This window comes from Serratia sp. PL7 (assembly GCF_945957435.1).
The window spans coordinates 1-57,671 of sequence record NZ_CAMFLB010000020.1; the positions used below are offsets into that span (position 1 = coordinate 1).

44 protein-coding genes (1 of these 44 running past the window's edge) are annotated in these 57,671 nt (G+C 53.1%); 20 read left to right on the forward strand and 24 right to left on the reverse strand.

Features of this window, described 5'->3' with window-relative positions:
- Nucleotide 1 precedes the first annotated feature (1 nt).
- Together mobB and mobA are read right to left on the reverse strand one after the other, a co-directional pair.
- Nucleotides 2–523 (reverse strand): molybdopterin-guanine dinucleotide biosynthesis protein MobB, encoded by a 522-nt coding sequence (gene mobB, locus N6G83_RS41090; protein ID WP_199063431.1) that lies wholly within the window; start codon nucleotides 521–523, stop codon nucleotides 2–4.
- Nucleotides 520–1,110 (reverse strand): molybdenum cofactor guanylyltransferase MobA, encoded by a 591-nt coding sequence (gene mobA / locus N6G83_RS41095; protein WP_211135432.1) that lies wholly within the window; start codon nucleotides 1,108–1,110, stop codon nucleotides 520–522. The genes mobB and mobA overlap by 4 nt, the downstream gene beginning before the upstream one ends.
- 151 nt (nucleotides 1,111–1,261) lie before the next feature.
- On the opposite strand from mobA, the gene N6G83_RS41100 reads away from it, so the two are divergent.
- The 3 genes from N6G83_RS41100 (at nucleotide 1,262) to dsbA (ending at nucleotide 3,264) form a co-directional block, all read left to right on the forward strand.
- A complete protein-coding gene (locus N6G83_RS41100) occupies nucleotides 1,262–1,531 on the forward strand; it encodes a YihD family protein (protein WP_024527814.1) in 270 nt (89 codons plus the stop codon).
- 93 nt (nucleotides 1,532–1,624) lie between these two features.
- A complete protein-coding gene (locus N6G83_RS41105; RefSeq protein WP_211135434.1) occupies nucleotides 1,625–2,611 on the forward strand; it encodes a serine/threonine protein kinase in 987 nt (328 codons plus the stop codon).
- A gap of 29 nt (nucleotides 2,612–2,640) precedes the next feature.
- A complete protein-coding gene (dsbA, locus tag N6G83_RS41110; RefSeq protein WP_024527816.1) occupies nucleotides 2,641–3,264 on the forward strand; it encodes a thiol:disulfide interchange protein DsbA in 624 nt (207 codons plus the stop codon).
- 49 nt (nucleotides 3,265–3,313) lie between these two features.
- Here the strand turns inward: dsbA and N6G83_RS41115 are convergent, their stop codons facing one another.
- On the reverse strand, nucleotides 3,314–4,201 hold the full coding sequence (locus tag N6G83_RS41115) for an acyltransferase (protein ID WP_211135436.1): 888 nt from the start codon (nucleotides 4,199–4,201) through the stop codon (nucleotides 3,314–3,316).
- Between the two features lie 502 nt (nucleotides 4,202–4,703).
- Between N6G83_RS41115 and polA the strand changes: the two genes are divergently transcribed.
- Nucleotides 4,704–7,499 carry a DNA polymerase I gene (polA, locus tag N6G83_RS41120; RefSeq protein WP_024527818.1) on the forward strand — a complete coding sequence of 932 codons (2,796 nt, stop codon included), beginning with the start codon at nucleotides 4,704–4,706 and terminating at the stop codon, nucleotides 7,497–7,499.
- A 554-nt stretch (nucleotides 7,500–8,053) separates the two neighbouring features.
- Here the strand turns inward: polA and yihA are convergent.
- Nucleotides 8,054–8,701: a ribosome biogenesis GTP-binding protein YihA/YsxC gene (gene yihA / locus N6G83_RS41125; protein WP_024482967.1), complete on the reverse strand. Its 648-nt coding sequence runs from the start codon at nucleotides 8,699–8,701 to the stop codon at nucleotides 8,054–8,056.
- Between the two features lie 746 nt (nucleotides 8,702–9,447).
- Between yihA and yihI the strand changes: the two genes are divergently transcribed.
- Nucleotides 9,448–9,996 carry a Der GTPase-activating protein YihI gene (yihI, locus tag N6G83_RS41130; protein ID WP_024527819.1) on the forward strand — a complete coding sequence of 183 codons (549 nt, stop codon included), beginning with the start codon at nucleotides 9,448–9,450 and terminating at the stop codon, nucleotides 9,994–9,996.
- A 186-nt stretch (nucleotides 9,997–10,182) separates the two neighbouring features.
- Nucleotides 10,183–11,556, forward strand: a complete 1,374-nt coding sequence (hemN, locus tag N6G83_RS41135) for an oxygen-independent coproporphyrinogen III oxidase (protein WP_074029785.1) — start codon at nucleotides 10,183–10,185, stop codon at nucleotides 11,554–11,556.
- 36 nt (nucleotides 11,557–11,592) lie between these two features.
- Here hemN and N6G83_RS41140 read toward each other — a convergent pair whose 3' ends face one another.
- The 4 genes from N6G83_RS41140 to glnA all read right to left on the reverse strand — a co-directional run bounded on the left by N6G83_RS41140 (nucleotide 11,593) and on the right by glnA (nucleotide 15,923).
- The gene (locus tag N6G83_RS41140; RefSeq protein WP_143182229.1) at nucleotides 11,593–11,715 is read right to left on the reverse strand and encodes a YshB family small membrane protein; all 123 of its coding nucleotides are present in this window, start codon (nucleotides 11,713–11,715) and stop codon (nucleotides 11,593–11,595) included.
- A gap of 117 nt (nucleotides 11,716–11,832) precedes the next feature.
- Nucleotides 11,833–13,245 carry a nitrogen regulation protein NR(I) gene (gene glnG / locus N6G83_RS41145; protein ID WP_024527821.1) on the reverse strand — a complete coding sequence of 471 codons (1,413 nt, stop codon included), beginning with the start codon at nucleotides 13,243–13,245 and terminating at the stop codon, nucleotides 11,833–11,835.
- Nucleotides 13,246–13,255: 10 nt separating this feature from the next.
- Nucleotides 13,256–14,305, reverse strand: a complete 1,050-nt coding sequence (gene glnL, locus N6G83_RS41150; RefSeq protein ID WP_065683705.1) for a nitrogen regulation protein NR(II) — start codon at nucleotides 14,303–14,305, stop codon at nucleotides 13,256–13,258.
- Nucleotides 14,306–14,513: 208 nt separating this feature from the next.
- Nucleotides 14,514–15,923 (reverse strand): glutamate--ammonia ligase, encoded by a 1,410-nt coding sequence (gene glnA / locus N6G83_RS41155; protein ID WP_024527823.1) that lies wholly within the window; start codon nucleotides 15,921–15,923, stop codon nucleotides 14,514–14,516.
- A gap of 380 nt (nucleotides 15,924–16,303) precedes the next feature.
- Between glnA and typA the strand changes: the two genes are divergently transcribed.
- The 10 genes from typA to bamE all read left to right on the forward strand — a co-directional run bounded on the left by typA (nucleotide 16,304) and on the right by bamE (nucleotide 36,815).
- A complete protein-coding gene (typA, locus tag N6G83_RS41160) occupies nucleotides 16,304–18,127 on the forward strand; it encodes a ribosome-dependent GTPase TypA (protein ID WP_024527824.1) in 1,824 nt (607 codons plus the stop codon).
- A 165-nt stretch (nucleotides 18,128–18,292) separates the two neighbouring features.
- On the forward strand, nucleotides 18,293–18,883 hold the full coding sequence (gene yihX, locus N6G83_RS41165; RefSeq protein WP_024482960.1) for a glucose-1-phosphatase: 591 nt from the start codon (nucleotides 18,293–18,295) through the stop codon (nucleotides 18,881–18,883).
- Between the two features lie 50 nt (nucleotides 18,884–18,933).
- Entirely contained in the window at nucleotides 18,934–19,827 is an 894-nt protein-coding gene (locus N6G83_RS41170; protein WP_024527826.1) for a virulence factor BrkB family protein, read from the forward strand.
- Nucleotides 19,824–20,261, forward strand: coding sequence for a D-aminoacyl-tRNA deacylase (gene dtd / locus N6G83_RS41175; RefSeq protein ID WP_024527827.1), 438 nt, complete (start codon nucleotides 19,824–19,826; stop codon nucleotides 20,259–20,261). Before N6G83_RS41170 ends, dtd begins: the two co-directional genes overlap by 4 nt.
- Before the next feature lie 21 nt (nucleotides 20,262–20,282).
- A complete protein-coding gene (gene fabY / locus N6G83_RS41180; protein ID WP_024527828.1) occupies nucleotides 20,283–21,230 on the forward strand; it encodes a fatty acid biosynthesis protein FabY in 948 nt (315 codons plus the stop codon).
- Between the two features lie 359 nt (nucleotides 21,231–21,589).
- A complete protein-coding gene (locus tag N6G83_RS41185; protein ID WP_211135438.1) occupies nucleotides 21,590–23,260 on the forward strand; it encodes a ShlB/FhaC/HecB family hemolysin secretion/activation protein in 1,671 nt (556 codons plus the stop codon).
- A gap of 22 nt (nucleotides 23,261–23,282) precedes the next feature.
- Nucleotides 23,283–35,414, forward strand: a complete 12,132-nt coding sequence (locus tag N6G83_RS41190) for a hemagglutinin repeat-containing protein (RefSeq protein ID WP_211135440.1) — start codon at nucleotides 23,283–23,285, stop codon at nucleotides 35,412–35,414.
- A 7-nt stretch (nucleotides 35,415–35,421) separates the two neighbouring features.
- Nucleotides 35,422–35,727: a hypothetical protein gene (locus tag N6G83_RS41195; protein ID WP_074423322.1), complete on the forward strand. Its 306-nt coding sequence runs from the start codon at nucleotides 35,422–35,424 to the stop codon at nucleotides 35,725–35,727.
- Nucleotides 35,728–35,940: 213 nt separating this feature from the next.
- Entirely contained in the window at nucleotides 35,941–36,468 is a 528-nt protein-coding gene (locus N6G83_RS41200; RefSeq protein ID WP_248006611.1) for a hypothetical protein, read from the forward strand.
- On the forward strand, nucleotides 36,465–36,815 hold the full coding sequence (gene bamE, locus N6G83_RS41205; RefSeq protein WP_094981547.1) for an outer membrane protein assembly factor BamE: 351 nt from the start codon (nucleotides 36,465–36,467) through the stop codon (nucleotides 36,813–36,815). Before N6G83_RS41200 ends, bamE begins: the two co-directional genes overlap by 4 nt.
- Nucleotides 36,816–36,879: 64 nt before the next feature.
- On the opposite strand, the gene N6G83_RS41210 is transcribed toward bamE, so the two are convergent.
- Nucleotides 36,880–38,544 carry an AsmA family protein gene (locus N6G83_RS41210; protein ID WP_211135442.1) on the reverse strand — a complete coding sequence of 555 codons (1,665 nt, stop codon included), beginning with the start codon at nucleotides 38,542–38,544 and terminating at the stop codon, nucleotides 36,880–36,882.
- Nucleotides 38,545–38,685: 141 nt separating this feature from the next.
- Complete coding sequence (locus N6G83_RS41215) at nucleotides 38,686–40,083, reverse strand: nucleobase:cation symporter-2 family protein (protein ID WP_024527836.1); 1,398 nt, start codon at nucleotides 40,081–40,083, stop codon at nucleotides 38,686–38,688.
- 237 nt (nucleotides 40,084–40,320) lie between these two features.
- On the opposite strand from N6G83_RS41215, the gene gltS reads away from it, so the two are divergent.
- Nucleotides 40,321–41,523, forward strand: coding sequence for a sodium/glutamate symporter (gene gltS / locus N6G83_RS41220; protein WP_029710944.1), 1,203 nt, complete (start codon nucleotides 40,321–40,323; stop codon nucleotides 41,521–41,523).
- A 40-nt stretch (nucleotides 41,524–41,563) separates the two neighbouring features.
- On the opposite strand, the gene recG is transcribed toward gltS, so the two are convergent.
- From recG to gmk, 5 genes are read right to left on the reverse strand one after another with little or no spacing between them, the layout of a single operon-like run.
- A complete protein-coding gene (recG, locus tag N6G83_RS41225; protein ID WP_074029798.1) occupies nucleotides 41,564–43,645 on the reverse strand; it encodes an ATP-dependent DNA helicase RecG in 2,082 nt (693 codons plus the stop codon).
- On the reverse strand, nucleotides 43,642–44,340 hold the full coding sequence (trmH, locus tag N6G83_RS41230) for a tRNA (guanosine(18)-2'-O)-methyltransferase TrmH (protein ID WP_024482947.1): 699 nt from the start codon (nucleotides 44,338–44,340) through the stop codon (nucleotides 43,642–43,644). Before trmH ends, recG begins: the two co-directional genes overlap by 4 nt.
- Nucleotides 44,341–44,345: 5 nt before the next feature.
- Nucleotides 44,346–46,460 (reverse strand): bifunctional GTP diphosphokinase/guanosine-3',5'-bis pyrophosphate 3'-pyrophosphohydrolase, encoded by a 2,115-nt coding sequence (gene spoT, locus N6G83_RS41235; RefSeq protein ID WP_024482946.1) that lies wholly within the window; start codon nucleotides 46,458–46,460, stop codon nucleotides 44,346–44,348.
- Nucleotides 46,461–46,478: 18 nt separating this feature from the next.
- Nucleotides 46,479–46,754, reverse strand: coding sequence for a DNA-directed RNA polymerase subunit omega (gene rpoZ, locus N6G83_RS41240; protein ID WP_024482945.1), 276 nt, complete (start codon nucleotides 46,752–46,754; stop codon nucleotides 46,479–46,481).
- Between the two features lie 54 nt (nucleotides 46,755–46,808).
- On the reverse strand, nucleotides 46,809–47,432 hold the full coding sequence (gmk, locus tag N6G83_RS41245; RefSeq protein ID WP_024482944.1) for a guanylate kinase: 624 nt from the start codon (nucleotides 47,430–47,432) through the stop codon (nucleotides 46,809–46,811).
- Between the two features lie 284 nt (nucleotides 47,433–47,716).
- On the opposite strand from gmk, the gene N6G83_RS54845 reads away from it, so the two are divergent.
- Nucleotides 47,717–48,145: a hypothetical protein gene (locus N6G83_RS54845; protein ID WP_312847406.1), complete on the forward strand. Its 429-nt coding sequence runs from the start codon at nucleotides 47,717–47,719 to the stop codon at nucleotides 48,143–48,145.
- Complete coding sequence (gene ligB, locus N6G83_RS41250; protein WP_312847407.1) at nucleotides 48,132–49,436, forward strand: NAD-dependent DNA ligase LigB; 1,305 nt, start codon at nucleotides 48,132–48,134, stop codon at nucleotides 49,434–49,436. The genes N6G83_RS54845 and ligB overlap by 14 nt, the downstream gene beginning before the upstream one ends.
- Here ligB and N6G83_RS41255 read toward each other — a convergent pair.
- Entirely contained in the window at nucleotides 49,433–50,050 is a 618-nt protein-coding gene (locus N6G83_RS41255; protein WP_024527839.1) for a trimeric intracellular cation channel family protein, read from the reverse strand. The two genes, ligB and N6G83_RS41255, sit on opposite strands and share 4 nt — an antisense overlap.
- 231 nt (nucleotides 50,051–50,281) lie before the next feature.
- Here N6G83_RS41255 and N6G83_RS41260 point away from each other — a divergent pair, with 231 nt between their 5' ends.
- The gene (locus tag N6G83_RS41260; RefSeq protein WP_211135444.1) at nucleotides 50,282–50,719 is read left to right on the forward strand and encodes a DUF3574 domain-containing protein; all 438 of its coding nucleotides are present in this window, start codon (nucleotides 50,282–50,284) and stop codon (nucleotides 50,717–50,719) included.
- Nucleotides 50,720–51,010: 291 nt separating this feature from the next.
- On the opposite strand, the gene N6G83_RS41265 is transcribed toward N6G83_RS41260, so the two are convergent.
- From N6G83_RS41265 to N6G83_RS41300, 8 genes are all read right to left on the reverse strand, one after another.
- Nucleotides 51,011–51,877 carry a hypothetical protein gene (locus N6G83_RS41265; protein WP_211135446.1) on the reverse strand — a complete coding sequence of 289 codons (867 nt, stop codon included), beginning with the start codon at nucleotides 51,875–51,877 and terminating at the stop codon, nucleotides 51,011–51,013.
- Between the two features lie 82 nt (nucleotides 51,878–51,959).
- A complete protein-coding gene (locus tag N6G83_RS41270) occupies nucleotides 51,960–52,493 on the reverse strand; it encodes a fimbrial protein (protein WP_065683721.1) in 534 nt (177 codons plus the stop codon).
- A 21-nt stretch (nucleotides 52,494–52,514) separates the two neighbouring features.
- On the reverse strand, nucleotides 52,515–52,997 hold the full coding sequence (locus N6G83_RS41275; protein ID WP_065683722.1) for a fimbrial protein: 483 nt from the start codon (nucleotides 52,995–52,997) through the stop codon (nucleotides 52,515–52,517).
- Nucleotides 52,994–53,512, reverse strand: coding sequence for a fimbrial protein (locus tag N6G83_RS41280; protein ID WP_192958298.1), 519 nt, complete (start codon nucleotides 53,510–53,512; stop codon nucleotides 52,994–52,996). The genes N6G83_RS41275 and N6G83_RS41280 overlap by 4 nt, the downstream gene beginning before the upstream one ends.
- A gap of 4 nt (nucleotides 53,513–53,516) precedes the next feature.
- Nucleotides 53,517–54,104: a fimbrial protein gene (locus N6G83_RS41285; protein ID WP_024527844.1), complete on the reverse strand. Its 588-nt coding sequence runs from the start codon at nucleotides 54,102–54,104 to the stop codon at nucleotides 53,517–53,519.
- Nucleotides 54,105–54,130: 26 nt separating this feature from the next.
- Entirely contained in the window at nucleotides 54,131–54,877 is a 747-nt protein-coding gene (locus tag N6G83_RS41290) for a fimbria/pilus periplasmic chaperone (RefSeq protein WP_211135448.1), read from the reverse strand.
- A gap of 19 nt (nucleotides 54,878–54,896) precedes the next feature.
- Nucleotides 54,897–57,419, reverse strand: a complete 2,523-nt coding sequence (locus N6G83_RS41295; protein ID WP_248006612.1) for an outer membrane usher protein — start codon at nucleotides 57,417–57,419, stop codon at nucleotides 54,897–54,899.
- 15 nt (nucleotides 57,420–57,434) lie between these two features.
- Nucleotides 57,435–57,671 carry the 3' portion of a fimbrial protein gene (locus tag N6G83_RS41300; protein WP_152529901.1) on the reverse strand. Its footprint extends 294 nt past the window's final position, so 237 of the gene's 531 nt are visible here — the last part of the coding sequence; its start codon lies beyond the right edge, outside the window; the stop codon is at nucleotides 57,435–57,437.

The following is a 57,671-nucleotide window of genomic DNA, read 5'->3' on the forward strand; positions in this document are numbered from 1 at the left end:
ACTATACCTTTGTCTGCTTCAGCCACTGAACGATAAACCCAGCGATCGTTTCAGGCTGATTGATATCTAACAAAGGCGCAATGCCTTCAATCTTCTTGTCGCTGGCCACGGCAATGACGTGCTGATCCAACATATCTGCAAGCGGTTTACCGACCTCCTCACGATAAAGAACAATTTTGCTGATCTGCTCATGCTTGAACCCTTCTACCAGGATCAAATCTACCTTGCTGCGATCGAACCGGCTGGCCAGATACTGGAGATCTAAAGGTTGCTGATCCGGTGTTTCAGTCATTAATGCCCAGCGCCGATCGCTGGCAACCAACGTTTGGTCTGCACCGGCCTTGCGCAGTTCATAGCTGTCCTTGCCTGGCGTATCTACATCCATATCATGATGAGTATGTTTGATCAGACCAACGCGCACCTGCTGCTGTTTTAATAGCGGGATCAATTGCTTCAGCAGCGTGGTTTTACCTGTACCGCTATAGGCGGCGATAGCCAGCAAGGGGGGCATTAAACCCGTCATTGTTCACTCCCCTTTTCCTGCTGCCACTGTTGGCAATCTTCCGGGGTATTCAAATTACGGAAGGCGTCTTGCTGCCCACTGAACACCACTTGTTGTGCACCAATAGCCGCCATGAACAGCATCAATTTGCGTTCCCCTCGGGCTAGATAACGGGTGAGTTCCTCTGCCAGACTGGTATGCAGTAAAGCGAAGGTAGGATGTTCACGCTCACCGTCGCTGGCATAGGCGGCCAGGGCATTGCCCTTATGCAACCAAAGCTGTTCTACCAGGTTGAGAGGGAAGTCGGGGACGTCGCAGGGGGCGCAGACAATCCATGGTGTGCGGGCATAAGTGAGGCCTGCCAATATACCGGCTAAAGGGCCAGGGTAATCTGCCGTCAGATCGCCGACGACCTCTAAGCCGCTTTGCTGATAACATTGCTGATTGCGATTGGCACTGATGATCACCTGACTCACTTGCGGTGTTAATCGGCCCAGTACGTGCTGGTACAGGGTTTTATCCCCCACTTGAACCAATCCTTTATCTTTCCCTCCCATACGGGTAGAGCGCCCACCGGCCAGAATAACGCCGGTTATATTTGCATGCATAGTCATCATCCTGCCCCTCTCCAATGCCCTGATTGTAGCGCTAAACCTGTTCAGACATCATGATTTACCTTTATTGACACGCTGGTTCTTTCACTACGTAGTCAAGCCTGCTACTTTGTGGGTTTATCACTTCACTGGATGATATTTTGATATGAAAACGCATCGCGTAAACGAACTGATTGAGCTTTTGCACCCGGCCTGGCAGCAGGATCCCGATCTCAACCTGATTCAGTTTTTGCAAAAGCTGGCGCAGGAAGCGGGTTTTCAGGGTGAGTTGGGCGATCTGAGCGATGACATCTTGATCTATCACCTGAAAATGCGCGGCAGTGCGGGCACAGAACAGATCCCTGGCTTGAAGAAAGACTACGAAGACGACTTTAAAACGGCGTTGCTGCGTGCCCGTGGCGTGATAAAAGATTAGCCTTCATGCGGTGCGGTCATCAGTGGCGGTGATTAGTGCTACTCTTTCTTATTCTTGGCACGTTGTTGTCATCTGGCGAACTGAACGGTTGTTATGAACAACTCTGCATTTAATTTTGAAACCCTTTCTCCCGATCTGATTATGGATGCGCTGGAAGGGATAGGTTTGCGTGTTGATTCAGGGCTGACGGCGCTCAACAGCTATGAAAACCGCGTTTACCAGTTTATGGATGAAGATCGTCGGCGTTATGTGGTGAAATTTTATCGCCCAGAACGCTGGAGTGCAGAGCAAATCGGTGAAGAACACCGGTTCGCGCTGGATTTGTCGCACAACGAAATCCCGGCTGTCGCACCACTGATATTACAGGGAAATACGCTGCACACCCATGCAGGCTTTTTCTTTACCGTATTTCCGAGCGTCGGTGGCCGACAGTATGAGATCGATAATCTGGAACAGCTGGAGTGGGTCGGGCGTTTTCTTGGCCGTATCCACCAGGTGGGTAGCGAAAGCCTGTTTACCGAGCGGCCGACCATTGGTATTGAAGAGTATCTCACGGAGCCACGGCAGGTATTGGCCAACTGTGATTTAGTTCCCAAGGCCCAGCGCGAGACTTTCCTGCGGGCTACGGATACGCTGATTGACGCTATCAAACCGCACTGGCAGCTAGATTGGCAACCGCTGCGTTTGCACGGCGATTGCCACCCAGGCAATATCTTGTGGCGCGATGGTCCGCTGTTCGTCGATCTTGACGATGCACGCAACGGGCCGGCAATACAGGATTTGTGGATGTTGTTACACGGTGAACGTCGCGATCGGCTGATGCAGCTGGATATCCTGCTGGAGGCCTATGGCGAATTTGCCGAATTTGATCAGCGCGAGTTGGCGTTGATCGAACCCTTGCGGGCTATGCGCATGGTGTATTACCTGGCATGGGTAGCGCGCCGTTGGCAGGATCCCGCGTTTCCAAAAAGTTTCCCGTGGATGGCGGAGTCTGATTTCTGGTTATCTCAGACTGCGGCATTTACTGAACAGGTTAAGCTGTTGCAGGAACCTCCTCTGCAGCTCATGCCAATGTATTGAAGCATTAACATAATGGAGAGTTTAGTGTTATGAAAAAAATTTGGTTGGCACTCGTTGGTATGGTGATGGCATTCAGTGCCTCCGCTGCGCAATTCAGTGACGGTACGCAATACATCACTTTGGATAAGCCGGTAACTGGCGAACCACAGGTGCTGGAGTTCTTCTCTTTCTACTGCCCGCACTGCTACCAGTTTGAAGAGACTTACCATATCTCTGATGCGGTCAAAAAAGCACTGCCTGAAGGCACCAAGATGACCAAATACCATGTGGAATTCCTGGGTCCATTGGGTAAGCAATTAACTCAAGCCTGGGCAGTTGCCATGGCTCTGGGTGTAGAAGACAAAATTACTCAGCCAATGTTTGAAGCTATTCAGAAAACTCAAACCGTGCAAACGCCTGACGATATCCGTAAGGTATTCGTCAATGCGGGCATAGCAGGTGAAGACTATGACGCGGCTTTAAACAGCTTCGTGGTGAAATCTCTGGTGGCTCAGCAAGAGAAAGCGGCAGAAGATTTGCAACTGCGTGGCGTGCCAGCGGTATTTGTTAATGGCAAATACATGGTGAAAAATGATGGCCTGGATACCAGCAGCATGGACGTTTACGTCAAGCAATTTGCTGATGTCGTTAAGTTCCTGACCGAACAAAAGTAACCCGCAGCAAGAAATCAACGCCGGTTAACCCGGCGTTTTTTTTAACTTATTAACGCTTGAGCCTGTCTAGCAAACCATCTTTTTCCTGCCACAACGTATTTAGCCAAATCTGGAATTTACGTTTAAACAGTTTGTCATTGAAGTAATCCCCGTGCAGTGACTCATCAATCGGCAGGCATTCAATCCTGACGACAATCCTTTGCAAACGGCCACACAACATATCCCTAAAGGGATGCTCACGATTATCTGGATAGCACAAAGTGACATTCAGGATCTTATCAAATTGCTGACCAAGCGCACTAAGCGTAAAGGCGATCCCGGCAGCTTTCGGGGCGAGCAAATTGCGGTAGGGTGAGCGGGTTTTAATTTTCTTGGCCTCGGTGAAACGAGAGCCCTCAACGAAATTGACGATGGTGGTCGGGCGCAGGCGAAACTTGTCGCAGGAACGCCGAGTGGTTTCGATATCCTTGCCGCGTTTTTCCGGATGTTTGTGCAGATAGGCCCGGGAGTAACGCTTCATAAAGGGCATATCCAGCGCCCAGCAGGCCAGGCCGACGAAGGGGATCCATGCCAATTGCTGCTTCAGGAAGTACTTATTCATAGGTATATGGTGGCGGAATAGCACACACAACACCACAATGTCCGACCAGCTTTCATGGTTGCTGATCAGCAGATACCAATTCTTTTTTTCCAGCCCGTGTAGCCCTTGAATATCCCACTGTAACCGGGGGTTAATTCGTAACAACACCGCCAGGCATTGGCACCAGCACCACATCATCAGATCAGCAAAGGCTGAAATGTATCGCCAAACGCCGGGGATGGGGATCAAAATTTTAGCGATGCCGGCCAGAACAATCGGGATGGAGCACAGCATCGTTACGCCAATGGCAAGCAGCGCAGAAAAGATAAAAATAACAGGGGCTAGCAATTTTGGCATGGGTTTAGTGCTGACGGTTGAAGGAAACATCGTTAGATACGTCAGTACGTACCAACAAAAAAATATTTTAACAGAATCCAGGCCAAGAATACGCGGCTAAAAGTAAGCGATTTTAGCCAGGTTGAAATTGCCAGTTGTTTACCGTTGACGTGCAGGTTTTCAATCTTGTGCTATGGTCATTGAGGTGCCTAAATTGATTAAACGTGCGATTAAACTCCGGCCCCAGTTATATCCACAAATTTACTGAAACACGATAAATAGCAAAACCGTTAATCCCCTCTTTCAACAGTGTGATTTGTCTAGGAATTTTATTTTCCATTATAACGATATTATCTTCGTTATAATTCAGTTGCTAAACTATGCACAAAGTTATCCACAGGCAGGATCTTGCGGATCGCTTCACAGGATCTCATCTAATTTGGCCATATTGCACGCTAAGGTTCGTCACCAGCGGCTAGCTATGGCATGCTTACCCCAGTCCTTTTCACGAAAAAGAAACGTTATGGCCCAGATTGCAGAAAACCCATTAATCCTGGTGGATGGTTCCTCTTACCTTTACCGCGCCTACCACGCCTTCCCACCGCTGACAAACTCGGTCGGTGAGCCGACGGGAGCGATGTACGGTGTGCTGAACATGCTGCGCAGCCTGTTGTTGCAGTATACCCCCAGCCATGTGGCGGTGGTGTTTGATGCCAAAGGGAAGACCTTCCGTGACGAGCTGTTTGCCGAATATAAATCACATCGGCCACCGATGCCGGACGATTTGCGAGCGCAGATCGAACCGCTGCATCAGATGGTTAAAGCCATGGGGTTACCGCTGCTGGTCACACCTGGTGTAGAGGCTGATGACGTGATCGGCACCCTGGCGCTAGAGGCTGAGAAAGCGGGTCATGCCGTGTTGATCAGTACCGGCGACAAAGACATGGCTCAGTTGGTGACGCCGAATGTCACCCTGATCAATACCATGAACAACACTATCCTCGGCCCGCAGGAAGTCTGTGATAAATACGGTATTCCTCCTGAACTGATCATCGATTTCCTGGCGCTGATGGGGGATTCATCAGATAACATCCCTGGCGTACCTGGGGTCGGTGAGAAAACGGCCCAGGCGCTGCTGCAAGGGTTAGGGGGACTGGATCAGCTCTATGCCAATCTGGATAGCATTGCCACGCTGAGCTTCCGCGGTGCCAAGACCATGGCGGCCAAGCTGGAGCAGAACAAAGAGGTGGCCTACCTCTCTTACAAACTGGCGACGATCAAAACCGATGTTGAACTGGATCTGAAATGCAGTGAGCTGGAAGTGAGCCCACCGGATGTCGATCAACTGCAGGCACTGTTTAAGCGCTACGAGTTCAAGCGCTGGATGGCCGATGTTGAAGCGGGAACCTGGTTAGAAAACAAAGGGTCAGGCCGTAAGGCCAGCTCGGCGGCCAAGCCAGCCGCAACGGCAGAACTACCAAGAGCTGCTGCAGAGCCTACCCTGTCGCAGGAAGGCTATGTCACCATTCTGGATGAGGAAACCTTCGCCGATTGGATGCAGCGCCTGAAACAGGCCGAGGTTTTCGCCTTCGATACCGAAACAGACGGCCTGGATACCCTGACGGCCAACCTGATCGGCCTGTCCTTCGCCATTGAGCCAGGCGTAGCGGCTTACCTGCCGGTTGCACACGATTATCTGGATGCTCCCCCACAGCTGGATCGTAACCACGTGCTGGCCACCCTGAAGCCGCTGCTGGAAGACGAGAAGGCGTTGAAGGTGGGGCAGAACCTGAAGTTTGATAAGAGCCTGCTGGCGCGCTATGACATCGATCTACGCGGTATCGCCTACGACACCATGCTGGAGTCCTATGTACTCGACAGCGTCAGTGGCCGTCACGATATGGATAGCCTGGCGGATCGCTACCTGGGCCATAAAACCATTACCTTCGAAGAGATCGCGGGCAAAGGCAAAAAACAGCTAACCTTCAACCAGATTGCCCTTGAAGAGGCGGGCCCTTATGCGGCAGAAGATGCCGACGTTACGCTACAACTGCATTTGGCGATGTGGCCGCAGTTGAAAGAGAGTGAAGGCCTGCTGACGGTATTCAATGAGATTGAAATGCCGCTGTTACCGGTGCTTTCCCATATCGAACGCACCGGGGTGCTGATCGATCCTAACATCCTCGCGGCTCACTCCATTGAGCTGACCAAGCGCCTTGGCGAGCTTGAAGTACAGGCCCATGAACTGGCAGAGGAGCCGTTCAATCTGGCTTCTACCAAGCAGTTGCAGGCCATTTTGTATGAAAAGCAAAAGCTGCCAGTGCTGAAAAAAACCCCTGGTGGTGCTCCTTCTACCAATGAGGAAGTGCTGGCCGAGTTGGCGCTGGATTATCCGCTGCCGAAAGTGATCCTGGAATACCGTGGCCTGGCGAAGCTGAAAAGCACCTATACCGACAAACTACCGTTGATGATCAACCCGGTTAGCGGGCGGGTGCATACTTCTTATCACCAGGCCGTCACCGCCACCGGCCGCCTGTCATCCAGCGATCCAAACCTGCAAAACATCCCGGTACGTAACGATGAGGGGCGCCGTATCCGTCAGGCATTTATTGCGCCTGAGGGCTACCGTATTGTCGCGGCGGACTATTCGCAGATTGAACTGCGCATCATGGCTCATTTATCGCAGGACGAAGGCTTGCTTAAGGCGTTTGCTGAAGGTAAGGACATACACCGGGCAACGGCGGCAGAAGTCTTTGGTCTGGCGTTGGATAAGGTCACCAACGAACAGCGCCGCAGTGCCAAGGCGATTAACTTTGGCCTGATCTACGGCATGAGCGCATTTGGTTTGGCTCGCCAGCTGGGGATCCCGCGCGGCGAAGCGCAGCGCTATATGGATCTGTACTTCGAGCGCTACCCTGGCGTGCTGGAGTATATGGAACGCACCCGTCAGCAGGCTGCCGAGCAGGGCTATGTCAGCACGCTGGATGGCCGCCGGTTGTATCTGCCGGACGTTCGCTCCAGCAACGGTATGCGTCGCAAGGCAGCCGAGAGAGCGGCGATTAACGCCCCTATGCAGGGCACTGCTGCGGATATCATCAAACGTGCGATGATTGAGGTGGATGCCTGGCTGCAAGGGCCTGAGAAGCCGCTGGTGCGCATGATCATGCAGGTACACGATGAACTGGTGTTTGAAATCCACGAGTCTGCCATCGAAGAGGCCAGCCTGCGCATTCATGAGTTAATGGAAAACAGCATGCAGTTGGCTGTTCCGCTGCGGGTGGATATCGGCGTAGGTAAAAACTGGGATGAGGCTCACTGATTACCCTGGGTGATATGTTATGGCCAGTTTTCGCTAACTGGCGAAAACCTAAGCATTTTTGGTAACTGAGCAACATCCTTCGGTGATTGTTTCGACTAAATTGGCGTTGTTAGTGCCCGGATCGTGTAAGTAAACTACAAAAAATTCTTTTGCAGCGTGAAAAAATGATGTAGAGTTACAGGCGTAGGGTACAGAGGTAAGATGTTCTATCTTTCAGACCTTTTACTTCACGTAATCGGATTTGGCTGAATATTTAGCCGCCCCAGTCAGTATTGACTGGGGCGTTTTTTATTGTAAAAACAACGTAAAACCATCGATTTTAGTTATCCCCGCCAGCTCTTCTCCCGCCGTTCCCTTGGCTGATTTATCTGCATTTATCTCCTGACAGAGCAACATCTGCCATAAGTTTTTGTGATGGTTTTTAGTCAAAATTGTAATTAGATAACGAAATGTGGTCTCGTGCGGGGTGATAATGGGCGTAAAAAAGCCGATGTCTCAGCATCGGCTCATTGGGCGCGGCATGCGGCACCCCTACGAAATACCCGCAGCGGTTATCATTCCCCGCCGATATCATCTTCCGGCAGCACTTCCGGTGGGATTTCGTTAAACCAGGTATTCAACTTCTGGCTAAGCTTATCGACGCCGATCTTTTTCGGTGACGAGAAGGCTTCCACCTGAATGTCACCCATAAATGGCAGCACGGCCTCACGCACCATATTGAGTTGCGCCTTGCGGGCCCCAGAGGCCAGCTTATCGGCCTTGGTCAGCAGGACCAGCACTGGCGTGCCTACGTCGACGGCCCACTGGATCATCTGTTGGTCCAGGTCTTTGAGCGGATGACGGATATCCATCAGCACCACCAGACCTTTCAGGCAGTTACGCATTTGCAGGTATTCACCCAGCGCCCGCTGCCATTTCTTCTTCATCTCTTCCGGCACTTCGGCATAGCCATAGCCTGGCAGGTCGACCAGGCGAATGCCTTCTTCGACCTCGAACAGGTTAATCAGCTGGGTACGCCCCGGCGTTTTACTGGTACGCGCCAGGCCTTTCTGATTGGTCAGGGTATTCAGTGCGCTGGACTTACCGGCGTTGGAGCGGCCGGCGAACGCAACTTCAATACCTTCATCCCCCGGCAGGTGGCGAATATCGGGCGCACTGGTGACGAAATGGGTCACATGGTAATTGTAGTTCTTGCTGGTCAAAATTTTTCGTCTCCGTGAGGATGGCTATCTGGTGGGCGATTATAACTGCATCAGCGCTAAAAGGGTGTGTTTCTCGGTTTTTAAGCGTTTTAACCACAGAGTCCTTGTGGCAAAAGGTCGCCTGCCGTGTGAGACATTGACCATTCGAATTGGGGGTAATGTCGCTTTATTCGAAAGCGGTAAATATTTTATTTGTTATAAAACAGTGCGTTGTAATTTCGATAAGTAAAAGATTGCCGTAATCCGCCTGTAGGTATCTTGAGCACACCCCATAAAAGCGTAAAGTAGGTTGCAAGGCAGGAGGCCAAGGAAACAGGAACATCCAGGAAGGGTGAAAAATCTCAGGGAATGCACAGGCAGTGTAATGAGTACCAGGATGATGGCAGATGGAATTGAAACTATTGGTGCCGGAGCGCACGAATAGTACACGGATGACGAAGTGACTGCAATTGGGACGCACGCGGGAAGCGCACTCAGGAAGAGTGGAAGCGAACGGATCGCAGCACGGATGATTTTTTCTTTCAGGATGAAAGACGTAGTAGCAGGGAGCGCGGTTATCGCAGATGGAAAGACCGGGATGTTGAGTGTGCGCATGGAGCGCGGAGCAGGAATATCCTTCGAGTGAAGGTGCGAAATAGGCGGCAGGTTTTAACCTGCCGCCTTTTTTCTTTGTCTGCTTTCTGCTAGATTCCGCCGCAACCGTATAGCAATTCTATACTGGATCTACATACCTAAGAGTAAAAGCCATGAACCAGCCATCAAAAGCACCTCGCGGCCCACGCAGCAGCGCGGCGACGTCAAAAAGTAAAAAGAAAAGTCGTGTGGAGCTCGATCAGGAAGCGCGCGAGCGCAAGCGTCTGAAAAAGCGCCGTGGCCTGGCTTCCGGTTCGCGTACCCAGGTTGAGTCAGCCAACCAGAAAAATAAAACTGGCGCGCAACCCAAAGATCCTCGTCTCGGCAGTAAAGTGCCGGTTGCGCTGGTGGTTGACGCTAAAGTGAAGGCGACCAAGCCGCAGCCAAAACCGAAGGCAGAAAAACCGCGCCTCACGCCAGAAGAAGAACTGACCAAGCTGGAAAACGATGAACGTCTGGATGCCTTGCTGGATCGCCTGGATGAAGGCGCCACGCTGAGTGCGGAAGATCAGGCTTACGTCGATCAAACCCTGGATCGTATTGATGCGCTGATGGAACAGCTGGGCATCGAACTGGGTGATGAAGACGACGAAGAGCAGGAAGAGAAGCAGGAAGATATTCTGAAACTGCTGAAAGGCGGTAACCCGAAAGACGTATTTTAAGCGGTTATGTGGCTGATCCCGGCAATAGCCCTACTGTTGACGTGTTATCTACTGTGGTTATTCGGTAAACTGTGGCGGCTGTCGAAGCGCAAAACGCGTTTTCGCAGCGCTTCCGCGGCCAGACAGCGTAGACAACTGCCCATTTCCCGGCCCGGTAGGAAAAAATATCGGAAGGAGTGAGCAAGCATGTCAGAACAGACCATTGTCTGGGATTTGGCCCTGATCCAAAAATATAACTATTCAGGCCCGCGTTATACTTCATACCCCACGGCGCTGGAGTTTAACCAGGGCTACGACGAAGCTGCGTTCCAACGCGCGGCTACGCGCTACCCTGAGCGCCCGCTGTCGTTATATGTCCATATTCCCTTCTGCCATAAGCTTTGCTATTTCTGCGGCTGCAATAAGTTGGTCACACGCCAGACTCACAAGGCCGATGAATACCTGGCCGTGCTGGAGCGGGAAATCATCGCCCGTGCTCCCCTGTTTGCCGGCCGCAAGATCAGCCAACTGCATTGGGGCGGCGGTACGCCAACCTATCTGGATAAGCAGCAAATCAGCCGCCTGGTCGCCATGCTACGCCAGCACTTTGATTTCCAACCAGAAATGGAGATGTCGATTGAAGTTGACCCGCGGGAAATCGAGCTGGACGTGCTGGATCACCTGCGTGCAGAAGGCTTTAACCGCCTCAGCATGGGGGTGCAGGACTTCAATAAAGAAGTGCAGCGTCTGGTTAACCGCGAGCAGGATGAAGAGTTCATTTTTGCCCTGATCGCCCGGGCTAAAGCGCTAGGCTTCAACTCGACCAATATCGATCTGATTTACGGCCTGCCGAAGCAGACGCCAGAGAGTTTTGCCTTCACCCTGCAACGGGTAGCGGAGCTGAATCCGGATCGCCTGAGCGTATTTAACTACGCCCATATGCCGAACCTGTTTGCTGCCCAACGTAAAATCAAGGACGCCGACCTACCGAGCGCCCAGCAGAAACTCGATATCCTGCAGCAAACCATCGCTTCGCTGACGGAGTCGGGCTATCAGTTTATCGGTATGGACCATTTTGCCCGGCCGAACGATGAACTGGCCATTGCTCAGCGCGAAGGCAAGCTGCACCGCAATTTCCAGGGTTACACCACCCAAGGTGACAGCGATCTGCTGGGCCTGGGGGTTTCCGCCATCAGCATGCTGGGTGACAGCTACGCGCAGAACCAGAAAGAGCTGAAGGTGTATTATGCTAACGTGGAAGAGCAGGGGAATGCCCTGTGGCGTGGCCTGGCGATGACGGAAGATGACTGCCTGCGCCGTGATGTGATCAAGACGCTGATCTGTAATTTCCAGCTGGCTTATCAACCGATTGAGCAGCAATATGGCATTGCTTTTGCGGATTACTTTGCCGCCGATCTGGAATTGTTGGCACCTTTCGAACGTGACGGGCTGGTGGAGCGCGATGAGCACGGCATTCGCGTCACGCCTCGTGGGCGCTTGCTGATCCGTAATATCTGCATGTGCTTCGATATCTACCTGCGTAAACAGGCCCGCGCCCAACAGTTCTCCCGGGTTATCTGACGCACAGAACCACGGCCGTGATGAGCGACTGTGGTTTTAACTAAAGAAGTTAATCAGTGCGGCGCACAACACAGTGGCAACGGCCGCCTGTGGTGAATGGCTGACGGCAGAACTGACGTCTGCGCCTTGGGTAAGAAAGACGATGAGTGTATCCAGCATCAAAAGCCTCCTGAGTTTGCGTTTCGATCATACTGCTGTCGCATACCCTGTAAAAGCCTTCGAGTGCTGGTTTTTTGTGCGCCAGATTGTATTTTTAATCATCTAGCGCCCTCTCTCTTACTCCATCCCTAATTCTTTCAGCTTACGCGTTAAGGTATTTCGGCCCCATCCCAATAGGCGGGCAGCTTCCTGCTTGTGCCCCTGGGTATGCCGTAGCGCGGTGGTGAGCAAAGTGCGCTCCATTTCCGGCTGAGCTTCGGACAACAGGTTTTGATGACCGGAACGTAACGCGCGGTCGGCCCACTGTGCCAACAACGTGGCCCAACTGTCCGGCAGGCCGTGGCTGCTGGCTTGCGGCGCGGCGGTTTCAAACAGTTCCGAGGGTAGATCCTGGATCAGCACTTCTTGCCCTGCGGCCATCACGGTCAGCCAACGGCAGGTATTTTCCAACTGGCGTACGTTGCCTGGCCACGGCAAACGGGTGAGGGCGGTTTCAGTTTCCGGATGCAGGTTCTTCGCCTCTACACCCAACTCTTTCGCGGCCACCTGTAGGAAATAGCGCGCCAGGCGCGGAATATCCTCACGGCGTTCACGCAGAGGCGGCAGATGTACGCGGATCACGTTCAGGCGGTGGAACAGATCCTCACGGAATTTGCCCTCTTGGACGCGCAACTCCAGGTTCTGGTGGGTGGCGGCAATGATACGCACGTCTACCTTCACCGGCGCATAGCCACCCACACGATAGAACTGGCCGTCCGCCAACACGCGCAGCAAGCGGGTTTGTACATCCAGCGGCATATCCCCGATTTCATCCAGGAACAGCGTGCCACCGTCGGCCTGTTCAAAACGGCCCTGACGGATCTGATTGGCGCCGGTAAACGCCCCTTTCTCATGGCCGAACAGTTCAGATTCGATCAGGTCTTTGGGGATCGCGGCCATGTTCAGGGCGATAAACGGCGATTTGACGCGTGGGCTGTGGCGATGCAGCGCATGGGCAACCAGCTCTTTCCCGGTTCCCGACTCCCCGTTGATCAGTACGCTGATGGAGGAACGCGACAGGCGGCCAATAATGCGGAACACATCCTGCATTGCTGGGGCTTCACCAATAATATCGGCGACAGGATCGTTGGCAGGCTGGCTGCGAGCGGGTTGCTGTTGCTCTTGATAGTGGCTGATGGCACGCTCTACCAGCGCGACGGCCTCATCAATATCAAAGGGTTTTGGCAGGTAATCGAACGCCCCTTGTTGATAGGCGCTAACCGCCGCGTCCAGATCCGAATGCGCCGTCATTATGATGACCGGGAGCATCGGGTGACGCTGTTTTATCTGCTTGAGCAGTGCCAGGCCATCCATACCCGGCATGCGGATATCTGATAGCAGCACGTCGGGAGTTTGTGTAGCCAATGCTTCCAACACGGCATTGCCGCTGTCGAAGGTGACGCTGTTCACCCCGGCTCCGGTGAGCGCACGTTCGAGCACCCAGCGGATGGAGCTATCGTCATCGACGATCCAGACTATCCCTCGTTGCATAGCACAAACCTCACTGGCGAATAGGCAGGAAAACCGAGAATTCGGTGTGACCTGGCCAACTGTTAAATTCAATTTTTCCGCAATGCTGATCGATTAGATTACGGGCGATGGATAACCCCAGGCCGGTACCGCCTTCGCGGCCGCTGACCATCGGGTAGAACAGAGTGTCTTGCAACTGGGCCGGTACGCCCGGGCCGTCATCCTCAACATCGATCCGCGCCGCCAGCCGGTAGCGGGTGCCGTGCAGGGTGATCTGAAACGCGGTACGCGTGCGCAGCGTGATGGTGCCACCGGTTTCGCTCAGCGCTTGCAATGCGTTGCGGGTGATATTGAGCAACACCTGCTCGATTTGATCGGGATCGTGCGCCAGTTCCGGCAGGCTAGGGTCGTAATCACGCACCAGCGTGACGTTATCGGGTTTCTCCAACGACACCAATTGGAAGACCCGTTCCGCTACCTGATGGATACTCTGGGTAATATGTTGGCCGGGGCGCTGCGGCCCTAGCAGGCGATCTACCAGATTACGCAGCCGATCGGCCTGTTCGATGATCACCTTGGTGTATTCCGTCAGCGAGGGGTCTGGCAAAGCTTTCGCCAGTAACTGCGCTGCACCCCGCAAACCGCCGAGCGGATTTTTGATTTCGTGGGCCAGGCCGCGCACCAGATCGCGAGCCGCAACCTGTTGAGCGTGCTGTAACTGCTCCTGGCTGAGGCGACGCTGATTGTCCATTGGGGCCAGCTCAAGCAGAATAAAGCCATCTGGCAGCGCTTGAGCGGTCAGGGAGAGGATATGGGCGCGGCTGTCGACCACCAGAGTCACTTCGTTATCGGTAAAACCCTGACCAGCATGCAGGCTCTCGCGCATCAGATCGATATTCAGCGAAAAATAACCGAGTAAATCGGGCAGCGGTGTACCGAAAAGTTTACGAGAACTCTGTGCCAGCAGCTGTTGTGCCGCCGGGTTGGCGTAGTGGATCGCCAGTGTGTCATCCAACAGCAAAATGCTATTGATGAGAGAATTGAGGATCTGCCCAGCATCGGGCAGCTTGCCGGTTGCCATACAGCAGTCTCCTGCACCTTTTTAGTGCATCCATCCTACTCCATCCGCAACCATCACGGTATGAAATAGTTTTGCAGAACATACGGTGGAGAAAAAAGCCCATCCGAAGATGGGCTAAAAGTTTCCACGGCAACAAAAAAACGGCTTAGATAAATAGCGAGCGATGCGCCATCCGTAGACAGCGCGGGTATGGCTTAAACGCTATGACTTAAACGCTGTAGTACAGTTCGAATTCAACTGGGTGTGGCGTCATGCGCACGCGATCCATCTCTTCTTTACGCAGTTCGATGTAGGCATCGATCGCGTCGTCGGTGAATACGCCACCGCGGGTCAGGAATTCACGGTCTTCGTTCAGTGCGGCCATTGCTTCATCCAGTGAGCCAGCCACTTTTGGAATTTCAGCTTCTTCTTCCGGCGGCAGGTCATACAGGTTTTTATCCATGGCATCGCCAGGGTGGATCTTGTTGATCACGCCGTCCAGGCCAGCCATCAGCAGCGCGGCGAAGCACAGGTATGGGTTAGCCGCTGGGTCCGGGAAGCGAGCTTCGATACGGCGCGCTTTCGGGCTGGCAACCACTGGGATACGGATAGACGCGGAGCGGTTACGGGCAGAGTAAGCCAGCATAACCGGCGCTTCGTAACCTGGGACCAGACGCTTGTAGGAGTTGGTGGTCGGGTTGGCCAGGGCGTTGATTGCTTTAGCGTGCTTGATGATGCCGCCAATGTAGAACAGCGCCATTTCAGACAGGCCGCCGTACTTGTCGCCAGCGAACAGGTTGGTGCCGTTCTTGGACAGTGACATGTGGCAGTGCATACCTGAGCCGTTATCGCCGAACATCGGTTTTGGCATGAAGGTCGCGGTTTTACCAAATGCGTGAGCCACGTTGTGAACCACGTATTTGTAGATTTGGATTTCGTCGGCTTTCTTGGTCATGGTGTTGAAGCGGGTGGCCACTTCGTTCTGACCGGCGGTTGCCACTTCGTGGTGGTGAGCTTCAACCACCAGGCCCATTTCTTCCATGGTCAGACACATGGTAGAACGGATGTCCTGTGAAGAGTCGACCGGTGGCACTGGGAAGTAACCGCCTTTTACTGCTGGACGGTGGCCTTTGTTGCCGCCTTCGTATTTGGTGCTGGTGTTCCAGGCGCCTTCGATGTCATCAATGCTGACATGGGAACCACGGATGCTGCTGCCAAAGCGCACGTCGTCAAACAGGAAGAACTCAGGTTCTGGCCCAAACAGCACGGTATCGGCGATGCCGGAAGAGCGCAGGAAGTCTTCAGCACGCTTGGAGATCGAACGTGGGTCACGATCGTAGCCTTGCATGGTGCCTGGCTCGAGGATGTCACAACGAATGATCAGGGTAGATTCTTCGAAGAACGGATCCAGAACCGCCGTGCTGGCGTCTGGCATCAGCACCATGTCAGATTCGTTGATGCCCTTCCAACCACCGATTGAGGAGCCGTCAAACATTTTACCTTCTTCGAAGAAGTCGGCATTTACCTGATGAGCAGGGATGGTGACGTGTTGTTCTTTACCCTTGGTGTCAGTGAAACGCAGGTCTACGAATTTCACTTCATGCTCATTCAGCATCGTCAAAACGTGTTCAGCGGACATACTTAACTCTCCCGGATTTATCGTTGTCATCGTCGTGGAACGAATCTGTGTACTGGCCTGTTTTGCCCTGTCTAGGCTCTTATTAAGACAAAGCGAAAACTGTGCCAACTTTTAAAAAGCGAAAAAATCGCCGGTTTGCGCGGGTTTTGCCCATCGCCAGTATGCACCATTAGCGACGCAATGCACTATGTTGGTGCAAATAACCGGGTGCAGGGCACTGAAATGGTGCAAAACATCACCCGTTGCTGCTTTTTGCACCGTGAAAGGGATCACAAACTAGCCTGTACACAGTTGTTTATAAGAGAGTGTTGTGATCTTGTTTAGTACCTCGCTTAATACGTGTACAATAGCGCGCTATTTCTAATGCCTGAGGCAAAGCTGTGATCGAAAATTTGCGTAACATCGCCATTATTGCCCACGTTGACCATGGTAAGACCACCCTGGTTGACAAGTTGCTGCAACAATCCGGTACTTTCGGAGAGCGTTCAGAAGCGACAGAACGCGTAATGGACTCCAACGATTTGGAGAAAGAGCGTGGGATTACCATCCTCGCAAAAAACACCGCCATTAATTGGAAAGACTACCGCATCAACATCGTAGACACCCCAGGACACGCCGATTTCGGCGGCGAGGTAGAGCGCGTGATGTCAATGGTCGACTCGGTGCTGCTGGTTGTGGATGCAATGGATGGCCCAATGCCGCAAACCCGTTTCGTGACCAAGAAAGCGTTTGCTAATGGTCTGAAACCGATCGTGGTAATCAACAAGGTTGACCGCCCTGGCGCGCGTCCTGACTGGGTTGTGGATCAGGTCTTCGACCTGTTCGTTAACCTGGACGCTACCGACGAACAGCTCGACTTCCCAATCATCTATGCATCCGCATTGATGGGTATCGCGGGTCTTGACCATAACGATATGGCCGAAGACATGACTCCGCTGTACCAGGCGATTGTCGATCACGTCTCTGCACCGCAGGTTGAGCTGGAAGCACCTTTCCAGATGCAGATCTCGCAGCTGGACTACAACAACTACGTGGGTGTTATCGGCATCGGCCGTATCAAGCGTGGTAAAGTCAAGCCTAACCAGCAGGTCACCCTGATCGACAGCGAAGGCAAAACCCGTAACGGTAAAATCGGTAAAGTGCTGACCCATATGGGTCTGGAACGTATCGAAGCCACCGTTGCCGAAGCGGGCGACATCGTTGCCATCACCGGCCTGGGCGAGCTGAACATCTCTGACACCATTTGTGATGTGAACGCGGTTGAAGCGTTGCCAGCACTGTCGGTTGATGAACCTACCGTAAGCATGTTCTTTAACGTCAATACCTCACCGTTCTGTGGTAAAGAAGGCAAGTTCGTGACTTCACGCCAAATCCTTGAGCGTCTGAACAAGGAACTGGTACACAACGTGGCGTTGCGCGTTGAAGAAACCGAAGATGCTGATGCATTCCGTGTTTCAGGCCGTGGTGAACTTCACCTGTCGGTTCTGATCGAAAACATGCGTCGTGAAGGTTTTGAACTGGCGGTTTCCCGTCCGAAAGTTATCTTCCGTGAAATCGATGGCCGCAAGCAAGAGCCGTTCGAGAACGTGACGCTGGACATCGAAGAACAGCACCAGGGTTCTGTGATGCAGGCGATGGGTGAGCGTAAAGCTGACCTGAAAAACATGGATCCAGATGGCAAGGGCCGTGTGCGTCTTGACTACGTGATCCCAAGCCGTGGCCTGATCGGTTTCCGTAACGAATTCATGACCATGACTTCTGGTACCGGTCTGCTGTACTCCACCTTCAGCCACTACGACGATGTGCGTCCGGGCGAAGTGGGCCAGCGTCAGAACGGCGTGCTGATCTCTAACGGCCAGGGCAAAGCGGTAGCGTTCGCTCTGTACGGTCTGCAAGATCGCGGTAAGCTGTTCCTGGGCCACGGTGCTGAAGTGTATGAAGGCCAGATCATCGGTATCCATTCACGTTCTAACGACCTGACCGTGAACTGCCTGACCGGTAAGAAACTGACCAACATGCGCGCATCGGGTACCGATGAAGCGACTACCCTGGTTCCGGCCATCAAAATGTCTCTGGAGCAAGCTCTGGAATTCATCGATGATGACGAACTGGTAGAAGTCACGCCAATCTCGATCCGTATCCGTAAGCGTCACCTGACGGAAAACGATCGTAAGCGTGCCAACCGCGGTCCTAAAGAAGCTTAATTCGCCGATTTAATCCGCAATACTTAGGGCGTGTCACAGCGCCCTGAGTTTTTTCCTCTGTCTTTCCCCCATTCTGCGGCGCGCCATGCGCTTTTCACACTGCTCCCTGTTCAGCCTTAACTTTTCCCGTTACAGTGAAATCTCACTGGCCCATGGGAGAGGACTATGCTGTATATCTTTGATTTAGGTAATGTGATTGTCGATATCGATTTCAAACGTGTACTGGGCGTGTGGAGCAACCTGAGCGGTACACCGCTGGCGACGTTGTCCGAACGTTTTAGCATGGGTGAGGTATTCCAACAGCACGAGCGCGGCGAGATTAGCGACGAAGATTTTGCAGCCAAACTCTGTGAAGAAATGGGGATAGCGCTCAGCTTCGAGCAGTTTGCCACCGGCTGGCAGGCGGTGTTTGTTGCCTTGCGCCCTGAAGTGATCGAGATTATGCACCGTCTGCGCAACGAAGGGCATCGCGTGGTGGTGTTATCGAATACCAACCGCCTGCACTGTAATTATTGGCCTCAGCACTACCCTCAGGTCGCTGAAGCAGCCGATCACATGTATCTGTCGCAGGATCTTGGCATGCGCAAACCCGATGCCAACATCTATCAGCACGTACTGAAGGCGGAAAATACCCCGGCGGATCAAGCGGTATTCTTTGACGATGTGGCGGCGAACGTAGAAGCGGCCGCAGCGCTGGGGATCAAGGCGGTGCACGTCATCGATCGCCAGGTTGTGCCGGCTTATTTTGCTCAATAATCACCGTACGTTAAGCTTAAGGCGTCCAGACTGACATTTAGGATGAAGATATGTCGTTTTTCCGCCGCAAAAAGCTGCCATCGTCGATCAAACCCGGAATAACCTTCGGGCGGTTGCTGTTTAAACGTATTGATGAGGATGGCCTGACCATGTTGGCGGGCCATCTGGCCTATGTCTCGCTACTTTCCCTGGTGCCGCTGATCACCGTGGTGTTTGCGCTGTTTGCCGTTTTCCCGATGTTTGCGGATATCAGCGTGCAGCTAAAAAGCTTTATTTTCTCCAACTTTATGCCTGCCGCCGGTAATGTGCTGCAACGTTACCTGGAGCAGTTTGTTGCCAACTCCAGCAAGATGACCGCCGTGGGGATCTGCGGCCTGATCGTCACCGCGCTGCTGCTGATCTATTCGGTGGATAGCGTGTTGAACACCATCTGGCGCAGTAAGAACCAACGGCCTATCGTGGTTTCCTTTGCCGTTTACTGGATGGTGCTGACTCTTGGCCCGCTGTTGGTGGGGGCCAGTATGGCGATCAGCTCATATCTGTTGTCGCTAAACTGGTTAGCGCAAACCGGCGTTAACAGCCTGGTGGATGAGGTACTGCGCATCTTCCCGCTGATCCTGTCCTGGGTCTCTTTCTGGTTGTTATACAGCGTGGTGCCTACGGTACGCGTGCCTGCGAAAGATGCGTTGATCGGGGCGCTGGTGGCAGGGGTGCTGTTCGAGCTGGGTAAGAAAGGCTTTGCGATGTATGTCACCATGTTCCCTTCCTACCAGTTGATCTACGGCGTGCTGGCGGTGATCCCGATTTTATTTTTATGGGTCTACTGGAGCTGGTGTATCGTGTTATTGGGTGCCGAAATCACCGTTACGCTGGGCGAGTACCGCCTTTACCGGCAGCAGAAAGCAGAACAACAGCAAAAACAGGAGCAGGAAGGATCGTTATGATTGCGTTAATTCAACGGGTATTAAACGCCAGCGTTACGGTAGAAGGTCAGACGGTAGGCAAGATTGGCCCCGGTTTGTTAGTGTTATTGGGCGTCGAGCAGGACGATAACGAGCAAAAAGCCCAACGCCTGTGTGAGCGGGTGCTGGGGTATCGCATCTTCGGCGACGAGGATGACAAGATGAATCTTAACGTTCAGCAGGCTGGTGGCAGCCTGTTGGTGGTGTCGCAGTTCACACTGGTAGCAGATACCCAGAAAGGCATGCGGCCGAGTTTTTCGCGCGGTGCGGTGCCGCAGGAGGCCGATCGGCTATACCGCTATTTTGTTGGGCAGTGCCAGGAACGGGGTATTGAAACCCAGACCGGTGAGTTTGCCGCCGATATGCAGGTGGCGCTGGTGAACGATGGCCCGGTGACGTTCTGGCTGCAGGTTTAAAGATCACAAGAGAAGGCGTCTATGTATCACCTACGAGTACCCGTTACAGAACAAGAACTGAAGGAGTATTACCAGTTTCGCTGGGAGATGCTGCGCAAGCCATTACACCAGCCGGTGGGTTCGGAAAAGGATGCCTACGACGCCATGGCGCACCATCAAATGGTGGTGGATGAGAACGGCCGGATTGTGGCCATTGGCCGTCTGTATATCAATGCCGATAACGAAGCCGCTATCCGCTTCATGGCGGTCGATCCCACGGTGCAGGACAAAGGCCTTGGCACGCTGGTGGCGATGACCTTGGAGTCAGTAGCGCGCCAGGAAGGGGTAAAGCGGGTGGTGTGTAGCGCCCGTGAGGATGCAGTGGACTTCTTTGCCAAGCTGGGCTTTATCAACCAGGGCGAAATCACTGCGCCGCAAACTACGCCGATCCGCCATTACCTGATGATCAAACCCGTGGCCACGCTGGATGACATTCTGCATCGCCCCGACTGGTGCGGGCAACTGCAACAAGCCTGGTATGAACATATCCCGCTCAGTGAAAAGATGGGGGTGCGCATCAGCCAATATACCGGCCAGCGTTTTGTCACCACCATGCCAGAAGTGGGCAACCAGAATCCACACCATACGCTGTTTGCCGGTAGCCTGTTCTCCTTGGCAACGCTGACCGCCTGGGGGCTGATCTGGCTGCTGCTGCGTGAGCGCCACCTTGGGGGCACGATTATTCTGGCAGACGCCCACATTCGCTACAGCAAACCGATCACCGGCAGGCCGAGAGCCGTTGCCGATCTGAGCTCATTGAGTGGCGATCTGGCCCGTTTGGCGCGTGGCCGCCGGGCGCGCGTGCAGGCAGAGGTACATTTATTCGGTGACGATGACGAAGGTGCAGTATTTGAGGGTACCTATATGGTGCTGCCAGCCGAACCGGAAGAGCCGTTGGACAAGGGCGGTTCAGAGCCGATAGCGAGCTGAGCATCAAGCCGTGTAGCTTGGCTCTGTGACCAAATCTATCCAGGTGGGCGCTGCATGCTGCGCCCACTTAACGGGTTGGGCTTAATTGATGACTTAATCTGTCGTATAAATTGGGCACGGCTGCCGATTATTTTTTTAATCAGAAAAGTCCGCCTCTATTTAGCATAATTGACTGTTTAGTTTACATACAGCAAATAAAGTGCAGGCATTAAAACAGTTTCAGAATATTTACCCCGCCTCACTCTGAGATTTATGCCAGTTCCGATGCCTCTAAGTCCCGTACAGTCACGATCTCTTGCTTGTCTGATGCCGAATTATGTCGTTAGAATGCCGCAAAATCATTAAGGCGGTTTATCTGAATGGACTCAGTAGCTCAGCGGTTGGCAGTATCATTGTTGTTTCTTTCTCTCAGTTCGGCGGTTGGCGCCAATATGCTCAGCCCGGCGGATCGAGATACTATCCAACAGCAACAACGTGAATTGTTGCAGCAAAACCAACAACAACGTCAGGAATTGCAACGCAGCCTGACGCCGGTGCTGCCACAAACGCCAGCAGCCACAGCCCCTGGCGGGCCGTGCTTCGCCATCACGACCATTCGCCTTGAAGGTGCCAGCCATCTGCCCGCCCGTGCGCGGCAAGCCTTGACGCAACCCTATCTGCAACGCTGCCTGAATCTGGCCCAGATCAACACCCTGGTGCAGCAGGTTTCCGATTGGTATATCGAACGGGGCTATATCACCAGCCGCGCTTTCCTGACCGAGCAAGACCTGTCCCATGGGGAATTGAAGCTGTTGGTACTGGAAGGGCAGTTGGAAAAGATCTTGCTGGACCAACGGGATGACCGAATGCTGAAGATGGCGTTCCCCGGCCTGGTGGGCAACATCCTTAACCTGCGCGATATCGAACAGGGTATGGAGCAGATCAACCGCCTGCGCCAGCAACCGGTGCAGATTGAAATCCTGCCCGGTAGCCAACCGGGCTATTCGGTGGTCAACCTGACCGCCAAGCCAGAGTTCCCGGTGATGCTGGGGCTGGGTTTTGACAACAGCGGGCAGAAAAGTACCGGCACCGGACAGATCAACGGCTCATTGACCGGCAATAACCTGCTGGGGCTGGCGGATCAGTGGTTTGTGACCGGCGCGCGCAGCAGCGATTTCGCCAACGATCACGATGCACGCAGCGTCCAGGCCGGTGTCAGCCTGCCTTATGGCTACTGGCTGATGGATTACAACTACTCCTACAGCGACTATCTCTCGACGATCGACAATCAGGGCTTTGACTGGCGATCCACTGGCGACAGCCAGACCCATCGCTTCAACGTTTCGCGCGTATTGTTCCGTAACAGTGACATGAAAACCGGCCTGGCGCTGGGCCTGACCCACCGTATCAACCGCAACTATCTGAATGACACCCGGCTGGACAGCAGCAGCCGTAAACTGACCAGCGTATCTCTGGGCGTGAGCCATAGCCAAAAACTGTTGGGCGGTTTTGCCACGCTCAACCCCTCCTACAGCCGTGGTGTTCCCTGGTTAGGCGCGGAAGATGACAGCGGCAAGGCCAGTGAAGCCCCTAAGGCGGAGTTTAATAAATACACGCTCTCCGGCAGCTATTACTTACCGTTGGCGCAGAACTGGAACTACCTCACCAGCCTGTACGGCCAGTGGACGCCCGATCGCCTTTACGGCAGCGAGCGCCTGACCCTCGGCGGCGAAAGTTCGGTGCGTGGCTTCAAGGAACAGTATCTCTCCGGAGATAAAGGCGGCTACTGGCGTAACGAGGTCAACTGGTCGCCGTTCAGCCTGCCGTATCTGGGCGATATTTCCGTATTGGCTGCCGTAGATGGCGGTTATCTGCGCCACGACTCCGTGGACGCCTACGCTTCCGGCACGTTGTGGGGCGGCGCGGTGGGGCTGGGCAGCCGTAACCGCTATTTCAGCAGCCAATTTACCGTGGGCTGGCCGCTGGCGCATCCGAGTTGGTTAGAGCCGGATCGGGTGTCGATTTACTACCGTATTAACATCGTTCTTTAATTTACAGGGAAAGGTTTCAAGGATGACGCAAAAAGACGATCGGCCCATTCATGCCAGCCAGCGTTGGCTGAGCTACACCCTGTGCAGCTTGCTAGCCTGGCAGCCGTTGCTGCCCGCCTTGGCGAACGGTGTTAACGTCGCCGAAGGGAATACCCGGCTCGATCAGGCTGGCAATGGCGTGCCGGTGGTCAATATCGCTACGCCTAATCAGGCCGGCATTTCCCATAATAAATACAATGAATTCAACGTGGGCAAAGAGGGGCTGATCCTCAATAACGCCACCGGGCAGCTCAATCAGACTCAGCTTGGCGGCCTGATCCAGAATAACCCCAATTTGAAGGCCGGGCAGGAAGCCCAAGGCATCATTAACGAGGTTGTCGCCCCGAACCGCTCCCAACTGCAAGGCTATCTGGAAGTGGCGGGCAAGCAGGCCAACGTGATGGTTGCCAACCCTTACGGTATCACCTGCGATGGCTGTGGCTTCATCAACACCCCGAACGTGACGCTGACCACCGGTAAACCGGTGTTAGGGCCGGACGGCAAACTGCAGGCGTTGGAAGTCACGCAAGGGGCGATCAGCATTCAGGGCAAAGGGCTGGATGCCAGCCAGAGCGGGAAATTTGCGCTTATTGCCCGTGCCACCGAGATTAACGCTCAGCTGTATGCTCAGGATGCCACCATCACGCTAGGGGCTAACCGCGTGGATGCGCAAGGTAATGCAACCCCGATCGCGGGCCAGGGCGAAGCGCCTAAAGTGGCGGTCGATACCGGTGCGTTGGGGGGCATGTATGCCAACCGTATCCATCTGGTTTCCAGCGACAAGGGCGTAGGCGTCAACCTCGGTAACCTCAATGCCCGTGCCGGGGATATCACCCTGGATGCCAACGGCAAATTGACGCTCAATAATTCGCTGGCCCAAGGCGGTGCATTAACGGCGACAGGGCAAAGTATCAGCATGTTGGGCGACCACAAGGCCACCCAGTCCATTACGTTAAACAGCCAGGGGGATCTCTCCCAGCAGGGCGGCACGCTGGTCAGTGACCAGAATATCGCTCTAGCCAGCGGCGGTACGTTGCAGATGAGCAGCGGCAAACTGACCGCTGGCAACGATGTCAGCCTGCGGGCTCGTGACGCGCAGGTGGACAGTTCCAGCCAGATTGATGCAGCCCGCCATGTCGACATGACGTTGTTCAATAGCGGCATGACGCAGGGGCAAGTGACTGCCGGGCAAAACCTCACTCTCAGCGGTGCCAGCTTGGTCAACAGCGGCACGCTGGCGGCCAATGGGGCGATACAAAGTACCCTCTCCCATCTGGGGAATAGTGGAACCGTTCAGAGCCAGGGTAACCTGTCGCTGAACGGTCAGTCTCTCACCAACAGCGGCAAGATACTGAGTGGGGGATCGCTGGCTGTCACCAGCCAGACGTTGGATCAAGACGGCACCTTGAGTGCCAAAGGTAAAGCCGATCTTACCGTCAGCGATACGTTGCGAAATGGCAGTTACGGCGAGTTGCTGAGCGACGACAGCCTGACGCTGTGGGCTGGAACACTGCAACAGAACGGCCTGCTCTCTGGCGCGACGGGGTTAACCCTCAACAGCGATACGCTGACCACGACGGCAGATGCTCTCACCACCAGCCAAGGTAATATCACGGTTAACGCGGGTAACGCCACGTTGGGCGGGGAATGGAATGCGGGAGGTGATCTAGCTTTGCGGGGCTCGACGTTGAACACGTTGTCGGGTGCTCAGGTACAAAGCGAGGGTAATCTCATCCTCCAGGCACAACAAGCCACGCTGGCGGGCACCCAAACGGCGAAAGGGGCATTAACGGTAGAGGCGGATTCACTGCTGCACAGTGGTAAAAGCCATGCCGCAACCCTGGCCCTGAAGGCGGACACCCTGACAAACCAGGGCACGCTGGTCGCTCCTGTCTTGAAGATCAACAGCCAGACGCTGACCAACAGCGGCTTGCTACAAGGCAGCCAGACCCTGGATCTTATCGCCCGCCTGATGGACAACCAGAAGGGGGGCACCGTGTATACGGCCAATGCCCTGTCGCTGGCCATCCCGACGCTGAAAAACGCCGGACTAATCACCACCGATCGGGATTTGGTGCTCAGTGGCGATCAACTGCTCAACAGCGGTGAAATCAATGCCGTGAACCTGACGGCCAAAACCCAGCGGATCGATAACCAGCAGAGCGGTTTGCTGCTGGCGAAAGATAAGCTGTCACTGAACGGTATGGCGTTGTCCAATGCCGGGCAACTGGCTGCCGATCAACTGACCCTGAACACCAACAGCATCGCCAATAGCGGCACGTTGCAGGGTGACAGCGCCCTTGCTATCAAGGCTGCGGAAGCCACCAACCGTGGGCGTATCCTCACCGGCGGTTCGCTAAACCTGATTGCAGACACCTTGACCAACGCCGGGACGATGCAGGCGGCTATGATGGTCTTGTCACTGGCCAAACAGTTCAGCAACCAGCAAAACGGCTCCGTCAACGCGAGCGGTTCGCTGGCGCTGGCCACCCCTCAGTTCAGTAATGATGGCCTGCTGGCCGCAACGACGCTGACCTTGGATACCACGGCCCTGTTCAATACGGGGACACTACAAGGCAGCCGTCAGCTGAATATCGGCACCTCCACGTTAGACAACCAGCTCGGTAGTGTTTTACTCAGTGGCGGAGCACTGACAATACGGACAGATTCGCTGACCAATAGCGGATTGCTTCAGAGCCAGACACTGGATCTGTCCACCCAAGAGTGGTTTAACAACGGCAATGCGCTGAGTGAACAAACGGCGAGTCTGAAAGTCGCGAATACGTTGACCAACCAAGGGAAGATCCTCGGCCAGCAAGGGATGACTGTCTCTGCGGGCTCAGTGGACAACGCGGGATGGCTGGCGGCCACCGTGCTCTCCGTCTTGGGCGACGTTATCAACAAGGGGCTGGTGCAGGGTAGCCAATCCCTGCAGCTTTCCGGCACTCATCTCAATAACGCTGCCACAGGCCAGATGTTATCGAGCGGGGCGTTACGCCTTGAAGGCCAACAGTTGGTTAATCAGGGCGCTCTGCAAGGGCAACAACTGGCGGTGAAAGCCCAGACCTGGCAGAACAGTGGCAGTGCCCAGGCGCAAGATCGCCTGACGGCAGACCTGACCGGTGACATGCTCAACAGTGGTCTGTTGCTGAGCCAGGATCGGTTTGACCTCACGGCGGCCCATATTCTGAACCAGGGTACCCTGGCGGCAGACAAGGTGGTATTGACCGCGCCACAACTGACCAACAGCGGCCTGTTACAGGGCAACAGCCATCTGCAACTGGCTATCCCCCATATCAGTAACCTTGCCAGCGGGAAGCTGGTCAGCGGCGGTGCGCTGGAGCTGGCGCTCGATCAACTGGACAACGCTGGCCTATTGCAGGTGAACGATGATTTGTCTCTCACCGGCCAGCAATTCACCAACCAGGGCAGCATCCTGGCGAACAACCTGAATTTGAATGTGCAGGGTGCCTTGGTAAACCAGCAAGGCGGCCAACTGGTGGCCCGTGAAAATGCTACCTTCCGCAGCCAATCGGTGAGCAATGCCGGGGTATTGGCGGGCAATACGCTAGCGGTGGATAGTGGCACCGTGACTCACCGCGGCATCATGCAGGGCAATGCCGGGCTGACTCTGAACAGCACCGCGCTGAACGTGCTGGCCGGTGCACAACTGCTGAGCGATGGTGAGCTGGCAATCAACGGTGGCGCAGTCACCAACGCCGGATCCTGGCAGGGGAATAGCCTGACCTTCGGTGTCGACAGCCTGGATAACAGCGGATCGATAAACGCGCGCTCAAACCTGACCGGTACGGTGTTCAATACGCTGCAAAACAGCGGACAGATGGGAAGCCTGGGGACGCTGAACCTGAGCGGCGGCTATTTAACCAACAGCGGCAAGCTGGTGGCCAACCAGTTGATGCTGGATGCCGCTACGCTGAATAACACGGGATTATGGCAAGGTAGCGAGTGGCTGAATGCCCACGGTGATACGCTGACGCTGGGTGCGTCAAGCCGTACGTTGGCAGGGGGCGCGTTGTCGCTGAATGCTGGGCAACTGACCTCAGAGGGGTTGGTTCAGGGTGGACAAACCCACGTCACTGCCACTAGCTGGTTGAACCGTGGCAGCCTGCTGGGGAGCGATTCTCTGGCCGTCAACGTCACCGATGAACTGGTGAATGAAGGGTCACTGCTTAGCCAGGGTAACAGCGAAATACAGGCGCAGACGCTGACCAATGACGGTGCCGTCCTGAGTGACGGAAGTCTGTCTTTGGCGGGCGCTACGTTGAATAACCAAGGTGCCGTACAGGGGAACATCCTCAATCTGACGCATAACTTGGTGAATAACGCAGGTACGCTGATCGGCCTGCAGTCGCTGACGTTAGGTATTCAGGCATTCTCCGTCCCGTTGTTGACGCTGGTGAACCGCAGCCAGGGCTCACTCCTGACGCAGGGAACGCTTTCTGTTAATGGCAGTACGGTGACCAATGATGGCCGCTGGCAGGGGCAACAGATCCTGCTGAATGCTCAGACGTTGAATAACAGTGGCGCAATCCAGAGTGCGGATGCGTTGCAAATGGCTCTGTCTGGGGCATTGAATTCGACGGCTGGCAGCAAAATTACCGCCAATGGTGCCGCTGCATTACAGGCACAGTCGTTGACCAACGCCGGGCAGTGGCTGGCAAAAAATCTCACCCTACACGCTGACACCCTGAATAATCAGGGCGAAATCAGCGGCGTTGACGGCCTGACGGTCGCGCTGAGCGGGGATTTCACCCAACAGCAAGATAAAACCCTGCTGACGGCGGGTGACCTTAAACTGGATGCGGCCTCGGTCACCAACCTTGGGCGTATCCAGGGGAACGGTGTGTGGGTTAACAGCGGTACGCTAACCAACAGCGGGCGTGTACAAGGTGAAACAGGCTTAACGCTGAATCTTAGCGGTGGGTTGACCAATAACGCTACGGGCACCCTTCTCAGCCAGAACGCACTCGCCATTACCTCGCCGTACTGGGTCAACAGCGGCCTGATACAAAGCGGTGCTGACACCCGGTTCGGGGGGACGATATCAGGGCGTAATGACGGAAGCCTGCTTGCTGGCTCCGATCTGTCACTCCATGGCTCGCAATTTACCAACACCGGTTGGCTACAGGCAGGCTCCCTGTTACTGAATGCGGATGCGTTGGACAACAGCGGTACCTTGCTGGCAGAACTGCAGGGAACGTTGACCGCAGGTAGCCTGAACAATCAGGGCACGATCCAGGGAAGCAACCTGGCGTTGAATACCCAGCAACTGACTAACGGTGGCACGCTGCTTGGCACCTCCGGGCTTGGCATCAATGCCAGTCAGGTGGTGCTTCAAGAGACAGGGAAAATGTTCAGCGGGGGCGATTTACTGCTGAGCAGTGGCGATTTTGACCAACGTGGCCAGGTCGTGGCGTTGGGTAACCTGACGCTACAACTGGTGAACGCCTTTACCAGCCAGAATGTGATTGCCGCAGGCCAGAGCCTGAACATCAACAGCCAGGGGGCGTTGACCAACCAAGGCACTCTCCAGGGGCAAAGCGTCAACCTCACGACTTACGGCATCTTGACCAACAACGGGCAAATCACCGGCGGAAGTGGGGTTAGCACCCTCAATGGCAGCTCCATTGCCATGAATGCGGTCGGAACGCTGCAATCAGGGGGCGACGTAACCCTGAACAGCCAGAGCGATATCACCGTTGACGGGTTTACCGGCACGCTGGGCTCGATGACGCTGAATGCGGCTGGCATCCTGATTAACACCGCCTTGCTGTATGCCGGTAACAACCTGTACCTGCTGGCCAACAGCATCAAAAACCTGCGCGGTGACATCCTGGCGGGCAACAGCCTGTGGATGCAGCGTGACATGGCAGGTAACGCCAACGCTGAGGTGGTGAACAGTTCCGGCACCATCGAGACGCAATATGGTGATATCACCATTAACACCGCCCATTTGCTGAATCAGCGCGATGGGCTGAGTGTGGTTAGCTCTGAAAGCAGCGCACCGCAGTACTCCTGGGTGACAGATTTTGAGGCCAAAATACCGTTAACCTTCTTCAACAAAGGCGACTACGGCTATGTCATCAAGTCCTGGGAATCGGGCGGCGGCAGCCCTGGCCACGGAGCGTCTCCGACAACGCATTACAGTTCAACGCCAACGCCTTATCTTAACCAACGGATTAAGGAGTTTGCCTCTGGCGTTTCGACGGTCACCGTCACGGCAAACGGTGGCGCAGCCCGTATCGCGGCCGGGCGCGATCTCAGCCTTTATGCCGGCCAACTGGACAATCAGGCCAGCAATATTCTAGCCAACAACAATGCCTATCTTTCAGGGAGTAACCTGAATAACCAATCCTGGTTCTCGGGCAGTGAAACCCGCTATCAAACGTATCAGTATGGTTATGGCCTGAGCACAGTTCCGGTGCCAGAAACCAGTGTTTCTAAAGGGGAGATTACATCCAACTACATCGTCTACACGGCGACGGGCGAAGTACGCTATGAACGTGGAGAAGGTGAAATCTACCGCGCCGTTATTCAGGCTGGCGGTAACGTCTCGGCAAACTTTGCTAATGACATCAGTAATACCAACACCTTGGCTAACGCGGGTGGAGTAAGCAATACCCTTGCTACGCCTACGCTCAGTACCCTGAGCCAACAGACTATCGGCGGTGCCGTAGAGAAACAGGCGCTGTCTGCCGGTGATAAGGCGGCGGTCAATTCGCCTGAATGGCAAGACAGCCTGCAAAATGCCCTGCAACAGATTAACGGGGGCGGCGGCCTGGATAACGTCACGCCTGAGCTCACAGGGTTAGGAAAATACAGCGAAGGGGACCAGGCTAACGCCCATCTGGGGGATGGAGCCAAGTTACAAAACACCACCACCGATGGCAAGGACCTGATCGGCACGGAGGGTAAGGCCTTAAACCTGTATCAAGGCAAAACGGTCGATACCAGTGCATATCCTCTGCCTACGGGCGAGAATGGCTATTTTGTTGCATCTACCGATCCAGACAGCCCGTATCTGATCACCACCAACCCGAAACTTAACGGCCTGGGGCAACTCGATCCGAGCCTGTTTGGCGATCTCTACGCACTGCTGGGGATCAACCCAGGCCAGAGCCCGCGTGAAACCAACGAACAGTTCACGGTAGAAGACAAATTTATCGGCTCTTCCTATTTCCTGGACCGCCTGAACCTGCACCCGGATTACGATTACCGTTTCCTGGGGGATGCGGCCTTTGACACCCGTTACGTCAGCAATGCAATGCTCAATCAGACGGGGAGCCGCTATCTGAACGGGATAGGTTCAGACTTGGAGCAGATGCAAACCCTGATGGATAACGCCGCTAAGGCGCAACAATCGCTGGGGCTGAAGTTTGGTGTTTCGTTGACGGCGCAGCAGATCGCCTCGTTGGATCACAGCATCTTGTGGTGGGAAGCGACCAGCATCAATGGCCAGACGGTGATGGTGCCGAAGCTCTACCTGTCACCAAAAGATGTGACGATCAATAACGGCAGCGTGATTTCAGGGAAAAATGTCTCGCTCACCGCCGGTAATATCACCAACAGTGGCAGCACGCTGACCGCACAGAACGCGCTGACGCTCGATAGCCAGAACAGCATCAGCAACCTCAATGCAGGCCTGCTCAATGCGGGCGGCAACCTGCAACTGAGCGCGATTGGCGATATCAACAATATCGGCTCAATCATCAGCGGCAAAACGGTGCAGTTGGAAAGCCTTGATGGCAGCATCCTCAACCAGACGCTGACGAATCAGTGGAATACCCAGGGTTCTCTGGGCGGCTGGATGCCACAAAGTCTGTCGCTGTCACGCACGGAAATCGGCGATATCGGTACCATCCAGGCCTTGGACAGTTTGAGCCTGAGCGCTGGCAACAACATCGATATCCTGGGGGCCAAATTGACTTCCGGTGGTGCGATGGATCTGCTGGCGGGGGGCGATATCAACGTTCTGGCCAACACCACCTACAGCGCCGATAAATATCAGAGCTGGCGAAACGTAAGAGAGAGCGAAACTCACAGCAGCCAGGGCAGCGAAATTAGCGCTGGTGGACCGCTGACGGTTGATGCAGGCCGTGATGTCAATGTGAAGGCCAGCCAGGTTGGCAGCCAGAGTGATACTACCCTAATAGCTGGGCGCGATATCAACCTGCAAACGCAGGAAGCGAGCACCCGGCAGAAAGATAACGGCACCGAACAGCGCAGTAACGATGCCACGCGCACCACCCTCACCAGCGGCGGCGATTTAACGCTGGATGCAGGCAGGGATGTGAACTCGCAGGCCGCAGCAATGGTGGCGGACAACAACGTCAACCTGAACGCCGGGCGTGACGTAAACCTCAATACCCAGCAAACCAGCGAATACCGCGAGAGCAAGGAAGGTAAACGCCAGCAGGTGGATGAGTCTATCCGTCAGCAAGGTACTGAAATTGCCAGCGGGGGCAACACCACGATTCGCGCCGATCGAGATGCCACCTTGAATGCGGCACAGGTGCAGGCCAGCGGTGATATAGCGGTAAGCGCCGGACGCGATCTGACGCTCAACAGCGCCACCGAAAGTGATTACTCCTTCTTCGAAGAAACCAAGACCAAGAAAGGGTTCCTGTCGAAGACCACCACCCACACGGTGCGGGAAGATTACGCCACGCAGGAAAAAGGCACGTTGCTGAGCGGCGACAATGTGTCGCTGTCTGCGGGTAATGACCTGACGGTGAAGGGATCTTCGGTTGTGGGTGACAGCAAGGTTAACCTGCAAGCAGGCAACAATGTTGAGATCGTAGCGGCGACGGAAGAACAGTCCAGCTACCGGTTGGATGAGAAGAAAAAGAGCGGGCTGATGGGCACCGGCGGTATCGGGGTGACGATTGGTAGCTCCAGCTCTCGCCATCAGGTGAACGAAGACGGTACGACGCAGAGCCAGAGTGTCAGCACTATCGGCTCGACCGGTGGCGATGTGAATATCGTTGCGGGCGGCAAAGCACATATTGGCGGTGCGGATCTGATTGCCGGTAAAAATCTCAACGTTACTGGCGACAGCGTCGTTATCGAACCGGGGCATGACCTGCGTACGGTAGAAGAGCGGTTTGAACAGAAGCAGAGTGGCCTGACGGTGGCGTTGTCCGGTGCGGCAGGTGCAGCGGCCAACTCAGCGATAGCGGCAGCGCAGAGTGCCAAAAGTGAAAGCGATGGCCGTTTGGCCGCCTTGCAGGGCACCAAAGCCGCGTTGTCCGGGGTGCAGGCAGGGCAGGCCGCTGTGTTGGAGAATACCAAGGGTAATGCAGGTAATGCGATTGGTATCAGCCTTTCTCTGGGGGCCCAAAAGTCTTCATCCACGCAAAAACAGGTCTCTGATAATGTCACCGGTTCGACGCTGACGGCGGGTAATAATCTGTCGGTGACCGCAACCGGTAAAGGCAGCGGTGCCAACAGTGGCGATGTGGTGATTGCGGGTAGCCAGTTGAAAGCGGGTGGCGATACCGCCATCGATGCCTCTCGCGACATCTTGCTTGCCGGGGCGGCTAATTCCCAACAGCAGACGGGGAGTAACAAGAGCAGCGGCGGTGAAATCGGTATCGGCCTGAGCCTGGGCAAAGACACGGGTATCAAGGTATTCGCCAACGTCAACGCTGGCAAAGGCAGTGAGAAAGGCACCGGTACGCAGTGGACAGAGACAACCATCGACAGCGGTAAGACGCTTGCCATGAACAGCGGGCGCGATACCACGCTGGCCGGTGCACAGGTCAGCGGTGACAAGGTGGATGTTGACGTAGGACGCAACCTGACGCTCTCCAGCCAGCAGGACAGCGATCTCTACGACATGAAGCAGCAGAACGTCAGTGCGGGTGGCAGCTTCACCTGGGGCTCGATGAGTGGTTCTGGCTACCTGAACCTGAGCCAGGACAAGATGCACAGCAACTACGACTCGGTGCAGGAGCAGACCGGGATCTTTGCGGGCAAGGGTGGCTTTGACGTTAAGGTCGGCGAGCATACCCAACTGGATGGCGCGGTAATCAGTTCAACGGGCACGGCGGACAAAAACAGCCTGGATACCGGGACGCTGGGCTTCAGTGACCTGAACAATAAGGCGGACTACAACGTCGAACATGTCGGGGTCGGGATAAGCGGCGGTGGTGACTTTGGCGGTAAGGAGTTCCAGGGCAACCTGGCGGGCGGGATGCTATCGGGCCTGAACGGCAGCGGTCATGCTAGCGGCACCACGCAGGCGGCGGTGAGCGAAGGTAACATCACTGTCCGTGACAAGGACAACCAGCAACAAAATGTCGCCGACCTGAGCCGGGATACGGAGAATGCCAACGGCAGCATTGCGCCGATCTTCGACAAGGAGAAAGAGCAGAACCGGTTGAAACAGGCGCAGTTGATTGGCGAGATCGGCGGGCAGGCAGCGGATATCATCCGCACGCAGGGTGAGATAAACGGGCTGAATGCGGCGAAAGCCGATCTGGCGAAAGATGGCAAACTGCCGCCGGAGCCGGGGAAAAATGCCAAGCAGGAAGAGATTGATCAGTACGTCAGCATCCTGAAAGACACCACTGCGTATAAAGAGGCCATGAAGCAGTATGGTACGGGCAGTGACTTGCAGAAAGCGGCGCAGGCGGTGACGGCTGCGTTGCAGGGGTTGGCAGGGGGAAATATCTCCCAGGCTCTTGCTGGTGGTTTGAGCCCGTACGCGGCCGAGCAAATCAAGAAGTATACCGGTACGAATGAAACGGCCAACGCGCTTGCCCATGCGGTGTGGGGGGCGATAGCGGCACAAGTGAGTGGCAACTCGGCAGCCGCGGGTGCTGCGGGGGCCGCTGGTGGTGAATTGGCCGCGCGTTATCTGGCAGAGAAATTATATGGTGCAGACACGCCGGAAAAAATTGCTAAACTGAGTGAGGAGCAGAAGCAGAGTCTCAGTGCGCTATCGACGCTGGCAGCAGGTTTAGCTGGCGGCGTGACAGGTGATAGCACCGCTAACGCTCTGGCGGGGGCTCAGGCCGGTAAGAATGCGGTGGAGAATAACTTCCTTAGCCCACAACAAGCTGAAACGCTGAATAAGTCTATTGAGGATCAGAAAGCTGGTAAAAACCTGCTAGAGGCTTCACAGAATATCGTCAGGCTGACGAATGAAGACCGAGCTAGCAATGTGTTACTGCAACAGTACCAATCAGGCCAACCACTGACAGAAGGCCAGAAGCAAGAGCTAGCTGGATTGCTTAACCAGTATGGTTATGAACTTCAGTCTATGTACGGGTATACCCCACAGCAAGCGGCTAACGCTATTCAGTCACTGGTCGCAGGCAAAGCGTTTGTTGCCTCCACAGGAGATACCAAAGCGTATAACGAGGCGCTGAGTTATCTGAAAGGGTACAGCGTACAATCCGGCCAGGCTGCATTAGGAACCGATGCTTTACTCGCTTTGCCCGGTGCTCCGGGGATTATTGCTCGTTCAACTCTGGCAGCAGGCGGGGGTTATCAAACCGGTACTGGAATCGGCCAGGTAGTTGATGGCAACTACGGAGAAGGTGCACTAAATATCGGCTTAGGGACAGCGGCAATCTTTGGTGGAGTTGCGGGAAACAATGTTATAGGCAAAGCAGATGGAGCAATAGCGCCACCGGGTAACTCTACCATATGGCAAACCGGCTCTATCGGTAATGTGATTGCGAAATCTGAGGGTGCTTTAACGGGGCCTGTCACCAAGATGGAATCAGGGATGACGAAGGAGAATATCCGCTCGCTGAACCGGGAAAATGAGAGTGCTCAAATTCTTTCACAATCAGGATTTTATGTGGAGCAGAACCCTTCTATAGCTGGAAGGAAAAATCCGGATTACCGGATTAATGGCGAGATCTTTGATAACTATGCTCCTAGTTCTAGCAGTGTTAGGAATATATGGTCTGGTGTTAAAGAAAAAATTGACTCGGGGCAAACAACAAATGTTGTTATTAATATGAGTGATACAAAAGTGTCAATTCCTGCATTGCAGCAACAACTCACTAAGTGGCCAATAATGGGGCTTGAGAAGGTTATTGTTGTTGATAAATCAGGCAATACTATAAGGATTAAGTGAGGGGATTATGTCTATACATATTTCATGCTATACAACATATAACCTTGCTGAATTGCAGGGGAAATTGAATGCATTTGCAGAAAAATACCCCTGTGTATTCCCTGCTCAATATTATTTATCAAATGGAGTTATACCTCATCCAATTCAGCGAGAGGTTGCAAGTGATTTTGGATTGGTGCCCTGCTCTTACTTTGTTATCAGTGTGAATAACAAATCTCTTAAAATATCGACAGACGAAATGGCAGAGATGATCAGAAAAGAGTTAGGTTCAGACAATGTCATCGTGCTTTTAAATGGTGAAGACCTAATCTAGATCTCGTGATAAATCCCGGGCAGTTGGCCGGGATCTTTATTGTGTACGGGACACGACCGGTAAATTGAGGTAATATGTCAATAAATATAATATGTTACAGTAAAATTTTTAGTTTCTGAGCTACAACTTCAGTTGGGTCGCTTCCTGTGAAGGATCTCTGCTAACTGGTCGGGGTTGTGTGGTTTGTTAATTATATATTATCAAGGAGTTGATATGCTTTATAAGAAAACCAGAGTAAGTGTTATATTTTTTTCATTGATGGCCACCATGTCATTAGCCAGTTGTAGTCTGTTTCCTGACCCGCCTATGTACGTTCCACCACCAAATGATGGTAAGGTTGCAAAAGTTCGACTTCTAGGAAACCCGCTGACCTATTCGATTAGTCAGAAAAAATCAAATGGTGAGTCTAATGGTGGATATGTACAAAAGCATAGGCGTTTCCTAAATATTATTCCTAATAGTACGAAGTCAATAGGCATGCCTAAGTTACCACAAGGTGACTACAGTGATACTTATACTGAGGTTACGGTAACTCCAGGAATTAAAACAACAATCTCTCATAGAATTAGTAATCCAGATGGAGGGGGGTGTAGCGTCAGTTTGGATTTCACTCCTAATGAAAAAGGGTTGTATGAGTTTAAATATAACTACTCAGACAAATCTGGATATTGTGTTTTATATGGGAATGAAATCAAGTACGACAGCATCAATGAAACTTATATTGAAGAGAAAATAAAATGAAAATGAGTAAATGTCCAGTTGTTTTTATGTTTTTTTTATTAGTGGGTTGTGCTTCTAATGTTGATAGAACAAAGGTTACAGCGCTTGACCAATATACAGAAAAAACAATCAAAGAATCTTTGATTGTTGGCTCAACAACAAAAAAAGATGTCATTAAACTCCTTGGTAGACCAAATTCTCCAGAAGATTATAACGGGCGTAATGTATGGTTGTATAATTCTAAAAAGACTGATAGAAGAGTAATTTTTTTAATTCCTGTTATCAATGATAAAAACCAAGTTTTGGAGCTAACATTTAATGATGCAAAGATCCTCAAGGATATGAAATATCAGGAACTAAAACAGTAAATAGCGTCTCACTGCATTATTCAGAGAAGAAAACAGGGTTCGGCAATGCCGAACCCTGTTTAGTTCACGGCACCTGCTGTTCCAGAGTCTGCCCATCCTTGCTGGTAGCCTGCAACTGGCCCCGCAAAGACGCCTTAAACGGCCCATCACTATTGAGTAATCCCTTCACCTGCAACTGCAGATTACCATCACCCTCCAGCGGCACATGCTGCCAACCCCATTGTTGCAAGGTATTCACTGGTACCGAGCGCCCGTTAAGGGACAGGGTGAACGGCTTACCAGGCAGTTGGCTGACGTTGGCCTTGGCATCCAACAGGCCATCGGGCATAAAGGCGCTCAGCTCGGTAACGTTGATCTGCTGTGCATCCGCATCCAACGCCAGCGAAGGGCGGCGCACGTCGATCTTGTTAAAGGTGGCACCACCGGCGTTGAGTTTCAGCGAACCGGACCAAATCCCCCACTGATGGTCACTGGCCAACAGCAGATTGCTGCCGTTACCATCCAGTGAGGTGAGCTGGAAGGGGAAATCCGGGTTGATATCAATGATCAGGTTACGATTGGTGTTCATCTTGGCAACGTACACCTCCGCCAGCCAGCTTGGCAACGGCTGTAACCAGAGTTCACGCCAGTTGCTGGGCAAGGTGTACTCCAGCGCTGAAACTGCCACCTCGTCGAGTTGCAGGCGCTTATTGGCGCGCAGCCAGTTGCCAGTGGTACGCAGCAATCCACCTTCCCAGCGGGTGCTGAACTGGCCAATGGCAATACCCGCTGGCGAGAGTTGCATATCCATAATCGGGTCGATCAGATGGAAGTTGCCATTGATCAGGTCGTCGGCGGTGAAGTTAATCGCGCCATCCTGACTGCTCCAATCCCCCTGTTGGAAGGTGATATTTTGCATCGACAGATCGAGATCGTTCGCCGCCCAAGCGTTACCTTCCAGGCGGGCGTTAATCAGATCGAAGCGTTTCAACGTAATGGGTGGCAACGCCGTGAAGCGGTCCCAGAACTGTTCTAGCGTCATTGGTACTTGTAGGCGGACGTTGCTCAGCCGCAACCGTTCAACCAACCAACTGCCATCGGCAGCTCGGCTGGCTACCCCGGTCAGATCGCCTTGTGCCAGATCGGCACCAAAGTCGCTCAATACCAGCTGATTTTGTTTGATTTCGCCCTGGATCAACACCTGCGAGGCCGGAATACCGTTGACCACCATCGAACCGGCGCTGAACTGGAACTGATTGTTATCCCCGAGCAAATGGCCTGCCGTAGGCTGCCACGGGTTGATCCCGGCGTTGACCTTCTGCGCGTTAAGCTGCCAGCTCTCATCGTTGGATTGCAGCGCCATATTACTCAGTTGCAATACATCGGCCTGTATTGGCAGGGGGGCGCCCTGCAAAGGCTGAACGTTTAAGGTGCCGTCGCGCAGCGTGATGCTATCGAAATAGCGTGGCTCGGTAATTTGCCGCAGGCTGAAAGCCATATCGACCTGCTTGGCCGCCAAGAGCTGCGGTTGGTTGGCACGGGCGAGGGTTACGCCCTCCAGGCTGAGTTGCCCTGGTTTGCTCCACGAATGCGTTATTTTTTCTACCGACAGCTGGTAATCACTACGATCGCTGATCCAGTGACTCAACCAGCCTGCGGCCCAGCGGGTTTGCCCCACCACGTAGAGCAGCACAATGGCCAGCACTATCAGCAGCAGCAACGTGATCAATAGTTTTCCGATAAATTTCATCGTGTGGATCCGTAGCGGACAGAAAAGATACCCTGTTTATGCCGCAATTAGCCTTCCAGCTCAAGGGCAATGGCCTGAAAGACAATAAAAAAACGGCCAGTAGCGGTTTGCCAATGGCCGTTGGTTTGCTGCGGGAAGCGCTTATTTTTCTTCTGGTGGGAACAGCAGGTTCAGCACAATGGCGGTGATACCACCGGCGGCGATACCGGAAGAAAGCAGGGTTTTCAGCCAGTCCGGTGCAAACTGCAAGATCAGCGGCTGTTGGGAAACCCCCATACCGACGGCCAGCGACAGCGCCATAATCATGATGGCGCGGCGGTTTAACTTCTCGCGGGAAACGATACGCACGCCGGAGGCTGCAATGGTCCCGAACATCACGATGGTCGCGCCGCCCAGCACCGGCTCAGGAATGTGTTGCACAAAACCGGCAACGGCCGGGAACAGCCCCAGCAGGATCAGCATCAGTGCCACCACAAAACCGACATAGCGGCTGGCAACGCCTGTTAGCTGGATCACTCCGTTGTTCTGACCAAAGCAGGAGTTCGGGAAAGTGTTGAACACTGCCGACAACATCGAGTTCAGGCCGTTGGCCAGCACGCCGCCTTTCAGGCGCTTCATATATAGTGGGCCACTGACCGGCTGTTCAGAAACGTCGGAGGTAGCGGTGATATCACCGATGGTTTCCAGCGAAGTGACCATAAAGATCAACATCAGCGGCAACAGCAAGTTCCAGTCAAAGCCTAGGCCGTAATACAGCGGGGTAGGGACGGTGATCAAGGTTGTCTGGGTGGCCGGTTCGGTTTCCGGCAGCATGCCCATGGCCCAGGCCAGCAGATAACCTATGGCCATGGCGATCACCAACGAAGCGACGCGCAGGTAAGGGTTACGCTGGCGGTTAAGCAGAATAATCACCACCAGCACTGCGCCTGCCAACAGCAGATTCTTGGGCGCGCCGAAGGTGTGATCGCCCATCGCCGCATAGCCGCCACCGATGGAGGTCAGCCCGACCTGGATCAGCGACAGGCCGATAATCATCACCACAATGCCGGAGACCAGCGGGGTAATGATACGGCGTGCCAGATGCAGCACGCGTGACAGCAGGATTTCGGTACAAGAGGCGACCATCAAGGTGCCAAACAGTGCAGCCATCATGGTGGGCACGTCTGCGCCGCCGTTTTTCAGCGCCAGCCCGCCCATAATCAGCGGTGAGACAAAGTTAAAACTGGTGCCCTGAATAGACAGCAGGCCAGACCCCACCGGACCCCAGGTTTTGATTTGCAGGATGGAGGCCAAACCGGAAGCGAACAGCGACATACTGATGATGTGTTGCGTATCCTGCGCAGGCAGGCCAAGCGCCTGGCAGATCAACAGGGCCGGGGTGATCACGGCAACAAACATCGCCAGCAGATGCTGACTGGCGGCAAACAGCGTTTGCGGCAACGGCGGGCGATCTTCCAGGCGGTAAATCAGTTCACTATTGTGTGAAACGGGGGCTGATGCTTTTTGCGCGGCATCAAGCTCGGCGGTTTGGCTGGACATGGTGTGGCATTCCCAAAGGCGGCAAAGAAGGCATTTTAATGATCTGCTTCACAAAAGCAAACGGTTGCGCATTAATATTTTGTACGAGGCTGAATCCATTAATGTCGCATTTTCGTTCATTTTTTCTTGTGTTATTAGCCGTTTTTACTTTTAATCCACCCTTCATCAAGTTAAAAAACTGAGTAAATTTTATAACTTATTAATTTATTGGATTTAATTACTACACGGAGTAGCTAGATGTTTCATCTCGATACTTACGGCACTTTAGTTGCCGCCACGCTGGTCCTACTGCTTGGGGGCAAATGCGTGCGCTCCATTCCTCTGCTGAGAAAATATACTATTCCTGCTCCCGTTGCCGGCGGTCTACTGGTGGCGGTCCTGCTCCTGGTTATGAAGAAAACGGTGAACTGGGAAGTCGGCTTTGATATGTCGCTGAAAGACCCACTGATGCTGGCCTTCTTTGCCACTATCGGCCTGAATGCCAACCTGGCGCGCCTGCGGGCGGGGGGCAAGGCACTGGTCGTGTTCCTGTTCGTGGTGCTGGGTCTGCTGTTGGTACAGAATGCCATCGGTATCGGTATGGCGAAAATGCTGGGGCTGGATCCGTTGATGGGGCTGATTGCGGGCTCGATTACGCTTTCTGGCGGGCATGGCACCGGGGCGGCCTGGAGCAAGGTGTTCATCGAGCGCTACGGGTTTGAGAATGCCACCGAAGTGGCCATGGCCTGCGCCACCTTTGGTCTGGTGCTGGGCGGCCTGATTGGTGGCCCAGTGGCTCGCTATCTGGTGAAACACTCCTCAACGCCGGAAGGCACACCGGATGATAGTGTGCAGCCGAGTGGCTTTGAAAAGCCGGAAAGTGGCCGCCTGATCACCTCGCTGGTGATGGTAGAAACCATCGCCATGATTGCCATCTGCCTGAGCCTCGGTAACTTTATTGCCGGGTTATTGAATGGTACCGCCTTCGAACTGCCGACCTTTGTCTGCGTGCTGTTTGTTGGCGTGATCCTCAGCAATACCCTGTCGGCAACGGGCTTCTACCAGGTGTTTGAGCGTGCGGTCTCCGTACTGGGTAACGTGAGCCTGTCGCTGTTCCTGGCGATGGCGTTGATGAGCCTGCGCCTGTGGGAACTAGCTTCGCTGGCCCTGCCAATGCTGGCGATCCTGGCGGTGCAGACGTTGGTCATGGCACTGTATGCCATCTTCGTGACCTACCGCGTGATGGGTAAAAACTACGATGCTGCCGTGCTGGCTGCGGGGCACTGTGGTTTTGGCATGGGGGCGACGCCAACGGCCATTGCCAACATGCAGGCGATCACCGATCGTTTCGGTCCTTCGCATCTGGCATTTTTGGTGGTGCCGATGGTGGGTGCGTTCTTTATCGATATCGCTAACGCCATCGTGATTAAGCTGTATCTGATGCTGCCGGTGTTCGGTTAAGTGATGATAACCCCTCTTGGCGACAAGAGGGGTTAATTGATTAGGCGTTGGAGTAGCGAGCTGTTTCCGGCAGCCAGCGCTCAATTAAGGCATGCGCATGCTGTGGATACTGCTGGTGAATATGGCGCGCAACGCGCTGAACTTCGGGGATCATGGCCTGATCGCGCAACAAATCGGCCACTTTAAACTCTGCACTGCCGGTTTGGCGCGTCCCCAATAGCTCACCCGGCCCACGGATTTCCAAATCTTGCTGGGCAATCACAAAGCCGTCGTTACTGTCGCGCAGCACCTGCAGGCGTTTTTGGGCGGTTTTACTGAGCGGGGTTTTATACAGCAGCACGCAGTGAGAGGCTACCGCACCACGGCCAACCCGTCCACGTAGCTGATGCAACTGTGCCAAGCCAAGCCGCTCCGGGTTTTCGATGATCATCAGGCTGGCGTTTGGCACGTCCACCCCCACTTCAATCACCGTGGTGGCTACCAGCAGCTGCAGTTCGCCCTGTTTGAAGGCCTGCATCACCGCCTGTTTCTCCGCTGATTTCATCCGACCATGCACCAACGCCACCTTCAGTTCCGGCAGCGCAATCTTCAATTCTTCCCAGGTTGCTTCTGCGGCTTGGGCTTCCAGCAAATCAGACTCTTCGATCAGCGTGCAGACCCAATACGCCTGACGGCCTTCTTCGATACAGGCGCTTTTCACCCGCTGGATAATATCGGCCCGGCGCGTATCGGGGATCGCCACCGTTGTCACCGGCGTACGGCCCGGCGGCAATTCATCGATTACCGAGGTGTCCAGATCGGCGTAGGCGGTCATCGCCAGCGTGCGTGGGATTGGCGTGGCGGTCATGATCAACTGATGAGCATGGAACCCTTGTTCTTCGCCTTTCTCCCACAGCGCCAGCCGCTGATGCACACCAAAGCGGTGTTGTTCATCGATAATCACCAGGGCCAGGCCATTGAACTGCACCTGCTCCTGGAAGATGGCATGCGTCCCTACCACCATCGACACCTGGCCACTGGCAATAGCTTCCTGCTGGGCGAGGCGTGCCTTGCCTTTTTGCTTGCCGGCTAACCAACCCACCTCAATCCCCAAGGGTTCAAACCACTGGCGGAAGTTATTGGCGTGTTGTTCGGCGAGTAATTCGGTGGGGGCCATCAGCGCCACCTGTTTACCGTGAGCAATGACGCGTAGTGCAGCCAGGGCAGCAACCAGGGTTTTACCTGAGCCGACGTCGCCCTGCACCAGGCGCATCATCGGGAAACCTTTTTGCAGGTCCGCTTCAATATCTGCCACAACCCGCGTTTGTGCACCGGTAGGCGAGAAGGGGAGCTGGGCCAGGAACCGGTTTTTAAGCCGATCGTCAGGCGTTAGCGATAATGCCCGATAGCTTTGCGCTCCGGCGCGGACGGCCAACATGCTTAAGTTATGTGCCAGCAGCTCTTCAAGGATCAGGCGTTTCTGTGCCGGGTGCTTGCCCTGTTCCAAATCAGCCAGTTGGATATCCGGCGGCGGACGGTGCAGCATATGCAGCGCCTGTGGCAGGCTCATCAAACCGCCGCTTAATTCCGGTGGCAGCAGCTCGGCAATCGCACAGGTATCCAGCAACTCCAGCGCCTGATCGGTCAACTTGCGCAGCGTGGCCTGGCGGATCCCTTCGGTGGTGGGATACACCGGCGTCAGGGCTTCTTGTAGCTCGACCTCGCTGTTTTCCCCCTGGACACGGTATTCCGGATGGATAATCTCTGCGCCGTGGGTCCCGCGTTTGACTTCGCCATAGGCCGTTACGTGGCGGCCAGTAGCAAGGCTGTTCTTCATCGCCGCGTTGAAGTTGAAGAAGCGCATAGTCAAGATGCCGGTGCCGTCGCTGATCTGGCAGGTGAGCATGCGGCGGCGGCCAAAGCTGATATCGCTGCGCAGCACTTCCCCTTCCACCGTGGCAAAAATGCCTGGCAGCAGATCGTTGATTGGGTAGAGGCGGGTGCGGTCTTCGTAACGTAACGGGAGGTGCAACAGCAGATCCTGGATGGTATTCAGGCCGATTTTGGCCAGTTTCCCCGCCTGGCTGGCTCCAACCCCGGAAAGTGTAGTGAGTGGGACGGCATCCAGCAGGCGGCCTTTCATCGGCGTACCGTCGTTGCCTGCATGGCTGCCCACCATTCGGCGTCGGCAACCACTTGGCCTTGATCGTCAATCTGTGGGCGCGGCAGCTTTTTGCGCTTGGCCACGTTGGCTAACACCGGGTAGCCGCCTTCAAACAGCAGGCGTTGCTGTTCCTGCTCATCTAACGCGCTGAGATCGCGGCGATACATACCGGCGTTTTGCCGCTGGCGTTGGGCCTCATACAGGATCAGAGCCGCAGCGACAGAGACATTCAGCGACTGCACCATACCGATCATCGGAATGATAATGTCCTGATCGGCCAGGGCTAGCGCCTCTTCGGTGATGCCGGTTTTTTCCTGCCCCAGCAGTATGCAGGTGGGGCGGGTATAGTCTATTTCGCGAAAATCGACGGCGCGAGCAGAAAGGTGAGTTGCCAGGATCTGCATCCCTTGGCCTTTCAGATGCGTGACCGCATCGGCGATGGTGGGGTGGGTTTTGACGCTCACCCAGCTATTGCTTCCCGCAGCGGAGGAGACCAGGGTACGCATCCGTGGAGTAGGCCACACGGCATGCACCTGATGTACGCCGACGGCATCGGCAGTACGGATAATCGCGGAGACGTTATGCGGTTTGTGAACCTGTTCCAGGCAGACCGTCAGATCGGGCTGCCGGGTGGCCAGCATTTCACAAATCCGCGCATAGCGTTCGGGGCTCATAGGCGCTAGTTTCGGTTACGGTTAACTTTAATCACATCCGGCATGATACGGATCTTACGCATAATATTTGCCAGGTGGATGCGATCGCGGGTAGTCAGGCGGATAAAGGCGCTGTAGACCCGGCCATCTTTCTCTTCGGTATTCAGGCTCTGAATATTCGATTCGGCCGCGTTAATCGCCGCCGTGAGGTTGGCCAACGCACCCTGATGGTTGAACATGTCCACTTTGATTTCCGCAATGAACTCCTGCTCGGTTTCCATATCCCACTCGACCGCCATGAATTTCTCTGGCTCTTTCTGGTAGCCGCGGATATTACGACAGGATTCATGATGAACCACCAGGCCTTTGCCCGGGCTGACATGGGCAATAATCGGGTCGCCTGGGATAGGGCGGCAGCACTTGGCAAAGGTGATCAGGACGCCATCGGCGCCTTTGATGGCCAGGTTGCGCACGCCGTTCGACGAGCCCAGGCTAGACTGATCGCCCTGCAGGTTCTTCGCGACAACCACGCTCATGGCGTTACCGAGGCCGATTTCTGCCAGCAGATCGTCCAGCGTGGCCAGCTTCATGCGGTCCAGTTCATGCTGGATATTCTCTGGCGGCACTTCCGAAAGTTTGCGGCTGCCCCCGAGTGCATGGTTTAGCAAACGGCGGCCCAGGCTGACGGAATCATCGCGCTTGAGGTTTTTCAACATCTGGCGGATTTTGGCGCGGGCTTTGGAGCTCACCACAAAGTTCAGCCAGGCGGCATTTGGCCGGGCACCCGGAGCGGTGATGATCTCTACCGTCTGGCCACTGGCTAAAGCTTGTGACAACGGATGCGGCTGGCGATCGACACGTGCGCCAACGCAGGCGTGGCCGATATCGGTATGCACGGCGTAGGCAAAGTCGACCGGTGTAGCACCGGCAGGCAGCTCGACAATACGCCCTTCCGGAGTGAAAACGTAAATCTCATCGGGGAACAGATCGGATTTTACGCTTTCAATAAATTCAAACGAGCTACCGGCGCTTTGTTGCAGCTCCAACAGGCTCTGCATCCAGCGCTGGGCGCGGATCTGTGCGGTAGTGCCGCCGGTTTCGCCCTGTTCCTTTTCTTTATAGGCCCAGTGCGCGGCGACCCCCATTTCGGCCATCTGATCCATATCTTCGGTACGGATCTGTACCTCAACCGGCACGCCGTGCGGGCCGATCAGTGAGGTATGCAGCGATTGATAGCCGTTGGCCTTGGGAATGGCGATATAGTCTTTTACCCGGCCCGGGCGCGGCTTATACAGGCTGTGTGCCTGGCCTAGCACCCGGTAGCAGGTATCCACTTCTTTGACGATCACCCGGAACGCGTAAATATCCATGATGGAATGGAAGCGCTGTTCTTTCAGGTGCATCTTGCAGTAGATGGAATAGAGGTGCTTTTCCCGCCCGCTGACGCGGCAGGGGATGCCGGCTTCGGTCAGACGCCCTTCGATCTCGGAGAGGATTTTCTGGATCATCTCCTTACGGTTACCGCGCGCGGCTTTCACCACTTCTTTGATGACGCGGTAGCGGTTCGGGTAAAGCGCTTCAAAACCCAGCTCTTCCAGCTCGGTTTTCAGATGATGAATACCCAGGCGGTGGGCCAGTGGGCTATAGATTTCCAGGGTTTCACGGGCGATACGCCGCCGTTTGTCCGGGCGCAGCGAGCCAAGCGTTCGCATATTGTGGGTGCGGTCCGCCAGCTTGATCAGCACGACGCGGATATCCTGCACCATTGCCATGATCATCTTGCGGAAGTTCTCCGCCTGCGCTTCTTTCTTATCCTGGAATTTTAATTTGTCTAGCTTGGATACGCCCTCAACCAGTTCGGCAACGCTTTTGCCAAACAGTTGTTCCATATCCTGATAGGTGGCCGGAGTGTCTTCGATGACGTCGTGCAGCAGGGCTGCCATCAGCGTCTCATGATCGAGACGCATTTCCGCCAGAATACAGGCCACGGCAACCGGGTGAGTAATGTAGGGCTCACCACTGGAGCGTGTCTGTCCCTCGTGAGCATCACGTGCGACGAGGTATGCCTGTTTGAGGCGCTTAATCTGCTCCTCAGGCAAGTAACGTTGAATCAGCAGATTCAGGCTTTCAAACAGGTACAAGGCAGACTCACAGTCTAATTAACGACGACCTTCAGCAATCGCGGTAACCGCCTGGATCTCTGCGGCTTCCTGCTCTTGCTGCTCCTGGCGCTCACGAACATCGAGGATCTGGCTGTTGATCAGGCCTTCTTCGATTTCGCGCAGAGCGATAACGGTGTACTTATCATTCTCTTCAGGTACCAGTGCATCCTTACCACCGGTCTGGATTTGACGTGCCCGACGAGCAGCGACCAACACCAGGTCAAAACGGTTACCAATTTTCTCTACAGCGTCTTGAACAGTTACGCGTGCCATATTTGTGCTACTCCACAGGTGACGAAAAGACTGGGCATAATACTGAAACTGTCTTCAGTCTGCCAATAGTTTGCTGATTAAAGCATCATGCCGCAGCATTTGACGGCCCAAACGCAAGCGTTCGGCGCGAATAATGGTCTTCAGATCGGACAAGGCCAGATCGAAATCGTCATTCACGATTAAATAATCATACTCCGCGAAATGCGTCATCTCCGCGACGGCCTGCGCCATGCGCTTGGCAATCACGTCATCCGCATCTTGCCCACGGCCACGCAGGCGGCGGCCAAGCTCTTCCTTCGACGGCGGCAGAATAAAGATGCTGCGCGCCTGGGGCATTTTGGCACGGATCTGCTGTGCGCCCTGCCAGTCGATATCCAAGAAGACGTCAACGCCGGTCGACAGTACCTGCTCGATGGCCGCGCGGGACGTGCCGTAATAGTTGCCGAACACTTCTGCGTGCTCAAGAAACGCATCCTGCTCAATCATACGGCGGAATTCGTCTTTGGAGACGAAAAAGTAGTGTTCGCCGTGATTTTCACCCGGGCGGCTATCGCGCGTGGTGTGTGAAACCGAAACCTGCGTATCGTACAGCGGTTGCGTCTTTAACAAAGCCTGAATCAGACTTGATTTCCCTGCGCCACTGGGAGCAGAGACAATATAAAGCGTGCCTTGAGCCATGATGATGTTCGTTGCTAGCGGTTGATAAGTCAGTTACAGCGGATGTGTAAATTCTCCGCACAGTATACACGGCTAACGGGCGGTATGCAGCGTTAGCTCGCATTTTGGCCGCCGCTTTCTGCTAAAAACAGCGTGAAAAAGTCAATTTGCGCGGCGGATCTGGAAATTTTTGCCGTTTTCAGCAAATGCACATTCCTTTTGGGAAGTGTTTAGCACCTCCGTTTTTTGGCGTTAGCCAGCAAAGGCGATTGAGTATTTACTGCCGGGAAGCAAGGAGGTGCTCAATGTGGAGAGGTATTTACCGGGCGTTGGTGGTGATTGGAGTGCTGTGTAGCTCGGCATGGGCAAGCTGTCCGGCGTGGTCGCCAGAGCGCATGCAGGTGGAAATTACGGCGCTGGATGATCAACTGGGGCGCTGGGATGAGGCTTATTATCGCCTGGGTAACAGCCCGATTGACGATGAACTCTACGACAGCCTGTTACAGCAACTGCAAGATTGGCGGCGTTGTGTCGGTGCGGTGGGAGAGGATACGCGGCCACTGCCAGTGGGCAAAGTACCGCATCCGGTGGCGCATACCGGATTGCGTAAACTGCGCAACTCTCGTGCCGTAGAACAATGGATGCAGGGCCGTCACGATCTGTGGGTGCAACCCAAGGTTGATGGTGTGGCGGTCACTTTGGTCTACCTGCAACGTATTGGTGAACGCCATTAGCCGGGGGGACGGGCAGAAGGGTGAAAACTGGCTGGAAAAGGTCAAGGCGATCCCCGCTATCCCCAACGTTTTACCAGGGTCTACGGCCAACTTGGTGCTACAAGGAGAGCTGTTCCTGATGGTGAACGATCATCACCAGCAAACCCAAGGGGGCATCAACGCCCGCTCCAAGGTTGCCGGGATGATGATGCGTCATCCGCGCACTGCGCAACTTGAGCAGCTTGGCCTGTTCGTCTGGGCGTGGCCCGATGGCCCGCCAACCATGGCCGAACGCGTGCAACAGCTTGCCGCCATGGGGTTTACGCTGCCGCAGCAATATTCACAGCCGGTCACCACGTTGGCGGAGGTGGAGCAGTGGCGGGCAGCTTGGTACAGCGGCCCTTTGCCGTTTGTCACTGATGGCGTGGTGATCCACCAAGGGCAAGAACCTCAGGGGCGCTACTGGCAGGCCAAGCCTAATGACTGGGCGGCTGCCTGGAAATATCCCCCGGTCCAGCAAGTGGCCAGAGTCACGGATGTTGAGTTTGCCATAGGCCGTACCGGCAAAATTGCCGTGATGCTCCGCCTGGATCCGGTGCGAATGGACGATAAATGGATCCGGCGAGTTAACGTGGGCTCGCTAGCTCTGTGGCAAAAAGGGGACATCGTACCTGGCGATCATATTGCGATTAGCCTGATGGGGCATGGCATTCCGCATTTGAAACAGGTGGTCTGGCGTGAGGTTACCAGGGCAACACCCATTGCGCCAAAGCCGGAGGATTATCATGCGCTGAGCTGCTTTACCTTGCAGCCCGGATGCCGCCAGCAGTTTCTGGCGCGGCTGGTTTGGTTGAGCAGTTCCAATGGGCTGAACATCACCGGGTTGAATAAAGCTGGCTGGCAGGTGCTGGTCGATCAGGGATTGGTGAATAACCTGCTGGATTGGTTGGAGTTAACACCGGAACAGCTCAGCGCGGTGCCCAGCTTGGGGGCAAAGCGTGCACAGGCCCTTTACCAACAATTTCGTCTGGCGCGGCGGCAGCCTTTCGAGCGTTGGCCGATCGCCCTCGGCGTACCCATTTCGCCATCGCAGTCGGCCACGTTGCAAAATTGGTCACAGCTACAGCAGATGACGTTGGCACAGTGGCAGGAGCTTGCTGGTATGGGTGCGCAAAAAGCCAGAAAAGTGCAGGAGTTTTTGCAACACCCTACCTTTCTGGCACTGGTTCAAACCTTGCAGCAGCACCATATTAGCGGCTTTGAAACGGTTCCCGATCGTGCCGAACCGCTGGGCGATGCGTTCGCGAATTAATGGTCGGGATGCTGATAGTTAAACACTGGCAAGCCAAGGCGAAAGCGCAGTGCGATCAGGCGAGCACTGAGGCCTGCAACCAGGGTAATAATAATTACCATGTTATGCGGCAAGTTAAGGTATTGCAGGCCGATATACAGCCAGGCAGCGGCAAAGGCGATACCTGCATAGATTTCCTTCTGGAAAACCAGCGGGATACGGTTGCAGAACATATCGCGTAGCACGCCGCCGAAAACGCCGGTGATCACGGCGGCAATGGCTGCGATCAGTGGAGCATGGCCCATATCCAGAGCCACCTGCGCGCCGATGATCGAGAAAACAATCAGCCCAATGGCGTCCAACACCAGGAACAGATGGCGCAGGTGGCGCATCAGCGGAGCCATCCAGGTGGTGATAATTGCCGCTATGGCTATGATAACAATATACTCAGGGTGTTTTACCCAGCTCAGTGGGAAGTGCCCAAGCAGCATATCTCGCACCGAGCCTCCGCCAATGGCGGTAGCGGAGGCGATAAAAATCACGCCAAACAAATCCATTTGGCGGCGGCCTGCGGCTAACGCGCCGGTCATGGCTTCTGCGGTGATGCCGATAATATAAAGAATGCTCAGTAACATAGTGGATTCACAAGGTCGGAGGGCAAAAGTGTCAACGCCGGAGGGTAACGAGCCTGGTGGCAACGCACCACTGAGTTTTTTTGTTGGTGTTACTTTCGAATTACTTTAACTAATGTTAAATAGGTTGTTTTTGCTTGCTGCTAGTCTCTAGTGCTACTTGTGATTTTTACAACGCATTAGAAATTTATCGCTAGTATCTGTTGATGATTATTTAAGGAATATGAAAGCGAGATGAATAACACCCCGATATTGGCGGCCACCGTCGCCATAACCTTGCTGTTGAGCGGCTGCGTAGCGCCAGTGCAAAAGGCATCACCGTTTAAACCGGAAGCAACGTGCAGCATCGGCGAGCCGATGACCCAGACCACGCTCTATTTTGGCTTGAATCGCCCGGCAGGGCCGGTAATTACGGCGGTTGAATGGCAGACCTTTGTCGATCAGCAGGTAACCCCGCGTTTTAAAGATGGGTTATCGGTATTTGATGCCAAAGGGCAATGGTTGGGGAACGATGGCAAGCTGGCGCGGGAAAACAGCAAGGCGTTGATGTTGATCCATAGCCCTGATACAGCCAGTGAGCAAAACATTGAGGCGCTGCGCACCCGCTATAAACAACAGTTTAGCCAAGACTCTGTGATGCGTGTCGATGCGCCAGTGTGCGTCACGTTTTAATGAATACCCGGCTTGCCGCAACTGCAACAAGCAGGTTTATTGTTCCAGCAAAATGGCTGCTGAGCAGACAATAAAATCTGCCTGCAGCAACGTAAAAGTGTGGCTCAATTTTTCTGAAATATTTCAGCTGGCTGAGTTAAAAACCATTGTAGCCCCTTACTAATAAAGCTCGGAAAGGCTAGCGGACAATGAGGCCGACCGGACTCTTGGCTTTACTCCAGGAACCTCCGAAATTGATAAGCATAGACGTTGGACAATCTGTCAGCCTTTCATGCTTTAATATTTCGGATATCAATCATAAGTGATATTAACAACCAGCGAACCGCTGAAAAGTCCACCTTTAAGAGCGTTGGTGGAGCGTAAGGTTGCCTTGATCACCAGACTGCGTGAGGTATTATTCTCAATATAATAGCTGGATGGCACATCTGCTGGCACATCATTAAATTCCATCAACGCGCTAAGAGAACCGTCCGGCCTGAGTAAAACACCTGTGCTATTATCATAACTAACGGAAGAAACGTGCGCAAAGCCATCGCCATTAGTACAACTAATATCTATCGTGGCACTCTTTGTTGATCCATTGACAGAATTATAGAGGATTTCTCCAAAATCTATTGTCGCATTTGTGCTCGTGGCCTTACAGCTCAGATTAGGTGAGTCAGGTATCATATCAACCTTATCAAATAGATAAAAATCAACATTGCTGCTATTTGTGCCACCCGTTAAGGGTAATCCACCTACATATAAAAAGGGGCTATGGACAAATATATAACGTGACCCGCTCTTTCTAAAGCAGCCAGCATACAACATTTTGCTACCAACATTGGCGTAGGCAATATTCCTCAATTCAGCTTTGGTCATTCTATACTTTTGCCCCCAGATCGTTCCTGTAGAATTCACACCGGTTTTTACAGTGCAGGAAGCTTCCACCATGCATGTTTCAAGAGAGGGGTTTTTGTTTGCGTCACAAGCAGCTACAACACTAGGTGGTGCGGCAGCAGTCCATTCGATCGCACGAATAGTCATCATACCCGCACTATCTGGTGTAGACACAAAAAGACGACCAACGGAAACCGTTTCAGCCAAGCTTGCCGGAGATAAAACAAGAAGGAATGGGATTAAACAAAAACGTCCCATATTTATAATTTTATTTATCATGACCAAAATACTCCTGAATAGGCATTTCCATTGTTCTTCCTGAAAATTCCGTGGCCGTAATCATTATTTAACAAAGTGAAAACTATTCATAAATCAAACTAAAGTTGAGTATCGCATTAAAAACACCACGGCTGATTGTCTTATTGGCTATAGCTTTCGGTTCACCACGAACGAAGGCGTTGAAATTTATATCCATAGTGCCGGGATTTATTTCAATGTTCATGTTTGTGCCATTGTTAATATTTATCGGCTCGCCGTTGTTCGTATTTTCAAGGCCAATGGCCAATCCTGAATTTATATCACCGGAACTCACCGACAAATAACCTGGTAGAGCGTCATTTCCTGCTCCAGTAAAAGAAACACGAATCATTCTTGCCAGCGATGTATCACAATTCTGTAAATGAATAGTAATCGTCTGGCTCTTTACCCTTTCGTGAGCATAAAGATATTTATCGATGATCTCACCAAAGTCCAAAGGTATGTTTTCATCACCCGGTGAAAGTACGCAAGGCTGCCTAACCAGTTCCCCGGAGAATTTAAGATTTTCCGCCGCATACCCGCCAGATGAAATAAATATGAAACTCAGTATCAAATTTCTGAATAGTCCAACATTCATTGATTCATCTTCCTAATATTTCTACTGATACTGTACGGTTAACGTTGCAGATGCAGTAAACTTCCCCTCGGAGAGAGTCACACCACTTTCGCTCAGCGGAACCGCTTCAAGCTTTGGCCTACGCGCGGGATCAATTAAAATGGGCTGAGAAAATACAATGGGTTTTCCATCACTATAAATCTTTATGCCAAGTCCGTTAATCGTGCTCTGAATTGTCCCAGACGAAAAAGAAGCAACCGAACTAGACGATAATGTCATACTCATGGTCCAGGGCGGAGAATCTATACAGTCTAATATGAAATTGATTTCCTTACGATAACTGTCACCATCGATTTTATTAATGCCGACCTTATCAAATGAAACGTTAATATCTTGCCCGCCGTTAACTACACAAGGAGGGGGTTCAATCAGCGTCCCTTTAAATTGCATGTCAACTGCATAGGCATTAGACACGGTAAAACCAACTAATGCGCTTATAAGTATCTGCCGCCATATATTAATCATTGATAATATACCTGCATGATCGCTGTCGCGGAAAAAACTTGTCCTTTGAGTGTTACCCCTGGTCGTTTTACCAAAGTAGCGTAAAGCTGAGGTAAGACGGGATAGTTAAAGTTAAGGAACGAATTCACCGGAAAAGCCGTTGTGCCATCGGTTAAGGCTATCCCCAGATCGGTAACGGTGGTCTGCAGATTACCGTCTCCAAACCCTGCGACTGTTCCTACGACTCTTATCATCATCGAATTGGTATATTGTGCTGAGCAATGTATGTCGTAACTCACAGGCATTCGGTACTGAATGCCATCAATGTGGTTTATCATGACATTGTTGCCAAAATCAACCGAGATAACACCTTTATCTCCAGTACCCGCAATGACGCAGGGCGCAGGTTCCAAAATTCTTCCCTGAATATTCACGGTAATACTTTGCGGGGCAGGGACAGCCCGCGAAAAAGTGCTGTATCCGAGGATCAGGGCGAAGACCTGATACATTACGGTGAGCCGAATCATAGATTTCATATTCTTAGTCATACCTCATATAGAAAAAGAGGCTGGCACGAAATGCACCGGCACCAAGCGGTGCCGCTGTTCTCACCGGTGTAATAGTGAAATTAAGGGCGTCTTGCTTTGGTGTAACTAGCAGTGGTACTCCCCTGAAACCGAGCCTGACAGGTTTATTATTTTCATCTTTTATTGCCAGACCTATTCCAGAAGCCCCAGTCACAGCGACCAGCCCGGGATTTGATGTAACCGCAGGGGCTAAAAACGAGAAGGTCACTGAGGGCTGATGACGGTCTATCACTTTATTACCCGTCCAATCATCGCGATTCAGGGTACCAGCACTTATGCAGTCCCTGAGCATCAAACTAAAGGGTACGGGTATGCCAGGATCCCCAACGTGCTGGAAATGCGCAGCCGACAGCGTTCCAAGATCGATTTCCTGATAAGACGAATGTAGATCTAATCTACAGGCGCCTTCGGTCAGTACTCCCCGAACTTGAATTTTTCCTGATACGCCATCTCCGTTCCATTGACCAGGCAGGTTCGTTTGCGCATGAGCGAAATTTATTGCCATGAGAAGTAAGCTTACACGAGCAGCGATTTTTAGCATGTGACCTTCCAACCTAATGATGGTGCTTACTCTTTTACAGGCGTCGCTTTACAGCTTGAGCCCTCGCAGTGGAAAACAAGTTTTGGATGACCGCCATAGTCATTGACATATGTCAGTACTGGCGATGCCCCTAACTTGCTAGCGCTGACGTTAAGGTAATCTGATGAAAGAGGTGCCAGCATTAACGGGCGGAATTCACTCTCACTGTTACTAACAGTGCTTCCAGCATCGACAAACGTCACATAATAGGGTGTTGGGTTAGTTAACTTATAGCGTTGCCCTTCACGAACCATTACGACACTTTCCTGCCAGGGTGCAGACCTTGATGTTTCAGGCTGAACCATTTCTGCTGGCCGGTAAAAGAGTTTAATTTTTGTTTGCAATGCAATTTGCAACGTATTTGGTTTGTCGCTGCGTGGCGGAATTTCTCTCATATTGAAATAAAACAATGATTCACGATCTTTAGGCAAACTATCAATAGCCGGCAAAGACTGTAATTTTATCTGACTTTTAGAGCCTGGTTCTACGCGTTGCAGAGGAGGCACGATAGTAAGAGGGCCATTAATTTTATTACCCTTACTATCTTCTATCCATGCCTGAACTAAATAAGGTAATTTTGTATTCTCATTGCTGACATTAAGGCTGACCGATTTGTCATCACCATTAAATATGACTCTTGTGCGGTCTAATGCGATCGCGGCACTTACCGTATGTGCGCTGAAAACGCCCAAAATAGTCACGGTGGCAAAAAGTCCGTTTTTTAAAAATTTCATTAAAGAACTCCGTAATAAATTAATTTGATTTTTTTTCATTCAAAAAAATACAGGGTAAAAGAATGTTTTGCAATTTCTCATTAACGAGATTTGTTGGGAATGAAATCTGACATTGTTCAGCTCCATTCCAACGCAATTGCATAATGGCAGAAGCCTGGATACCACTTAAGTAAACGCTGCCATCATCATTCACAATTCCTACTTCTCTGTTATCTTTATTCAGCACTGTTGCACCAAAGGGGGGGGGAGACCCATCAGGCAACCTAATGTATATAATCGCTTTTTCTCCCTGAACAATACTAAAATGACGATAACCTATAGCACCTTCCGTTAACGTTATCTGCTCTACGGTATTAATGGCTTCAGCATCATTACTCAGTTTATTAACATCAATACTCAATTGATTTCGGTAGTAGTTGTTTACATCCGACACGACGGCTTTGCCAAATATATTTGAGCGCGCCACGGCACCAAAACCGCGCACCGGAACATCACTCACCCCATCGGTATCAACCATGACTCGCGCAGAGCCAGGAGTGTTAATACGGTGTAGTGCACCACCTTTCATCGTAGCCGTCAGTCCACCTTGTAACCCGATCCCCGCAGAAGTAAATCCTAACTCCTGATAGCTGGCATTGGCATTCACTTGTACATTATTGCCCGCATGACTATAAAAACCGCTGGCGGCGTTTTGAGCGCCATTTTTACCAACGCTGATCTGGTAGCTATCGAAATCATTAAGCGTTGAGAAATAGCTCACTTGATTGCTACTCCCCCCTTTGTAACGGGAGCTGTTTAAGCCGATTGAACCATGATCTCCCCAGGGAACTGACAGGGATAAATAAACACCATCATCATTTGAGTTATTAAATTTACTGCGATATGCGTTGACGGAAATATTAATGTTTTTCACGTTAGCAATATCAAGATATTTCGCCAATGCAATATTATAGCGATCATCCACTGAGCTATTCCAATAGGTACGGTGGTTATAATCTACAAATAGGCTGGCGCCAATACCTGTAAATTGCTGATTAAAGCTCACAGTATACATTTCTTTTGTGCCTGCACGACGATAATCGGACTGTCTTGCATCCAGATAATCGGCCATACTTAAATAGTCTCGCTCTGAGAAGCGATATCCGGCAAAAGTTACCTGACTATTAAACTCATCAAAACGCTTTGAATAACTCAACCGATAGGAGTTACCCTGCAAAGTCTCAGTTTGCGGAAGCTTTGCACGAGAATGCGTTGCATCTAAAGATAAAGCACCAAATAACATCAGATCGCGACCGATACCGACCGCTAAAGCCTGATAATCGTTATTAACCGTGTTTCCTCCGTAAAGTGACCAGCCATTAGCCACACCCCACGAAAACTCTCCCATTGAGAACAAAGGCCCCTGGCTGCGATGACGAAAATCAGTAGGACGCCCGGCCGATACCATATAACGCAACGTTCCCGGCCGCGTCAGATAAGGAATATCTGATGTTTGTACGCTGAACTTCTGGTTTGAGCCATCTTGCTCTTCTACTTCAACGTCAAGCTGACCGTTTACGGCATCGTTAAGATCTTGGATCTTAAATGGGCCAGGCGCGACCTGAGTCTGATAGAGTACCGCCCCTTGTTGCCTGACGGTGACCTTAGCGTTTGTCTTGGCAACACCGGTAATTTCAGGCGCATACCCGCGCAGATTAGGTGGCAACATACTATCGTCACTGCGCAATGAGACTCCGGTAAACCGAAAGCTATCAAAAATATCGGAGTTCACGAAGTTTTCACCAAGAGATAAACGTGCCTTCAAACTTTTTATCGGGCGATAAATATAATATCTTGTCCAGTCAAAACGGTTGCTATGGCTACTTCCAGCAGATTTATTATCTATCTGAGCCTGCCAGTCTGCCCGAGCGCGCCAAGGGCCAAAGTTAACACCTGCAGTCCCGTTTCCACTTATGCTGTTATTCTGACTACTATGGCGTGGACGTATAGTAGTGAAGTTTGTATTATAATCAAACAATGCACCAAATACGCCATTATCCCAGCGTGAAGGTGGATCCCAGTTCGGTGCCGTGTATTCTAAGAAAGCCTGAGGGATGCTCAGGTTTAATGTTGAAGTTGGCAGTTCAGAGGTTATTTTCCAGCCATCATCAGCTGGAATAACAAGACAAACCTCATCTTTGTTGCTCCCTGGTTGCCACTTGAGATTACTAAGATATCCTTCCTTTAAACCAAGTTGTGCGACAAGCTCTTTCGTTAAGCAAGGAAAGCTGGATTTTTCATCTTCAGGAGTCGAATAATAAAGCGTATCAAAGTCTGTGATTTTCTTCTGATTCAGAATAACAGCCATGCGATAGACGCCCGGCATGATATAACCAGCGACAGCGAATACCGAAAGATCAAGATTTTTTTTATCATTCGTATCAAGGATGTCAGTGTTAAACTGAGTTTCTTCAGCCGCATACACGTTAATCTGCCCCAAAAAGGCAAGCACAACTATGCATGCGATTCCACTTTTTGATAATTTCAGTATTTTTTTTGACATCCTTGCCACCATCAATTAAAAATAATCTATCTTGTATTTTATAGACGTATTAAAATCGCCTGCTTTTATTTTTCCAGCATCGTGCGTCAAGGCTAAATAGTACTTGATACTGATTCCACCCTCGCTTAGTAAGTGTTGAGATAATGGAATCCCGGGTAAGGAAGGTTTGAATTTTTCATCAGAAAGGGCGACACCTACGCCCTGACTTGAACCTTTATTAATGAAGAGGCCATTGTTATTTTCTCCATTAAA

Bases quoted from the DNA above. Each gene is read 5' to 3' on its own strand.
- yihX (WP_024482960.1), top strand. From the start codon at position 18,293: ATGCTGTATATCTTTGATTTAGGTAATGTGATTGTCGATATCGATTTC.
- mobB (WP_199063431.1), bottom strand. From the start codon at position 523: ATGACGGGTTTAATGCCCCCCTTGCTGGCTATCGCCGCCTATAGCGGT.
- dtd (WP_024527827.1), top strand. From the start codon at position 19,824: ATGATTGCGTTAATTCAACGGGTATTAAACGCCAGCGTTACGGTAGAA.
- N6G83_RS41190 (WP_211135440.1), top strand. From the start codon at position 23,283: ATGACGCAAAAAGACGATCGGCCCATTCATGCCAGCCAGCGTTGGCTG.
- N6G83_RS41100 (WP_024527814.1), top strand. From the start codon at position 1,262: ATGAAAACGCATCGCGTAAACGAACTGATTGAGCTTTTGCACCCGGCC.
- N6G83_RS41215 (WP_024527836.1), bottom strand. From the start codon at position 40,083: ATGTCCAGCCAAACCGCCGAGCTTGATGCCGCGCAAAAAGCATCAGCC.
- mobA (WP_211135432.1), bottom strand. From the start codon at position 1,110: ATGCATGCAAATATAACCGGCGTTATTCTGGCCGGTGGGCGCTCTACC.
- N6G83_RS41170 (WP_024527826.1), top strand. From the start codon at position 18,934: ATGTCGTTTTTCCGCCGCAAAAAGCTGCCATCGTCGATCAAACCCGGA.
- N6G83_RS41140 (WP_143182229.1), bottom strand. From the start codon at position 11,715: ATGCTGGATACACTCATCGTCTTTCTTACCCAAGGCGCAGACGTCAGT.
- N6G83_RS41260 (WP_211135444.1), top strand. From the start codon at position 50,282: ATGAATAACACCCCGATATTGGCGGCCACCGTCGCCATAACCTTGCTG.
- N6G83_RS41105 (WP_211135434.1), top strand. From the start codon at position 1,625: ATGAACAACTCTGCATTTAATTTTGAAACCCTTTCTCCCGATCTGATT.
- N6G83_RS41210 (WP_211135442.1), bottom strand. From the start codon at position 38,544: ATGAAATTTATCGGAAAACTATTGATCACGTTGCTGCTGCTGATAGTG.
- N6G83_RS41255 (WP_024527839.1), bottom strand. From the start codon at position 50,050: ATGTTACTGAGCATTCTTTATATTATCGGCATCACCGCAGAAGCCATG.
- N6G83_RS41275 (WP_065683722.1), bottom strand. From the start codon at position 52,997: ATGATTAATATATGGCGGCAGATACTTATAAGCGCATTAGTTGGTTTT.
- gltS (WP_029710944.1), top strand. From the start codon at position 40,321: ATGTTTCATCTCGATACTTACGGCACTTTAGTTGCCGCCACGCTGGTC.
- glnG (WP_024527821.1), bottom strand. From the start codon at position 13,245: ATGCAACGAGGGATAGTCTGGATCGTCGATGACGATAGCTCCATCCGC.
- N6G83_RS41185 (WP_211135438.1), top strand. From the start codon at position 21,590: ATGGACTCAGTAGCTCAGCGGTTGGCAGTATCATTGTTGTTTCTTTCT.
- N6G83_RS41290 (WP_211135448.1), bottom strand. From the start codon at position 54,877: ATGAAATTTTTAAAAAACGGACTTTTTGCCACCGTGACTATTTTGGGC.
- trmH (WP_024482947.1), bottom strand. From the start codon at position 44,340: ATGAGCCCCGAACGCTATGCGCGGATTTGTGAAATGCTGGCCACCCGG.
- yihI (WP_024527819.1), top strand. From the start codon at position 9,448: ATGAACCAGCCATCAAAAGCACCTCGCGGCCCACGCAGCAGCGCGGCG.
- N6G83_RS41270 (WP_065683721.1), bottom strand. From the start codon at position 52,493: ATGAATGTTGGACTATTCAGAAATTTGATACTGAGTTTCATATTTATT.
- N6G83_RS41285 (WP_024527844.1), bottom strand. From the start codon at position 54,104: ATGCTAAAAATCGCTGCTCGTGTAAGCTTACTTCTCATGGCAATAAAT.
- N6G83_RS41295 (WP_248006612.1), bottom strand. From the start codon at position 57,419: ATGTCAAAAAAAATACTGAAATTATCAAAAAGTGGAATCGCATGCATA.
- N6G83_RS41115 (WP_211135436.1), bottom strand. From the start codon at position 4,201: ATGCCAAAATTGCTAGCCCCTGTTATTTTTATCTTTTCTGCGCTGCTT.
- bamE (WP_094981547.1), top strand. From the start codon at position 36,465: ATGAAAATGAGTAAATGTCCAGTTGTTTTTATGTTTTTTTTATTAGTG.
- N6G83_RS41280 (WP_192958298.1), bottom strand. From the start codon at position 53,512: ATGAAATCTATGATTCGGCTCACCGTAATGTATCAGGTCTTCGCCCTG.
- N6G83_RS41195 (WP_074423322.1), top strand. From the start codon at position 35,422: ATGTCTATACATATTTCATGCTATACAACATATAACCTTGCTGAATTG.
- polA (WP_024527818.1), top strand. From the start codon at position 4,704: ATGGCCCAGATTGCAGAAAACCCATTAATCCTGGTGGATGGTTCCTCT.
- N6G83_RS54845 (WP_312847406.1), top strand. From the start codon at position 47,717: ATGTGGAGAGGTATTTACCGGGCGTTGGTGGTGATTGGAGTGCTGTGT.
- fabY (WP_024527828.1), top strand. From the start codon at position 20,283: ATGTATCACCTACGAGTACCCGTTACAGAACAAGAACTGAAGGAGTAT.
- N6G83_RS41200 (WP_248006611.1), top strand. From the start codon at position 35,941: ATGCTTTATAAGAAAACCAGAGTAAGTGTTATATTTTTTTCATTGATG.
- N6G83_RS41265 (WP_211135446.1), bottom strand. From the start codon at position 51,877: ATGATAAATAAAATTATAAATATGGGACGTTTTTGTTTAATCCCATTC.
- glnA (WP_024527823.1), bottom strand. From the start codon at position 15,923: ATGTCCGCTGAACACGTTTTGACGATGCTGAATGAGCATGAAGTGAAA.
- dsbA (WP_024527816.1), top strand. From the start codon at position 2,641: ATGAAAAAAATTTGGTTGGCACTCGTTGGTATGGTGATGGCATTCAGT.
- glnL (WP_065683705.1), bottom strand. From the start codon at position 14,305: ATGGCAACCGGCAAGCTGCCCGATGCTGGGCAGATCCTCAATTCTCTC.
- rpoZ (WP_024482945.1), bottom strand. From the start codon at position 46,754: ATGGCACGCGTAACTGTTCAAGACGCTGTAGAGAAAATTGGTAACCGT.
- gmk (WP_024482944.1), bottom strand. From the start codon at position 47,432: ATGGCTCAAGGCACGCTTTATATTGTCTCTGCTCCCAGTGGCGCAGGG.
- recG (WP_074029798.1), bottom strand. From the start codon at position 43,645: ATGAAAGGCCGCCTGCTGGATGCCGTCCCACTCACTACACTTTCCGGG.
- hemN (WP_074029785.1), top strand. From the start codon at position 10,183: ATGTCAGAACAGACCATTGTCTGGGATTTGGCCCTGATCCAAAAATAT.